Origin of the sequence: Sphingomonas molluscorum (assembly GCF_039522995.1) — a bacterium.
Lineage (GTDB): Bacteria > Pseudomonadota > Alphaproteobacteria > Sphingomonadales > Sphingomonadaceae > Sphingomonas > Sphingomonas molluscorum.
The window spans coordinates 815694-872608 of sequence record NZ_BAAAEL010000001.1 but is presented as its reverse complement, the minus strand read 5'-3'; the positions used below and the strand labels follow the sequence as shown (position 1 = coordinate 872608).

General features: G+C 68.7%; 45 protein-coding genes, 1 tRNA gene and 1 pseudogene (1 of these 47 only partly in view). 19 read left to right on the top strand and 28 right to left on the bottom strand.

From position 1 onward, the window contains the following. Positions 1 to 42 precede the first annotated feature (42 nt). From ABDZ92_RS04155 to ABDZ92_RS04140, 4 genes are read left to right on the top strand one after another with little or no spacing between them, the layout of a single operon-like run. Positions 43 to 633 (top strand): LemA family protein, encoded by a 591-nt coding sequence (locus tag ABDZ92_RS04155; RefSeq protein ID WP_125961300.1) that lies wholly within the window; start codon positions 43 to 45, stop codon positions 631 to 633. Positions 634 to 641: 8 nt separating this feature from the next. Further along, positions 642 to 1544, top strand: coding sequence for a TPM domain-containing protein (locus ABDZ92_RS04150; RefSeq protein ID WP_272695271.1), 903 nt, complete (start codon positions 642 to 644; stop codon positions 1542 to 1544). Beyond that, the gene (locus tag ABDZ92_RS04145; protein WP_272695270.1) at positions 1544 to 2215 is read left to right on the top strand and encodes a TPM domain-containing protein; all 672 of its coding nucleotides are present in this window, start codon (positions 1544 to 1546) and stop codon (positions 2213 to 2215) included. The genes ABDZ92_RS04150 and ABDZ92_RS04145 overlap by 1 nt, the downstream gene beginning before the upstream one ends. After that, positions 2212 to 2748 carry an NUDIX hydrolase gene (locus ABDZ92_RS04140; protein WP_125961298.1) on the top strand — a complete coding sequence of 179 codons (537 nt, stop codon included), beginning with the start codon at positions 2212 to 2214 and terminating at the stop codon, positions 2746 to 2748. Before ABDZ92_RS04145 ends, ABDZ92_RS04140 begins: the two co-directional genes overlap by 4 nt. 20 nt (positions 2749 to 2768) lie before the next feature. Here ABDZ92_RS04140 and ABDZ92_RS04135 read toward each other — a convergent pair whose 3' ends face one another. The 3 genes from ABDZ92_RS04135 to ABDZ92_RS04125 form a co-directional block, all read right to left on the bottom strand. Beyond that, the gene (locus ABDZ92_RS04135; RefSeq protein WP_125961297.1) at positions 2769 to 3050 is read right to left on the bottom strand and encodes an ETC complex I subunit; all 282 of its coding nucleotides are present in this window, start codon (positions 3048 to 3050) and stop codon (positions 2769 to 2771) included. Positions 3051 to 3091: 41 nt separating this feature from the next. Next, on the bottom strand, positions 3092 to 5557 hold the full coding sequence (gene hrpB / locus ABDZ92_RS04130) for an ATP-dependent helicase HrpB (protein ID WP_125961296.1): 2466 nt from the start codon (positions 5555 to 5557) through the stop codon (positions 3092 to 3094). Positions 5558 to 6259: 702 nt separating this feature from the next. After that, entirely contained in the window at positions 6260 to 7891 is a 1632-nt protein-coding gene (locus ABDZ92_RS04125; protein ID WP_125961295.1) for an FAD-dependent monooxygenase, read from the bottom strand. Between the two features lie 123 nt (positions 7892 to 8014). Between ABDZ92_RS04125 and ABDZ92_RS04120 the strand changes: the two genes are divergently transcribed. Further along, positions 8015 to 9106, top strand: a complete 1092-nt coding sequence (locus tag ABDZ92_RS04120; RefSeq protein ID WP_125961294.1) for an anhydro-N-acetylmuramic acid kinase — start codon at positions 8015 to 8017, stop codon at positions 9104 to 9106. A 315-nt stretch (positions 9107 to 9421) separates the two neighbouring features. Further along, positions 9422 to 10585, top strand: coding sequence for a hypothetical protein (locus ABDZ92_RS04115; protein ID WP_164521299.1), 1164 nt, complete (start codon positions 9422 to 9424; stop codon positions 10583 to 10585). Positions 10586 to 10687: 102 nt separating this feature from the next. Here ABDZ92_RS04115 and ABDZ92_RS04110 read toward each other — a convergent pair whose 3' ends face one another. After that, a complete protein-coding gene (locus ABDZ92_RS04110) occupies positions 10688 to 11278 on the bottom strand; it encodes a TetR/AcrR family transcriptional regulator (protein WP_125961292.1) in 591 nt (196 codons plus the stop codon). A 76-nt stretch (positions 11279 to 11354) separates the two neighbouring features. On the opposite strand from ABDZ92_RS04110, the gene bdcA reads away from it, so the two are divergent. From bdcA to ABDZ92_RS04095, 3 genes are all read left to right on the top strand, one after another. After that, positions 11355 to 12068, top strand: coding sequence for an SDR family oxidoreductase (bdcA, locus tag ABDZ92_RS04105; protein WP_125961291.1), 714 nt, complete (start codon positions 11355 to 11357; stop codon positions 12066 to 12068). Positions 12069 to 12215: 147 nt separating this feature from the next. Next, on the top strand, positions 12216 to 13208 hold the full coding sequence (locus ABDZ92_RS04100; RefSeq protein ID WP_125961290.1) for an MBL fold metallo-hydrolase: 993 nt from the start codon (positions 12216 to 12218) through the stop codon (positions 13206 to 13208). A gap of 73 nt (positions 13209 to 13281) precedes the next feature. Further along, complete coding sequence (locus ABDZ92_RS04095) at positions 13282 to 16032, top strand: TonB-dependent receptor (RefSeq protein ID WP_125961289.1); 2751 nt, start codon at positions 13282 to 13284, stop codon at positions 16030 to 16032. Positions 16033 to 16097: 65 nt separating this feature from the next. Here the strand turns inward: ABDZ92_RS04095 and ABDZ92_RS04090 are convergent, their stop codons facing one another. From ABDZ92_RS04090 to ABDZ92_RS04075, 4 genes are all read right to left on the bottom strand, one after another. Beyond that, complete coding sequence (locus tag ABDZ92_RS04090; protein ID WP_343761661.1) at positions 16098 to 18083, bottom strand: TonB-dependent receptor domain-containing protein; 1986 nt, start codon at positions 18081 to 18083, stop codon at positions 16098 to 16100. A gap of 83 nt (positions 18084 to 18166) precedes the next feature. Then, entirely contained in the window at positions 18167 to 19078 is a 912-nt protein-coding gene (locus ABDZ92_RS04085) for a LysR family transcriptional regulator (RefSeq protein WP_241211884.1), read from the bottom strand. A gap of 8 nt (positions 19079 to 19086) precedes the next feature. Then, positions 19087 to 19899, bottom strand: a complete 813-nt coding sequence (gene map, locus ABDZ92_RS04080) for a type I methionyl aminopeptidase (RefSeq protein WP_125961287.1) — start codon at positions 19897 to 19899, stop codon at positions 19087 to 19089. Between the two features lies 1 nt (position 19900). After that, complete coding sequence (locus ABDZ92_RS04075) at positions 19901 to 20110, bottom strand: ParD-like family protein (protein ID WP_125961286.1); 210 nt, start codon at positions 20108 to 20110, stop codon at positions 19901 to 19903. A 115-nt stretch (positions 20111 to 20225) separates the two neighbouring features. On the opposite strand from ABDZ92_RS04075, the gene ABDZ92_RS04070 reads away from it, so the two are divergent. Together ABDZ92_RS04070 and ABDZ92_RS04065 are read left to right on the top strand one after the other, a co-directional pair. Continuing rightward, positions 20226 to 20765 (top strand): NADPH-dependent FMN reductase, encoded by a 540-nt coding sequence (locus tag ABDZ92_RS04070; protein ID WP_125961285.1) that lies wholly within the window; start codon positions 20226 to 20228, stop codon positions 20763 to 20765. 79 nt (positions 20766 to 20844) lie between these two features. Next, positions 20845 to 22071: a Gfo/Idh/MocA family protein gene (locus ABDZ92_RS04065; RefSeq protein ID WP_125961284.1), complete on the top strand. Its 1227-nt coding sequence runs from the start codon at positions 20845 to 20847 to the stop codon at positions 22069 to 22071. Positions 22072 to 22123: 52 nt separating this feature from the next. Here ABDZ92_RS04065 and ABDZ92_RS04060 read toward each other — a convergent pair whose 3' ends face one another. Both ABDZ92_RS04060 and ABDZ92_RS04055 read right to left on the bottom strand, forming a co-directional pair. Beyond that, positions 22124 to 22564, bottom strand: coding sequence for a hypothetical protein (locus ABDZ92_RS04060; protein ID WP_125961283.1), 441 nt, complete (start codon positions 22562 to 22564; stop codon positions 22124 to 22126). Positions 22565 to 22663: 99 nt separating this feature from the next. Beyond that, on the bottom strand, positions 22664 to 22837 hold the full coding sequence (locus ABDZ92_RS04055) for a DUF465 domain-containing protein (protein ID WP_125961282.1): 174 nt from the start codon (positions 22835 to 22837) through the stop codon (positions 22664 to 22666). Positions 22838 to 23242: 405 nt separating this feature from the next. On the opposite strand from ABDZ92_RS04055, the gene ABDZ92_RS04050 reads away from it, so the two are divergent. The 3 genes from ABDZ92_RS04050 to ABDZ92_RS04040 all read left to right on the top strand — a co-directional run bounded on the left by ABDZ92_RS04050 (position 23243) and on the right by ABDZ92_RS04040 (position 24756). Next, complete coding sequence (locus ABDZ92_RS04050; protein ID WP_125961281.1) at positions 23243 to 23527, top strand: hypothetical protein; 285 nt, start codon at positions 23243 to 23245, stop codon at positions 23525 to 23527. A 65-nt stretch (positions 23528 to 23592) separates the two neighbouring features. Beyond that, the gene (locus tag ABDZ92_RS04045; RefSeq protein ID WP_125961280.1) at positions 23593 to 23940 is read left to right on the top strand and encodes a hypothetical protein; all 348 of its coding nucleotides are present in this window, start codon (positions 23593 to 23595) and stop codon (positions 23938 to 23940) included. A 153-nt stretch (positions 23941 to 24093) separates the two neighbouring features. Continuing rightward, positions 24094 to 24756, top strand: coding sequence for a hypothetical protein (locus ABDZ92_RS04040; protein WP_125961279.1), 663 nt, complete (start codon positions 24094 to 24096; stop codon positions 24754 to 24756). A 28-nt stretch (positions 24757 to 24784) separates the two neighbouring features. Here ABDZ92_RS04040 and ABDZ92_RS04035 read toward each other — a convergent pair whose 3' ends face one another. The 5 genes from ABDZ92_RS04035 to argH are packed head-to-tail and all read right to left on the bottom strand — an operon-like array spanning position 24785 to position 29403. After that, entirely contained in the window at positions 24785 to 25744 is a 960-nt protein-coding gene (locus tag ABDZ92_RS04035; RefSeq protein WP_125961278.1) for a CorA family divalent cation transporter, read from the bottom strand. Beyond that, complete coding sequence (locus tag ABDZ92_RS04030; RefSeq protein WP_125961277.1) at positions 25741 to 26505, bottom strand: precorrin-2 dehydrogenase/sirohydrochlorin ferrochelatase family protein; 765 nt, start codon at positions 26503 to 26505, stop codon at positions 25741 to 25743. The genes ABDZ92_RS04035 and ABDZ92_RS04030 overlap by 4 nt, the downstream gene beginning before the upstream one ends. 1 nt (position 26506) lies before the next feature. Further along, on the bottom strand, positions 26507 to 27769 hold the full coding sequence (gene lysA, locus ABDZ92_RS04025) for a diaminopimelate decarboxylase (protein WP_125961276.1): 1263 nt from the start codon (positions 27767 to 27769) through the stop codon (positions 26507 to 26509). Positions 27770 to 27781: 12 nt separating this feature from the next. Further along, the gene (locus ABDZ92_RS04020; RefSeq protein WP_125961275.1) at positions 27782 to 28027 is read right to left on the bottom strand and encodes a hypothetical protein; all 246 of its coding nucleotides are present in this window, start codon (positions 28025 to 28027) and stop codon (positions 27782 to 27784) included. After that, positions 28024 to 29403, bottom strand: coding sequence for an argininosuccinate lyase (gene argH / locus ABDZ92_RS04015; protein ID WP_125961274.1), 1380 nt, complete (start codon positions 29401 to 29403; stop codon positions 28024 to 28026). Before argH ends, ABDZ92_RS04020 begins: the two co-directional genes overlap by 4 nt. A gap of 16 nt (positions 29404 to 29419) precedes the next feature. Here argH and ABDZ92_RS04010 point away from each other — a divergent pair, with 16 nt between their 5' ends. Further along, positions 29420 to 30001, top strand: a complete 582-nt coding sequence (locus ABDZ92_RS04010; protein ID WP_241211883.1) for a TlpA family protein disulfide reductase — start codon at positions 29420 to 29422, stop codon at positions 29999 to 30001. 1 nt (position 30002) lies between these two features. Here ABDZ92_RS04010 and ABDZ92_RS04005 read toward each other — a convergent pair whose 3' ends face one another. Then, positions 30003 to 30599: a TetR/AcrR family transcriptional regulator gene (locus ABDZ92_RS04005; protein WP_241211882.1), complete on the bottom strand. Its 597-nt coding sequence runs from the start codon at positions 30597 to 30599 to the stop codon at positions 30003 to 30005. Positions 30600 to 30750: 151 nt separating this feature from the next. Here ABDZ92_RS04005 and ABDZ92_RS04000 point away from each other — a divergent pair, with 151 nt between their 5' ends. Continuing rightward, a complete protein-coding gene (locus tag ABDZ92_RS04000; RefSeq protein WP_125961272.1) occupies positions 30751 to 31149 on the top strand; it encodes a RidA family protein in 399 nt (132 codons plus the stop codon). 72 nt (positions 31150 to 31221) lie between these two features. Here the strand turns inward: ABDZ92_RS04000 and gltB are convergent, their stop codons facing one another. From gltB to ABDZ92_RS03975, 5 genes are all read right to left on the bottom strand, one after another. Beyond that, positions 31222 to 35766 carry a glutamate synthase large subunit gene (gene gltB / locus ABDZ92_RS03995; protein ID WP_125961271.1) on the bottom strand — a complete coding sequence of 1515 codons (4545 nt, stop codon included), beginning with the start codon at positions 35764 to 35766 and terminating at the stop codon, positions 31222 to 31224. After that, positions 35763 to 36506 carry a DUF2059 domain-containing protein gene (locus tag ABDZ92_RS03990; RefSeq protein ID WP_125961269.1) on the bottom strand — a complete coding sequence of 248 codons (744 nt, stop codon included), beginning with the start codon at positions 36504 to 36506 and terminating at the stop codon, positions 35763 to 35765. The genes gltB and ABDZ92_RS03990 overlap by 4 nt, the downstream gene beginning before the upstream one ends. After that, positions 36503 to 37984: an NAD(P)-dependent oxidoreductase gene (locus ABDZ92_RS03985; protein WP_125961267.1), complete on the bottom strand. Its 1482-nt coding sequence runs from the start codon at positions 37982 to 37984 to the stop codon at positions 36503 to 36505. Before ABDZ92_RS03985 ends, ABDZ92_RS03990 begins: the two co-directional genes overlap by 4 nt. 154 nt (positions 37985 to 38138) lie before the next feature. Then, complete coding sequence (locus ABDZ92_RS03980) at positions 38139 to 38939, bottom strand: undecaprenyl-diphosphate phosphatase (protein WP_125961265.1); 801 nt, start codon at positions 38937 to 38939, stop codon at positions 38139 to 38141. A gap of 20 nt (positions 38940 to 38959) precedes the next feature. Beyond that, positions 38960 to 39889: a complex I NDUFA9 subunit family protein gene (locus tag ABDZ92_RS03975; RefSeq protein WP_125961263.1), complete on the bottom strand. Its 930-nt coding sequence runs from the start codon at positions 39887 to 39889 to the stop codon at positions 38960 to 38962. Between the two features lie 173 nt (positions 39890 to 40062). Between ABDZ92_RS03975 and ABDZ92_RS03970 the strand changes: the two genes are divergently transcribed. Next, positions 40063 to 40149, top strand: a tRNA-Leu gene (locus ABDZ92_RS03970). Positions 40150 to 40313: 164 nt separating this feature from the next. Further along, positions 40314 to 41533 (top strand): annotated as a pseudogene (locus tag ABDZ92_RS03965) (tyrosine-type recombinase/integrase). 12 nt (positions 41534 to 41545) lie between these two features. Here the strand turns inward: ABDZ92_RS03965 and ABDZ92_RS03960 are convergent. The 6 genes from ABDZ92_RS03960 to ABDZ92_RS03935 all read right to left on the bottom strand — a co-directional run bounded on the left by ABDZ92_RS03960 (position 41546) and on the right by ABDZ92_RS03935 (position 53913). Beyond that, positions 41546 to 41767: a helix-turn-helix domain-containing protein gene (locus ABDZ92_RS03960; protein WP_125961261.1), complete on the bottom strand. Its 222-nt coding sequence runs from the start codon at positions 41765 to 41767 to the stop codon at positions 41546 to 41548. Between the two features lie 429 nt (positions 41768 to 42196). Continuing rightward, positions 42197 to 44047 carry a DUF262 domain-containing protein gene (locus ABDZ92_RS03955; protein ID WP_125961259.1) on the bottom strand — a complete coding sequence of 617 codons (1851 nt, stop codon included), beginning with the start codon at positions 44045 to 44047 and terminating at the stop codon, positions 42197 to 42199. 12 nt (positions 44048 to 44059) lie between these two features. Then, positions 44060 to 45091 carry a virulence RhuM family protein gene (locus ABDZ92_RS03950; RefSeq protein ID WP_125961257.1) on the bottom strand — a complete coding sequence of 344 codons (1032 nt, stop codon included), beginning with the start codon at positions 45089 to 45091 and terminating at the stop codon, positions 44060 to 44062. A 307-nt stretch (positions 45092 to 45398) separates the two neighbouring features. Next, the gene (locus ABDZ92_RS03945) at positions 45399 to 46868 is read right to left on the bottom strand and encodes an OLD family protein (protein WP_125961255.1); all 1470 of its coding nucleotides are present in this window, start codon (positions 46866 to 46868) and stop codon (positions 45399 to 45401) included. Further along, complete coding sequence (locus ABDZ92_RS03940; RefSeq protein WP_125961254.1) at positions 46868 to 50956, bottom strand: Eco57I restriction-modification methylase domain-containing protein; 4089 nt, start codon at positions 50954 to 50956, stop codon at positions 46868 to 46870. Before ABDZ92_RS03940 ends, ABDZ92_RS03945 begins: the two co-directional genes overlap by 1 nt. After that, positions 50953 to 53913 carry an SNF2-related protein gene (locus ABDZ92_RS03935; protein ID WP_343761729.1) on the bottom strand — a complete coding sequence of 987 codons (2961 nt, stop codon included), beginning with the start codon at positions 53911 to 53913 and terminating at the stop codon, positions 50953 to 50955. The genes ABDZ92_RS03940 and ABDZ92_RS03935 overlap by 4 nt, the downstream gene beginning before the upstream one ends. Between ABDZ92_RS03935 and ABDZ92_RS03930 the strand changes: the two genes are divergently transcribed. Then, complete coding sequence (locus tag ABDZ92_RS03930; RefSeq protein ID WP_343761735.1) at positions 53836 to 54108, top strand: hypothetical protein; 273 nt, start codon at positions 53836 to 53838, stop codon at positions 54106 to 54108. The genes ABDZ92_RS03935 and ABDZ92_RS03930 overlap by 78 nt on opposite strands. Positions 54109 to 55569: 1461 nt before the next feature. Here the strand turns inward: ABDZ92_RS03930 and ABDZ92_RS03925 are convergent. Further along, on the bottom strand, positions 55570 to 56915 hold the 3' end of the coding sequence (locus ABDZ92_RS03925) for an autotransporter outer membrane beta-barrel domain-containing protein (RefSeq protein ID WP_206432218.1). It continues 5884 nt past the right edge of the window; 1346 of the gene's 7230 nt are visible here — the last part of the coding sequence; its start codon lies beyond the right edge, outside the window; the stop codon is at positions 55570 to 55572.

Genomic DNA, 56915 nt, shown 5'->3' with positions numbered 1-56915 from the left:
GCCCCGCTACAAGTGACGATGGCAAGGCTTGAGGAGAGACAGATGCGCTTTCGGACGATGCTGACGATGCTGGGTGCGGGGCTGCTCGCGGCTTGCGGGGTGAACAGCGTCCCGACCGCCGAGGAGAACGTGAACGCGAAGTGGGGCGAGGTGCAGAACCAGTACCAGCGCCGCGCCGACCTGGTTCCCAATCTGGTCGCGACCGTGAAGGGCTATGCCGCCCATGAATCCGGTACGCTGACCAAGGTGACCGAGGCACGCGCGCGTGCCACCTCGATCAACATCACCACCGACGACCTGTCCGACCCGCAGCAGTTCGAGAAGTTCAGCCAGGCGCAGAACCAGCTGACCCAGGCGCTGGGCCAGCTGCGCACGGTGGTGGAGGCCTATCCGCAGCTGACGGCCAACCAGAATTTCATGGCGCTCCAGAGCCAGCTGGAAGGCACCGAGAACCGCATCGCGATCGCGCGGCGCGACTATAACGAGGCGGTGCAGGCCTATAACACCCGCATCCGCACCTTCCCCGACGCGGTGGGCGCGCGCATCTTCTATGGCGCCAAGCCCAAGGTGCCGTTCCAGGCGCAGGCGGGCGCGGAGACCGCACCCACGGTCAACTTCGGCAACGCCAGCTGAGCCGGGCCATGGCGCTGGTTCGGCTGCTGCTGGCGACGCTGCTCGCGCTGGGAAGCGCGGGCGCGGCGCAGGCGCAGGACTTTCCCCAGTTCACCGGCTTCGTGGTGGATGCGGCGAACGTCCTGCCGCCCGACCAGGAGGCGGCGCTCACCCAGAAGCTCGACCAGCTCCAGCAGCAGACCAACCACCAGCTGGTGGTGGCGACGGTGCCGGACCTGCAGGGCTATCCGATCGAGGATTATGGCTATCGGCTGGGCCGGGCCTGGGCGGTGGGCCTGAAGGACGCCGACAATGGCGCGATCCTGCTGGTGGCCCCCAACGAGCGCAAGGTGCGCCTCGAGGTCGGCTACGGCCTGGAGCCGGTGCTGACCGACGCCTATTCGAGCGTCGTCATCAACGGCACGATCCTGCCGCGGTTCAAGGCGGGCGACCTGGCGGGCGGGATCGTCGCGGGCGCCGATGCGCTGGCGACGCAGCTGTCGCTGCCGGACGCCGACGCGCAGGCGCGGGCCAAGGCGGCGGCCGCCGAATATGACCGCACCCACAGCACCGCGGCCAAGCGCGGCAACGGCGGCGGCTTCCCCCTGGGGCTGGTGTTCTGGGGCATGGTGCTGCTGTTCGTGCTGCTGTCGATGTTCCGCGGCCGGGGTGGCCGGAGCGGGAGCGGAGGCAAGTGGCGCGGGCGGCGCTATCGCTCGCGGGGCGGCGGCGGCAGCGACTGGCCGATCGTGCTGTGGACCATCGCCAATGCGATCGAACACGGCTCGCGCGACGACGACGACCGCGGCGGCTGGGGCGGTTGGGGCGGTGGCGGTGGCGGCGGCTCCGGCGGTGGCGGCTGGGGCGGCGGCGGCTTCGGCGGCGGCGGCGGCGGGTCGTTCGGCGGCGGCGGCGCTTCGGGGAGCTGGTGATGCATCTGAGCAAACAGGATCATGCGGCGGTCACGGCCGCCGTGGCCGCGGCGGAGCGCGGCACGGACGGCGAGATCGTGACGGTGGTCGCGGGCCGATCCGACTCGTACCACGACGTGGCGCTGCACTGGGCGGTGCTGGCGATGCTGCTGGTGCTGGCGCTGCTGTCGGTGTGGCCCGGCATGGCGGCGGCATTGTATGAGCGGGTGTTCGATCCCTGGACACAGGTGGTGCACCCGAGCGTGCTGCTGCTGATCGCGCTGCTGCTCCAGACGCTGGCGTTCCTTGTCGTTCGGCTGCTGCTCGCCATCCCGAAGCTGCGGATCGCGATGACGCCCGGTGCCACCAAGACGCGGCGGGTGCGCAGGCGGGCGGTGGGGCTGTTCCGCACCGCGGCGGAGAAGCGCACGCGTGCGCGCACCGGCGTGCTGCTCTACCTGTCGCTGGCCGAGCACCGTGCCGAGCTGATCGCCGACGAGGCCATCCACGCCAAGGTCGCGCCCGAGGTGTGGGGCGAGGCGATGGCGGCGCTGGTCGCCTCCGTGCGCGAGGGGCGCGTCGGCGAGGGCATGGCGCGCGCGGTCGAGCAGGTGGGCGTGGTGCTCGCCGAGCACTTCCCGCGCAGCGCCGACGACATCAACGAACTACCGGACCGATTGATCGAACTATGACCAAGGATGCGAATCTCCCCGTCGAGACGATGTGGGAGGGCAAGTACATCGTCGCCAAGAAGCAGGGGACGTGGGAATATGTGGGCCGGGCCCGCGGCATCGAGGCGGCGGTGATCCTGGCGGTGGACGACGAGGGCTGCGTGCTGCTGGTCGACCAGTTCCGCATGCCGCTGGGCAAGCGCTGCCTGGAGCTGCCGGCCGGACTGATCGGCGACGACGTCGCGGGCGAAGGGGCCGAGATCGCCGCCGCGCGCGAGCTGGAGGAGGAGACGGGCTATCGCCCCGGCAAGATCGAGCCGGTGGGCATGTTCCATTCCTCGCCCGGCATGGTCTCCGAAGGCTTTACGCTAATGCGGGCGACCGAGCTGGTGAAGACCGGCGAGGGCGGCGGCGTCGACGGTGAAGACATCACCGTCCACCGGGTGCCGCTCGCCGAGGTCGAGTCCTTCATCGCCGCCAAGCGCGCCGAAGGCTTCGCGATGGACGTGAAGCTGCTGCTGCTGCTGGGCGCCGGGATCCTGGCGGGGCGGTAAGCGCCGCCCCCGCCCCCGGCTTAGCGGAAGTTGTCGGCGTAGGCCTGGAGCTTGAGCTTGCGCTCGGGCGCCGGGACGACGTGATAGGTCAGGCCCTGCTTTTCGGCATAGGCCCGGGCCGCTTCCGCCGTCGGGAAGGTCAGGCGGACCTGGTCGCGGGTGTCGCCCGAGCCGGCCCAGCCGGTCAGCGGATCCGGCTGCTTGGGCTCGGTGGACTCGAACTCCAGGACCCACATGTCGGTGCGGGCGCGGCCGGACTGGGTGGAATTCTTGGGGCGCTGGTAGATACGGGCGGACGGCACAAGCTTCTCCACGCGGGAAATGGGGTTCGTTGTCAAACGCTCTAACGCCCCTCGCGCGCCCGCGCATCCGCATTTTTGGTGCGCAGCGTCGCGGAGGCCGAGGCGGGATCGTCGGGCCAGGGGTGGCGGGGGTAGCGGCCGCGCATCTCCTTGGCCACCGCCGCCCAGCTGCCGGCCCAGAAGCCGGGCAGGTCGCGGGTCGTCTGGATCGGGCGGCCGGCGGGTGAGGTGAGGCTCAAGACCAGCGGCACCGCACCGCCGGCAACGGTCGGGTGGCGGGCGAGGCCGAAGAGCGCCTGGGGGCGCAGCTCGACGCGCGGACCGCCCTCGGCACCATAGTCGATCGCGTGGGTGGAGCCGGCGGGGCTTTCGAAGCGGGCGGGAGCGAGGCGGCGGACGGCCTGCATCGCGTCCCAGCCGGCGAGCGACTCCAGGGCTTGCGTCAGAGCGGACGGTGCGATCGCGTCGAGGCGGCGCTTGCCCGAGAGGAGCGGCGGCAGCCATTCGTCGAGGCGGTCGAGCAGCACCGCGTCCGACAAGGGATCGTCGATGCCGCCCATCTCGGCCGCGAACCGCGCGCGGGCGCGCAGGGCGGCTGCGTCGTCGCCCCAGGGCAGGAGGGCGAGGCCGTGGGTGCGGACCCCCTCCAGCAGCGCGGCCTCGATCTCGGTTGCCGAAGCGGCGCTGTCGGGGCCGGAGCTCAGCCGCAGGGCGCCGAGCGCGCGGGCGCGCACGGCGCTGATCGCGCCGGTGGCGGGATCGAAGGCGACATCGCGGCGCACGGCGATGCGGTCGCCGAACAGCGACTCGATCGTGGCGAGGTCGAGCGCGGCGGCCGAGAGGATGCGCGCGCCCGAGGCGGCGCCCTGCGTCTCCGCGACCGCGAGCCATTCGGCACTGGCGAGCGGCGAGGTGGGGTCGAGGCGGAAGCCGCGGCCGCCGACGCTCGCCCAATGTTCGCCGGTCGCGTCACGGCGGCGAGCGACGCGGTCGGGGAAGGCGAGCGCGACGCAGGTGGCGAGCGCTTGCGGGTCACGTTCCGCGGGCGGGGCTGCGGGGACGAGCCTTGCCCAGCGTTGCGCCATGCGGCGGCCGGCTTCGGCACGCTGGCCGCGCTCGGTGCGCCAGCGGCGGTGGCGCAGTTCGAGGTCGGCGTCCTGGCCGCCCAACCCGCGCTCGCCGAGCAGCACCGCGACTTCGGCGGCGACCTGGGCGAGGCCGCGCTCGCCGGCGCGCACCAGCATGTGGCCGAGGCGCGGGGGGAGCGGGAGGGAGGCGATGACGGCGCCGTGCGGCGTCGGTCGGCCGTCGGCGTCGATCGCCTCCAGCGTGGCGAGGCGCGCCTTTGCCTCGGCGATGGCGGCGGCAGGCGGCGGATCGAGCCAGCGCAGCGTGGTGGGATCGGTGACGCCCCAGCGCGCGCAGTCGAGCACCAGCGCGGAGAGGTCCGCCTCCAGGATCTCGGGCGGGTCGAAGCGCGGTAGCCCGGCGGTGGCGGCGGCCTCCCACAGGCGGTAGGCGACGCCCGGCCGCTGGCGCGCGGCGCGGCCGGCGCGCTGGGTGACGGCGGCCTGGCTGGCGCGCTCCGTCACCAGCCGGGTCATGCCGGCGGCGCGATCGTAGCGCGGGCGGCGGGCGAGGCCGGAGTCGACCACGGTCGAGATGCCGTCGAGGGTCAGCGAGGTCTCGGCAATGGCGGTGGCGAGGACGAGCTTGCGGCGGCCTTCCGGATCGGGGGCGATCGCGGCGCGCTGCTGGCCGGGCTCCAGGCTGCCGTGCAGGCGGTGGAGGACGATGTCGGGGCCCAGGCCCTCCAGCCGCTCGGCCGTGCGCTCGATCTCGCCGACGCCGGGCAGGAAGGCGAGGACGCCGCCGTCGGTGTCGGCGAGCGCGGTGCGGATCGCGCGGACCATGCCGTCCTCGATCCGCTGTTCGGCGGCGCGGCCGAGGTGGCGGAGCTCCAGCGGGTGGCTGCGGCCCTCGCTCTCCACCACTGGCGCGTGGTCGAGCAGCCGGGCGAAGCGGGCGCCGTCGAGGGTCGCCGACATGGCGACGATGCGCAGGTCCGGCCGCAGCCCCGCCTGGGCGTCGAGCGCGAGGGCGAGGCCGAAGTCGCTGTCGAGGCTGCGTTCGTGAACCTCGTCGAACAGCACCGCCGAGATGCCGGCGAGTTCGGGATCGGCCTGGATGCGGGCGACGAAGATCCCCTCGGTCACCACCGTCACCCGCGTCGCGGCCGAGCGGCGGCTGTCCATGCGGGTGGCGTAGCCGAAGGTGCGGCCGACGGGTTCGCCGGCAAGTGCTGCCATGCGCTCGGCAGCGGCGCGGGCGGCGATGCGGCGGGGGGAGAGGAGCAGGACCTCGCCAGTGCACCAGGGCTGATCGAGGAGCGCGGGGGCGACCGCGGTGGTCTTGCCGGCGCCGGGCGGGGCGACCAGCACGGCGCTGCTGCGCGCGGCGAGGTGGCCGAGCAGGGCGGGCAGGACGGCGTGGATCGGCAGGGTCATCGCGCGAAAGGTTAGTCGAAAGTTAGTCCAAGATGCGGGGGCGCACCGGCTGCCCGGAGGGGTAGCGTGGCGGCTCCATGCCATGGTTTGGCGGGGTAGGACAGCGGCAGGGCCGGGAGGGTGTACCCCGGCGGAGGCCGGCGTCCAGGTGGGGGCGGTTCGCTGGAGCCGCGGGTGTTTCCCAACTGGGCCCCGGCCTCCGCCGGGGTACGCAGAAGGGGGGGCGGCTGCGCATCGTGATGTGTCCCCGCGCAGGTGGGGATGCAGGGCCGAGCAGAGCAACGTGCGTGGCGCGTGGGACCCTGGGCTCCTGCTTTCGCAGGAGCACGAGGCGGGTGCGGTTCGATGGCGCCGTACCCCGGCGGAGGCCGGCGTCCAGGTGGGGGCGGTTCGCTGGAGCCGCGGGTGTTTCCCAACTGGGCCCCGGCCTCCGCCGGGGTACGCAGAAGGGGGGTGCGGCTGCGCATCGTGACGTATCCCCGCGCAGGTGGGGATCCAGGGCCGCGCAGAGCAACGTGGGTGGCGCGTGGGACCCTGGGCTCCCGCCTTCGCGGGAGCACGAGCGGCGGTGCGGTTTGATGCCTCTGTACCCCGGCGGAGGCTGGGGTCCAGGTGGGGGTGGTTCGCTGGAGCCGCGGGCGTTTCCCGACTGGGCCGCGGCCTTCGTCGGGGTACGTAGAAAGAGCGGTGGGCGCCGGCGCCTCAGCGGGGGAGAGCGCCTAGTCTGCGGAGGACGGCGGTGCAGGCGGGGAGGTCGAGGCTTTCGGCGCGCCAGGCGAGGACGCCGTCGGGGCGGACCAGGAGCAGGGCCTGGGCGTGTTCGTCGGCGAGGCCGTAGCGGTCGAACAGGTCGGCGCGCTCCAGGCGCTCGACGGCGCCATGGGCGCCGGCCGTCATGCGGGCGAGCAGGTGGGTCGCCACGCGATCGCCGGAAAGGCGCGCGAGCGCGTCTGCGAGGGTGCCCGCCTCGACGGCCGAGAGGCGGCGGCGGGAGAGGGCGAGGACGTGGAAGCGATAGCCCGCGAGCAGATCGAAAAGGTCGCGGTGGCGGGTGAGCTGGGCATTGGGGGCGCGCTCGCCCGGGCGCGGCGCGGGGCCGCGGGGCAGCTCCGCGACGGCGGGATTGGGCGGATAGGCGATGTCGATCTGGGCGAAGCGGCGGAAGGCGCGGTCCTGGACCACGTCGAGCGCGGAGGCCGGGCCCACCAGCATCGGCGCGAGCGCGTCGCGCAGCCAGGCGCGCCAGCCGACCTGGCCGGCGGCGGCGTTGAAGATGCGGTCGGTGAAGCGCAGCACCTCCTGCGCGATGGGCAGGCGCTCGCTGCCATAGCTGTCGAGCAGCGGCTCCGACGCGCCGCCGCGCAGCACCGAGACGAGCTTCCAGGCGAGGTTGGCGGCATCCTGCAGGCCGGTGTTCATGCCCTGGCCGCCGGCGGGCGAATGGATGTGGGCGGCGTCGCCCGCGACGAAAACCGGGCCGACGCGGTAGCGATCGACCACCCGGTGGTGGCTGCGGAAGCGCGTCAGCCATTCGGGGCGGGAGAGGGTGACGGGAAGGCAGGCCGCCTCCGCAAAGGCCGACTGAAGCTCGGCGAGGGTGAGCTCCGGGGCGGCGTGCTCGTCCGGGCGGGCGTGCAGGTCGGTCGCCATCACCCGGGACAGGCCGGTGCCGTCGAGCGGGAAATAGAGGCCGATGCGATCGGCATGGACGAAGACGCGGAAGCGGTCGTGGTCGAGCGGCCAGTCGACCGCGACGTCTCCCAGCAGGAAGTTCTGCGGATAGGGCGCACCTTCGAACCGCAGGTCGAGCGCGTGGCGGACGATGCTGTGCGCGCCGTCCGCGCCGATCACGTAGCGGGCATGAAGGGTGGTGACGGTGCCGGATGCCTCCTGCGCCTCCACACGGACGCCGTCCGGGTCGACGGCGAGGCCGGTCACCTCCACCTCCCGCTCCACCGTCAGCCAGGCGTCGTCGAGCGCGTCGAGCAGCACCGCCTCGGTCTCCGCCTGGGGCAGCATCAGGATGAAGCGGTACGGCGTGTCCGGCGAACTGGCATGGTCGAAATCGAGCCCGCCCACCCACTCGCCCGAGACGTGGAAGCCGATGCCGCTGTCGATCACGCCGCGCTGGAGCAGCGTGTCGGCGAGGCCGAGGCTGGCGAACAGCTCCAGCGTGCGGGCGGAGACGGCGAAGGCGCGGGACTCGCGGGACGGCTGGGCGGCGCGATCGACGATGCGGACGTCGATCCCCTGTCGTCGGAGCAGCAGCGCCGCCATGAGGCCGGTCGGCCCTGCGCCCACCACCAGCACTTCGCACCGATCGCCGTCCGACATGGTCCTGTCTCCACGCTGGCATCGCTTTGCGCGCTGTGCTTTGGATCGGGGCAACAGCGCCGTGGCCCCAAGCTATCGCGGGTCGGGCGGCGCGGCGAGCGGCGATTTGGGTGGAGAGCGGCAATGCGCGTGCTGGGATATATGAGCGGCACTTCGCTGGACGGCGTCGATGCCGCGATCCTGGAGACGGACGGCGAGGGCGTCACCGGCTTCGGCCCCGCGCTGATGCTGCCGTTCGGCGCCGGGGAGCGCCGGGTGCTGGTGCAGGCGACCGAGGATGCGATCGCGAGCGACGGCCACGGCCCGCGCCCGGCGAGCTTTGCCGAGGCGGAGCGGGTGATCCACGACTTCCATGTCCGCGCCGCGCGCGAGCTGCTGGCGCAGCCGGACGCGGGCACGATCGAGCTGGTGGGCTTCCACGGGCAGACGGTGCTGCACCGGCCCGAGCGCAAGCTGTCGATCCAGCTGGGCGATCCCGATGCGCTGGCGGTGGCGCTGGGCGTGCCGGTGGTCGCGGACCTGCGCCAGGCGGATCTGGCGGCGGGCGGGCAGGGCGCACCGCTGGCGCCGATCTACCATGCGGCGCTGGCGGAGTGGGCCGGGTGTGCGCGGCCGGTCGCATTTCTCAACATCGGCGGGGTCGCGAACGTGACCGCGATCGCGCGCGACGGGAGTGTGGCGGCGTTCGACGTGGGGCCGGGCAACGGCCTGATCGACCAGCTGGTGCAGGCGCGCGGGCTGGGCCGCTATGACGAGGGCGGGCGGCTGGCGGCGGCCGGAACCGTCGACCGCGGCGTGGTCGAGCGGCTGATGGCGAGCCCGTACTTCACCCGCACCGGCGCCAAGTCGCTCGACCGCTACGACTTTCCGCTCGATGCGGTGGCGGAGCTGTCGGACGCGGATGCGGCGGCGACGCTGACGGCGTTCACGGTCGCGGCGGTGGTGGCGTGCCGGGCGCAGCTGGGCGAGGCGGCGGCGGACTGGCACTGGATCGTGTGCGGCGGCGGGCGGCACAATCCGGTGATGATGGCGATGCTGGCGGATGCGCTGGGCCGGGTGGATTCGTCCGATACGCTGGGCATGCGCGGCGACTTCATCGAGGCGGAGGCGTTCGCGTACCTCGCGGCGCGATCGGTGCGGGGGCTGGCGATCTCCTTCCCCGGCACGACCGGCGCGCCCGAGGCGATGACGGGCGGGGTGACGTACCGGGGCTAGGGTATGAGCCCGGACCGGAGCGCCAGCATTGCGTGACGCAGTGCTCCCCGGTTTTCTCTCGAGCCCGACGGCGCGCGATCGCAAGTCGCGACCCCCTTCACTTTCCCGCCGGGACATATCGGGGCATGTCGGGACACGACACCGCTTCGGTTTCGACAGGATCTTCCCGCGACGGGAGAGGTGTCCGAGCCGAAAGGGACTGGGGAATAGGGGGGTAGGATCATGTTTTCGCGTATCGCCGTACTGCTGCTTTTGGCCTGGACTACTGCCGGGCGAGCCGAGACGCCGCCCGCGTCGGTTCCTTTTTCCGAGCGGTTGACCCAAGCGCACACGGCGCTGCGCGTCGATGCCGAAGGATTGCATGGGCCGGGCTCCACCGTCCTGGCGGATGCCGTTGCGCGAGCGCAGTATGTGATGATCGGCGAATATCATCTTTCGCGCGAGATACCCCTGTTCGCGACGGGCGTCTGCCGGATCATGGCACCATCGGGATTGCGCGCCTTTGTCGTCGAGACCGGCCCCGAAGTCGCCGCGATGGTCGACAGCCAGCTCCGCCGCCCGGATCGGGAGGGACGCATTGCGGCGTTCGTCCGAGCACATCCGCATGCGATCGCCTTCCAGGACAGCCGCGACGAAAGCCAGATGGCGGCGCGATGCGCGCAGATGGCCGGGCCCGACTTCGCGCTCTGGGGGCTCGACCAGGAGTTTCTCGGATCCGGCGGCTTTCTTCTCGAGCGGATGCTGGACGCCAAACCCGGTCCTCTCTCCCGCGCCGCCATCGAGCGACTGGTGGCATTCGATCGCACCGCCACCGCCAAAGCGCTGCAATCGGGATCGATCGTCGACTTGTTCCTCATCCAGGTCAGCGATCAACAGCTTGGCGAAGCCCGTGCCGCGATCGAACGGGACGGCGGCGTGCGCGTGAAGCGGCTGTTTCGCGCCCTGACCGAGACGCGCGCGATCTATCTCGGCCAGGACGTGGACGGCTTCTCTTCCAACGGGCGGCGTGCGCGCCTGATGAAGCAGACGCTTGTCGATCATCTCAAGGCGACGCCCGGCACCGGCAAGCTGCTCTTCAAATTCGGCGACGTTCATGCCGCCAAGGGCTTCAACACGCTCGGCCAGCGCGACCTCGGCAACTTCGTCGCCGAACGCGCGGACGGGGAAGGCACGTCGTCGCTGCACATCGCGGTCTATGGCGCGAAGGGGATCCTGCCGTCCTATGACGAGGTCGGCCGGCCGCTCAAAACCGCACCGTTCGACCTGGCCGATGATCCCCATTATGCCTGGCTGAAGGCAGCCGTTCCGACAGGAGCCCAGGCCGCTACCAGCGGCGAATGGACGGTGATCGATCTGCGGACCCTGCGCGCCAACCCGCCCGCGGACATGCCCGATGCCTGGCGAGAAGCTGCCCGCCAGTTCGACCTGCTCGTGCTCGCACCCACATTGTCGCCGACCACGACCTTGGGGTTGCAGTAGGCGTCGTAGCCGCGGGAGCCGTACTCGGCTTTCGCTGCAGACATTTCCGCAAGGGCCGAGCTCCCGGGAGAGGCCGCGCTATCCGCGACCTGCGCCCCACCCTCAGTCGCCGAGCGCCTGCGCGATGGCGAGGCCGGCGAGGCGGGCGGTGGCGAGGAGGCGATCGAGGTCGTGGCCGTGGCGTGCGGCGGCTGACAGGCCGGCCATGGTGGTGCAGACGAAGTCGGTCAGGCGATCGGCGTCCTCGGGATGGCGATCGGCGATGTAGCGGCGGATCACCGCTTCGGCTGCGACCAGGAAGGCGGAGGCGGCCTCCCGCGCCTCCGCGTCGTTGCAGCGCGTGCCCTCCAGAACCAGGCAGCCGGTGGTGCACGGCGCGGCCGCATAGCGGCGCGCGGCCTCTTCGAGCAGTGCCGCCAGCGCCTCGGCGACGGGCCGGTCGGGAAGGAGGATCGCGTCGAGCGGGATCGCGCCGGTGCCGGCATAGCGATCCAGCACGCGCGCATAGAGCCCGAACTTGCTGCCGAACGCCGCATAGAAGCTGGGGGGCTTGATGCCGAGCGCCTCCGTCACGTCGGCGACGCTGACCGCGTCATAGCCGCGCGTGTGGAACAGCGTCTGGGCGACGGCCACCGCCTGTTCCGGATCGAAGCTGCGCGGACGGCCGCGGGTGCGCGGTTTATTTGTAGTCACGATTACAGAATGCCTTGACGGTGCGAAGTCGCTGTTTATGTAGCGATCCCTACAGTAATTTGCCAGGGAGTGCCAGATGACCGCGTTTCAAGGAAAGTCCGTTCTCGTGCTGGGCGGGAGCCGGGGCATCGGGGCGGCGATCGTGCGGCGCTTTGCCGCGGACGGCGCGACGGTGACCTTTACCTATGCCGGTTCGGCCGAGGCGGCGCAGGCGCTGGCGGCGGAGACGGGCAGCACCGCGGTGGTGACGGACAGCGCCGACCGGGATGCGGTGATCGCGCGGGTGCGCGAGAGCGGGCCGATCGACGTGCTGGTGGTGAATGCGGGGATCGCGGTGTTCGGCGACGCGCTGGAGCAGGACCCGGACGTGATCGACCGGCTGTTCCGCATCAACGTCCATGCGCCCTATCACGCCTCGGTCGAGGCGGCGCGGCAGATGCCGGAAGGCGGGCGGATCATCGTGATCGGATCGGTCAACGGCGATCGGATGCCGGTGGCGGGCATGGCATCCTATGCGCTCAGCAAATCGGCGCTTCAGGGGCTGGCGCGTGGCCTTGCCCGCGACTTCGGGCCGCGCGGGATCACCATCAACGTGGTGCAGCCCGGGCCGATCGACACCGACGCAAATCCCGAAGATGGTCCGATGCGCGACCTGATGCACAACTTCCTGGCGATCAAGCGCCACGGGCGGCCGGAGGAAGTGGCGGGCATGGTCGCGTGGCTGGCAGGGCCGGAAGCCGGGTTCGTGACGGGCGCGATGCACACGATCGACGGCGCGTTCGGCGCCTGAGCGGGACGCGCGCGGCCGCGCCGCCACCAAAAGCGCGCCCGCGCGTTCTCCCGCCGCAGATTGCGACAGGGGGACGGGCATGAGCGAGGATGGCGGCGCGGAGCACGGCGGGCAGGCGGCCGCCGCCGCAGGGCGGCAGGACTGATCGTGGCGCGCAACCGCTATTACCAGGGGCCGCCGAGCGACCATTTCGACGGCGTGCGCTTCTTCAATCCCGGGCAGCCTGCGACTGATCGCGGGCTGGCCGACATGCTGCGGTGGAAGTTCGGGCCGCGCCCGGCAACCTGGCCCAAGGCGGTGCCGGTCACACAGGCGGTGCCGGAGCCGCGGGTGGCGGGGCTGTCGATCACCGCGGTCGGCCATGCGACGCTGCTGATCCAGGCGGCGGGCGTGAACCTGCTCACCGATCCCGTCTGGTCGGAGCGGGCGAGCCCCTTCAGCTTTGCGGGGCCGAAGCGGGTGACGGCGCCGGGAATCGCGTTCGACGCGCTGCCGCGGATCGACGCGGTGCTGCTGTCCCACAACCATTATGACCATCTCGACATGGCGACGCTGAAGCGGCTGCATGCGCGCGACGCGCCGCTGATGGTGATGCCGCTGGGCAATGACGCCATCGTGAAGAAGGGTGTTCCCGGGGCGCGGACGGTGGTGGGCGACTGGGGCGACCGCATCGCGGTGCCCGGCGGTGCCGCGACGACGCTGGTGCCGGCCAACCACTGGTCGGCGCGGGGCACCGGCGACCGGCGGATGGCGCTGTGGGCGGGGCATTGGATCGAGACGCCGGTGGGCCGGGTCTATTTCGCCGGGGACAGCGGCTGGTGCGGGGGCGGCATCTTCCGCGACATTGCCGCCAGGCACGGCGCGCCCGACGTCGCGCTGCTGCCGATCGGCGCCTATGCGCCGCGCTGGTTCATGGCGCCGCAGCATGCCGATCCGGAGGAGGCGGTGACGATGTTCGAGCTGCTCGGGGCGGCCCATGCGCTGGGCATCCACTGGGGGACGTTCCAGCTGACCGACGAGGCGCGCGAGGAGCCGGTGGCGCGGCTGGCGGCGGCATTGGCGGCACGCGGGATCGCGCCGCAGCGATTCATCGCAGCGACACCTGGCGACACATATTCCTTCGCACCTGCGATGGCGTGAAACTTCTGCGACATTTGCTCGCTAGGCCATCGCCGGAGTGAACGCGCGGGCGTTGCGCGGGTGGGAGATTCGAATGCGTCCTTTGTCGACGGCAGCATGGTTGCTGCTGGGTGTGGCCAGTCCTGCGCTCGCAGCCGCGCAAACGGACCCGGTGCCGGCCCAGACGCCGCCGCAGGGGGAGCCGGGCGACTCCGGCCCGCCCGAGGCGGTGGAGGAAGAGACCGAGGGCGCGGAGATCGTGGTGACCGGGCGCACCCCGCCGGGAACGGTCCCGGGCGACATCCCGCCCGAGATCCAGCTGTCGCCCGCAGACATCCGCTCCTATGGCGTGAGCTCGGTCGCCGAGCTGCTCGAAGAGCTGGCGCCGCAGACCGGCAGCGGCCGGGGGCGCGACGGCAACGGCGCGCCGGTGGTGCTGGTGAACGGCAGGCGCACGGCCGGCTTCCAGGAAATCCGCGACCTGCCGACGGAGGCGATCCTGCGCGTCGACATCCTGCCGGAGGAAGCGGCGCTGAAGTTCGGCTTCCGCGCGGACCAGCGCGTGGTGAACTTCGTGCTCCGCCCGCGTTTTCGCAGCATCACCGGCGAGCTGACCGACCGCATCCCGACCGAAGGCGGCAGCAACCAGTTCCAGGCGGAGGCCGGGCTTACCCGGATCAACGACGCCGGCCGGCTGAACGTCAACCTGGAGGCGGAGGGCGTCTCGAACCTGCTGGAGAGCGAGCGCGACATCACGCCGAGCACCAGCGCACGGCGGCCGTTCGACCTGACCGGCAACATCACCGGCCTGCGCGGCGGCGAGATCGACCCGGCGCTGAGCGCCCTGGCCGGAACCACCGTGACGCAGGCGGGCGTGCCCGCCGGGATCGCCAACCCGGGGCTGGCCGACTATGCCGGGACGGCGGGCGTCCTCAACGTGACCGACACGACGCCCTTCCGCACGCTCCAGCCGTCGAGCAACCGGGTGGCGGCGAACGCGGTCTACAGCACCAGCATCTTCGGCAATGTGGCGGCGACCGGCACGGTGCGGTTGGAGCGCAGCGAAAGCCATGCGCTGTCCGGCCTGCCCGGCGTGGAGCTGCTGCTTCCGGCCGAGGGCCCCTTCTCGCCCTTTGCGAACGCCACCACCCTCTATCGCTATGCCGACGTCGATCCGCTGGAGCGCACCAACCGGAGCTGGACGGGCAATGCTACCGCCGCCTTCAACGGCGACATCGGCCGGTGGCGCTGGTCGCTCAACACCAGCTACCAGCGCGACGAGTCGCGGACCTTCACCGAGCGCGGGCTCGACACCGTCGGTCTCCAGGAAGCGATCACCGCAGGCGATCCGGACGCGAGCCCGTTCGGGCCGCTGGACCTCTATGCCCGCGTGGTCGACCGCGCGAAGTCGATCAACCAGGTCGCGGCGATCGACGCGCTGGCGTCCGGCACGCTGTTCGAGATGCCGGCCGGCCCGGCGTCGGCGAGCATTCGGGTGCTGGGAAACACCACCGACCTGAAGAGCGATTCGCTGCGGGCGGGCGTTGCCCAATCCGCCGACATCGGCCGCGACACGGGCACCGCGCGCGGCAACCTGGACCTGCCGATCGCAAGCCGTTCGCGCGACGTGCTGGCGTTCCTGGGCAACCTGTCCCTGAACGGCAACGCCGAGGTGGAGCAGCTGTCCGACTTCGGTACGCAGACGACGCTGGGCTATGGCCTCAACTGGCAGCCGGCCGAGCCGGTGCGGCTGCTGGTGTCGGTGACGCACGAGGAAGGCGCGCCGACGCCGCAGCAGCTGGGCAACCCGGTGCTGGTGACGCCCAATGTGCGCATCTTCGACTATGTGCGCGGCGAGACCGTGGACGTGACGCAGGTGGAGGGCGGCAACCCGAACCTGGAGGGGGACAGCCGGCGCGTGTTCAAGGCCGGGCTGAACCTGCGCCCGATCCGCGACACCGACCTGACGCTGACCGCCGACTATGTGTCGAGCCGGATCAAGAACCCGATCTCGAGCTTCCCGGCGGCGACCGCGGAGATCGAGGATGCGTTCCCCGACCGGTTCCTGCGCGCGGAGGACGGCACGCTGCTGCGCGTCGACACGCGGCCGGTGAACTTCGCCCGTTCCAAGCGCAGCCAGCTGCGCTGGGGCTTCAACTTCTCCAAGCCGATCGTCACCGAGCGGCAGCGGCAGGAAGAGGCGGCGCGCGCGGCCCGGCGGGCGGAACGCGAGGCGGCGGAAGCGGCCGGCACCGCGCCGCCACGCGAGGCGCGGGGCGAAGGCGGCCCGGGTGCGGGTCGCGGGCCGGGCGGCGGTGGCTGGGGCGGTCGCGGGGGCGGCCGTGGCGGCGGCGGGGCCGGCGGGCGGCTGCAGTTCGCGGCCTATCACACCTGGCAGTTCGAAAACTCGATCCTGATCCGCGAGGGGCTGCCGGAGCTGGACCTGCTCAACGGCTCTGCATCGGGAAGCCGCGGCGGCCAGCCGCGCCACCAGATCCAGCTGCAGGGCGGCTATGTCGTCAACGGGCTGGGCGCGCGCGTGAGCGCCAACTGGCAGAGCGCGACCGAGGTCAACGGCGGCACGACCGGCAACGACCAGCTGCGCTTCGGCTCGCTCGCCACCGCCGACCTGCGGCTGTTCGCGAACCTGGGCCAGCAGCCGGCGCTGGTGCGCGACCATCCGTGGCTGCGCGGCACGCGGGTGACGCTGTCGGTCGACAACATCTTCAACCAGCGCCAGGAAGTGACCAGCGCGCAAGGAACGGTGCCGCTGAGCTACCAGGGCGGGTTCCTCGATCCGCTCGGCCGGACGGTGCGGATCAGCGTGCGAAAGCTGTTCTTCTGACAACCGCGGGCGCGGCGGCCGGGGAGCCGGCCTGCCGCGCCCGTGGCGCTTCCCTGCCGGCGCGATCAGAAGCGCGCGGCAAGGCCCAGCCAGAGCCGGGCCGGATCGATCACATAGGCATAGTCGGCATAGTCCAGCCGCTTGTCGAACAGGTTCTGGATGCCGCCGTGGAGGGTCACGGCCTCCGTCAGCCGGTAGCTGCCGCCGATGTCAACGGTGGTGTAGGAGGCGGCGACGACGTTCTCGCCGCTGATCTGCGCCTCCGTCACGGCTTCCTCGCCGCGGTAGATGGCGCGGACGTAGCCGCTGAAGCCGCCCGCCGGCTTCCAGTTGAGCGAGGCGCTGGCCTGCTGCTTGGGCGTGTCGTTGAGCGCGGCACCGGCGTTGGCGCCGCTCAGCTGCTCGGAATCGGTGAGCGTGCCCGAGGCGTTGAGGCGCAGCGTCGGGGTGAGGCGCACGTCCACGGTCGCCTCGATGCCCTGGACCCGCGCGCGGTCCACGTTGACATAGGTGGTCGGCGGCCGGCCGATCGTGCTCAGCGGTTCGTCGATGCACCAGGCGGCCGCTTCCTCGCAGGTGACGCGGGTGATCTTGTCCTTGAAGCGGGTGTCGTAGGCGGAGAGGCTCGCCTGGAACCCGTCCCCGTCGTAGAGCAGCGATGCCTCGAAGGTGCGCGAGGTCTCCGCCTCCAGATCGGGGTTGCCGTAGATCGTGCCGCCGCGGCTCGTCTGGCCCCAGTCCTCGAGCGTCTGGCGCAGGTTGGGCGCGCGAAAGCCCTGCGAATAGCCGCCCTTGAGCGTGAAGTCGGGCGTCATGTTCCACACCGCATAGACGCGCGGCGTCCAGTGGGTGCCATATTGCTCGTCGTCGTCCATGCGCAGGCCGCCGGTGAGCTTGAACCCGTCCACCACCGCGAGCTCGTTCTCGGCAAACAGCGCCCAGTTGGTGCGGTCGGCGCCCGTGCGGGTCGACCCGTTGAGCCGGTTGCCGGTGAGGTCGGTCAGATCCTCGTTGCGGTAGAAGGCGCCGATGCTGAGCATGTTGGAGGGCAGCGGCACCGTCCAGATCGACTGGCCGACCGTGTTCTTGATCCGCTTCTCGCCCTCGACGTGCTCGGCATCCTCATACTGGAGGTAGCTTTCGGATGCGGCGAAGCCCCACTTGCCGCTGTGGCTGAGCGACGCGACCCAGCGCTTCTGGGTCATGGTGTCCTGGGTGCCCTCGGGCACGGTGTCGCTCGCCTCGACGGTCTTGCCGGCGGTGGAGATGGTCTTCTGCCGATAATAGCCGCCCTCGACCAGGAAGCGGTGGTCGGCGCCGGCATCGAAGCCGAGCTTGCCTGCGATCGAATCGTCGTGGCGCTCCGGCGTGCCACCGATCACGTCGTCCTCGCTGCGCCGGTTGCGCGAACCCTGGAGCTGGATGCCGACCGCGTCGCCGGCGAGCGGCCCGGACAGGTAGAAGTTGCCGTCATAGACGTTGCCGAAATCATCGCCGAGCTGGAGCGTGCCGTTGACGCGCGCGCTGCCGCGCCAGCGGTCCGATATGGCCCGGGTGATGACGTTGACGACGCCGCCCATCGCATCCGAGCCGTAGAGCGAGGACATCGGCCCGCGCACCACCTCGATCCGCTCGATCGCCTCGAGCGGGGGCAGCAGGCCGCCTTCGCTGATGCTGCCGCCGTTGGTGCGCGATTCGCGCGAGGACAGGCGTTTGCCGTCGACCAGGATCAGCGTGTACTGCGGTGCCATGCCGCGGATGGAGATGTCGCGGCTGTTGCCCTCGCCCGGGGTGACGGTGACGCCGGGGATTTCCAGCAGCGCGTCCGTCACCTCGCGATAGGGAAGCCGCTCCAGATCCTCGCGCGTGATGACGCTGATGGAGGCGGGCGCGTCCTTGACCTGCTGTTCCCGCGCCGTGGCGGTGACGACGATCTCGTCGGTGTTGAGGCTCTGCTGCCCGGCCGGCACCTCTTCGGCGTGGAGCGGTGCGGCGACCGCTGCGGCGAGCGTCAGGGTCGCCTTTCCGGCGAGCCACCCAAAGCGAGACATGCATTCCCCCTGCTATTGCGAATAAGTCGCAGGCTCATTGTCGGCAGCGGCGCCGTTCGCAAGGGGTCCGCAGCGTATATCGGCTATTCGCTGGACGAATGGCAGGCGGTGCCCAGCCGGTCGGCGAGCCAGGCGACCGCCGGATCCTGTGCGCTGCGCTCGTGCCAGAGGAGGGTATAGTGGAGGGTGCCGACCTCGGCCGGGGCGTGTCGCAGCGCGAGGCCGTGGACGCGGGCAAAGGTGCGGGCTGCCCGGAGCGGCAGCATCATGAGGAGGTCGCTGCCGGCGATCACCCCGGCCGCGGCGTGGAAATAAGGGATGCGGGCGCTGACCTTGCGCGCCCGCGCGACCTCCCCCAGCACATGGTCCAGCCGTTCCACCTCGGCATCGCTGACGGTGATGCCGAGGTGGGTGCAGCCGAGCAGCTGGTCCAGGGTCAGCGCGCCATCGCCGGTCGCGAGCGGATGCTCCGGCCGCATCAGGCAGGCGAAGCTGTCGGTGAACAGCGCGCGCCCGTGCAGCTGCGCGGGGTTATAGTCGAGGCCGGAGACGGCGAGGTCGATGTCGCCCGCGGCCAGCGCCGCCGCGGGCTCGAACGGCAGCGGCACGATGTCGATCGCGGCCTCGGGCGCGGCCTTCAGGATCGCCGGCAGCGCCGGAGTGATCGCCGCCATCACGCCGAAGTCGGTGGCGGCGATGCGAAAGCGCCGCCGCAGCGAGGCCGGCTGGAATTCCGGCGACTCGATCAGAATGGCGGCCGACTCCAGCCAGCTGCTGACCGGCTCCAGCAGCGCGTCGCCGCGCGCGGTGCGGCACATGCGGTTGCCGACGCGGACCAGCAGCGGATCGCCGATCGCGCTGCGCAACTGGGCAAGCGAGCGGCTGACCGTCGGCTGGCTGAGGCCGAGCTTGCGGGCGGTGGCGGTGACGCTGCACGTCCGCAGCAGCACGGCCAACATGGCCAGGAGGTTGAGGTCGAGCGAGGGGAGGTGCACAAACCCCGTTATTGCGAACGCCTGTCGATAGCAACACGGGCGTCCTTTCGGCTGCCGGTGCTGGCCGTCTCGTCGGTGCGCAGCGTCAGCACCTCGACGCCGGTGCCCGTCACCGCGACCGTGTGCTCGAACTGGGCGGAGAGGCGGCCGTCCTGGGTGACGACGGTCCAGCCGTCGTCGGCGGTGGCGACGCGGCGGCTGCCCTGGTTGAGCATCGGCTCGACGGTGAAGGTCATGCCTTCGCGCAGCCTGGGGCCGGTGCCGGGGCGGCCGTGGTTGAGGACGGAGGGTTCCTCGTGCATCTCGCGCCCGATGCCGTGGCCGCAATATTCGCGCACGACCGAATAGCCGTTCTTCTTGGCATGGCGCTCGATCGCGGCGCCGATGTCGCCCAGGTGCCCGCCGGGGCGGACCTGGCGGATGCCCTCCCACATCGCCTCCTGCGCGACGCGCACCAGCCGGCGCGCGGCCGGATTGACGGTGCCGACCATGTAGGTCTTGCTGGAATCGGCGATGAAGCCGTTCTTCTCCAGCGTGATGTCGAGGTTGATGATGTCGCCGTCGCGGATGATGTCCTGCGCGCTCGGGACGCCGTGGCAGACCACCTCGTTGATCGAGCAGTTGAGGACGTACTGGAAGCCGTACTGGCCCTTGCTGGCGGGGCGGGCGGCGAGGTCGTCGGTGATGAAGCGCTCCACCAGGTCGTTGACCTGGAGGGTGGACATGCCGGCGAGGTCCTGGCCGTCGAGCATCTCGAACACCGAGGCGAGCAGCCTGCCCGAGATGCGCATCAGCGCGAGCTCTTCCGGGGTCTTCACCATTTCAGGCGGCCGCGGCGTGGGTGGGCGGCAGGTCGACGGCGGCGGCGAGCTCCGCCTTCACGATTTCGCTGAAGGAGAGGGTTGGGTTGGCCTCGGCGAGCATGCCGATCTTCATCCAGAACTCGGCCTGGGCGTTGATCGAGCGGCACATCACGGTGCTGGCACGGCGCACCTCTGCATGGAGGTGGTCGTCGATCTTCACGATGCCCATCGGAGGTCCTTGTGCAGGCGGAATATGCGAAGCGTATATGGATCGTATATCAGCCGGTCAACCGGAGGGCACCGCCGGCTGGCATGCGGTGCGGCTTTGCGGTAGCGCCGGGACCATGAAGCAGCCGCACATCGTCGCCATCGGCGGAACGCTCCGCGCCAGCTCGGGCACCGCCCGCGCGCTGGAGATCGCGCTCGCCCAGGCCGAGAGCCAGGGCGCGCGCACCACCTTGCTGACCGGGGCCGCGATCGACTTTCCCAACTACGAGCCCGAAAGCGCGCTGGAGAACCCGGTGATCGCGGCGTTCCTGGCGACGCTGCGCGACGCGGACGGGATCGTGATCGGGTCGCCGGGATATCACGGCACGCTGTCGGGGCTGGTCAAGAACGCGCTCGACCACGTCGAGCTGATGCGCGGCGACGACCGCGTCTATTTCGACGGGCTGCCGGTGGGGATCATCGCGACGGCGGCGGGATGGCAGGCGGCGGTGGCGACGCTGGGCACGCTGCGCACGGTGGCGCACGCGCTGCGCGGCTGGCCGACGCCGATGGGGGTTGCGATCAACACGCTGGCGAGCCCTAATGCGATCCACGAGGCCGAGCCGCAGATCGCGACCATGGTGGGGCAGATCATGGGCTTCGTCGGGCGCGGCTGAGGCTGCGCCAGGCGGCATAGAAACGACAATCGCAAGGCAGGACGTACCGACACAGCAGTTCCCGACAAGGAGACAGGTGATGGTGGAAAGCGTGGTGACGCGAAGAGGGTTGCTCCAGGCCGGGGGAGGCGTGGCGGCCGCCTCGCTGGTCGCCGCCGCAGGTCCGGCGACCACGCTTGTCCAAGGGGGCGGTGGCGCACGGCTGGCGGGACAGCCGCTGCCGGGTGGGGCGAAGCTCCCCGCGACGCCGCCGGCGCGCAAGGCCGCCGACAGCGTCGGCTTCGCCATCGTGGGGCTGGGCGGCTATGCGCTCAACCAGATGATGCCGCGCTTCCCCCAGGCGAAGCGGGCGCATGTCGCGGCGATCGTTTCGGGCAATCCGGAGAAGCTGCGCCAGGTGGGCGACGCCTATGGCGTGCCCGCGGACGCGCGCTATTCCTATGACAACTTTGGCAGGATCGCCGCCGACAAGCGGATCGAGGCGGTCTATGTCGTGCTGCCCACCGGCCTGCATGCCGAATGGGTGATCCGCGCCTTTGCCGCGGGCAAGCATGTGCTGTGCGAGAAGCCGATGGCGCTTTCGAGCGCGGAGTGCGAGCGGATGATCGCGGCTGGCAAGCGCGCCAACCGCAAGCTGATGATCGCCTATCGATCGCATTTCGAGCCGTACAATGTCGAGGCGATGCGGCTGATGCGGCAGAAGGCGGTGGGCACCATCCGGCTGCTCCGCACCGAGCAATCCTATCGCATGGGGCCGACGAGCCCGAGCGATAACTGGCGGGCGAGCCGGGCGCTGGCGGGCGGCGGGCCGCTGGAGGACTACGGCATCTATGGCCTGCAGTCAGCGCTCTATCTGACCGGCGAGATGCCGGAGAGCATCAGCGCCACGGCCTTCCGCCCCTCAGGCGACCCGCGCTTTGCCGAGATCCTGGCGCATGTGTCGTCGCAATGGCGCTTCCCGTCGGGTGCGGTCGCGCAGCTGGTGACGTCCTATGACTCGGCCGGCATCAACTTCGCCGAGGTGCGCGGCACCGAGGGCGTGCTGAAGATGGACCCGGCGACCAGCTATTCGGGCCAGAAGATGTGGACCGAGGGGCGCGGGGGACGCGAGTTCTCCCCCGGCGATCCGGAGGTGCAGTTCGCAGGGCAGCTCGACCATTTCACCGACGCCATCCGCACCGGCTCGCCGATCCGGACGCCGGGGGAAATGGGGCTGCGCGACCTTCGCCTGATGGAGGCGATCTACGCCTCGGCCGAGCGCGGCCAGACGGTGAAGCTGGCGCCCGACGGACGCATGCGGGCTTGATCGGCCTCACGGGCCGCCGGACCTTGCCGGCGGCCCGGGGTTCGCGCCCGGATCAACTGGTGGACCGCGCCGGGGGCAGCCGGTCCAGCTCGGCATCGAGGACGGGCCGGTCCTCGCCTGCTGCGAGCGCGAGGTGGCGGCTGGTGTCGCCCACCCGTGCGGCGACGTCGCGCGCGATCGCGCCGCGATTGGTGCTGCACCAGCCCGGGCGGCTGCCGCTCGCCACGTCGTTGCGGACGAAGCTGCGGGAGAAGGAGGCGTCCTGCCCGCGCGTGGCGGCGCGATCGACCGAGAGGTGCGCGGTCCAGGCGCAGCGCAGCGTCGAGGGACGCCCGCCCGGCGCGACCGTGCCCAGCTGGCGGTGCTCGACCTGAACCGTGCCGCGATAGTCGGCCTGGACGGGGCCGGAGGGGTGCTGGACGGTGACCTGATGCGCGCCCGCCGGGGTGGCGGTGGCGGCGGCAAGGAGCATCGCTCCGATTGCTAGAGACATGATGAGACTTCCGGATCGTCTGAAAAAGGGGCCGGGGGGCGGGCGCTGGCTGCTGCCATCGCCCGCGGGCCGCCGGCGGGGTGGATGCGGCGGGCCCGGTCAGGCGGGCTGCGGCCGGCGACTCATGGCGTGCAGCCGATCCTTCACACGCAGGCGCAGCCGTTTCAGCCGCAGCAGGTTCAGCGTGTCGGGGGTGCGCCGCTTGGTTTCGGCGCGGATCTGCTCGTCGAGCCGCTGGTGCAGCTGGGTGAGTCTGTAGACGAAGGTGTTCAAAGCCTCTCTCCAATCCGAGATTGAAAGATCGGATGATCGGCGATGCGAGGGGGCAGGAAGCCAGGCCAACATCGAGATCACCCGATGCGGTCCGACATCACGTTCCTCCCGAAGGAGGAGCGCCAGAGGGGCCCGGCCCGCACCCTCAAGCTAGGGTGCGGTGCGCCTCCGTCAAGGCACTTGCGTGTAACAAAGTGGGTCTGGTTGACAAAGCCGGCCGGCGGGATCACCCTTCGTCCATGTCCGCACAGGCGACATATCAGCGCTTCCGCGACCACGCCGGCCAACTCGCCGCGCGCGCGTAGCCCGGGTTCGGCGGCGTGCCGCCCGGGCCCGGGACTTATTCGATCCGAACGTCGGGACGCGCCCTGCGCGCCCGGTCCTCGAGTAAGCGGAATCCCTGTCATGACCGAAGCAGTTTCGATGACCCCGGCGCGCCGTCCGGTGGCGGATGCGTCGCAGATCCACGCCGAGCCGGCGCCGCGCGAGCTGGTGATGCGGCCGGAGCATTTCTTTTCCAACACCTTCCACCTGGAGATGGAGGGCACCGACGCCGGCCGCGAGGAGGCGCTGGCATCGTTCCGCGCCGCCCCGACGCGCGACGAACCGGGCGCGCTGAGCCTTGTGCTGATGATCCTGCTGGTCGGGGTGCCGGCGCTCGTGGCGCTGGCGCTGTTCTCGGCAGCATAGCCCCGCGCCTCCCGCCGGGAGGCGGCCGGTGGCCGCCAGGTGTTGACCTCGTGCGAGGAGCATCCGTGCCGACCGGGCTGAAGGCGCTGCTGCTGGTGGTCGCAAGCGCGCTCTGCTGGCTCGGCGCGTGCCGGCTGGCAGGGGTGCGCGAGCCATGGGATGCGGAAGCCTATTGGCGGCTGTGGGTGCCCGCGTCGCTTGCGCTGTCGGCGGTCGCCGGATGGTTCTGGCGGAAGCCGGGGTGGCCGGCCGGCGTGCTGATCACCTTTGGCCAGCTGCCGGTGCTGTGGATCGCAAACGGGGAGAGCGGCGGGCTCTGGGTCGCCGGGGTGCTGACCCTGGGGGTGCTGGCGCTGCCGGCGGCGGCGGTTTCGGGGGTGGCGGCGCGGCTTCGGCGCGGAACGCGGCGCTAGAGCGATCCGGCTTGCGTCAAGCGGGGTTTGCGATCAGCTTTGCGGAGAAGGCGTTCCTGCGCCGAGGCACGGAACGTCGCGCTTTGAGGGAGGCGGCCGAATGCACGTCAGCATCGCAAAGGCAGGTGAGTCGGCAGATCGGGGAGGGGTGCTGTGATCGCGACCTCGATCGCCGCGCTGCTGCTGGGGCAGACCCAGGTTCCGCAGGAGAGTGCGCCGTCGCTCGCGTCGGCATCCCCGAACCCCGCCGGCGAGACCGCACGCCCGGCGCGCGCGCGGACGGCGGCGGACCCAGCCTCGCTGGCGGAGATGCAGGCGTTCGGGCGCTGTGCGGCGCGACGCGCGCCCGCCAAGGCGGCGGCGCTGCTGCAGATGGACTATACGACGCCGCAATATCAGCAGGCGCTCCGGAAGCTCGCCTTGTCCAACGCCAGCTGCTCGCCCGGGAAACAGGGCCGGTTCGCCGGGGTGCTGTTCGCGGGGGCGGTCGCGGAGGAGCTGCTGTCGCATGCCGGCAACCTGCCGGAGGCGCTTGCCTATGACCCGGCCAAGACGGCGGTGAAGACGCTGGGCGAGACCGACCGGACCGCCAACTGCGTCGCGCGCACGGCCTCCCGCGAGGTCGCGGCCCTGTTCGCGACGCCGGTGGCGAGCGAGGCGGAACGCGCGGCGATCCGCACCCTCACGCCGGTGGTGGAGACGTGCATGGCGAAGGGGCAGACGGCGCGCTTCAACTATCCGGGGCTGCGGGCGATCCTGGCCACCGCCTCCTATCGCATCGTCGAGGCGGGCCGGACCTCGGCAGCCGCAGGCTAGCCCAGGAGGGCAGACGGCGGCGCCGCCCCTAGCTTGCGCGGTTCAGCCAGTGGCGGTGGACGAACCAGCCGGTGATGCCGGCAGCGAGCAGGATGCAGACGCCGATCACGCCGGCAAAGGCCCAGGGTTCGTGGGCGAAGGGGATCCCCTCGACGTTCATGCCGAGCAGGCCGGTCAGGAAGGTCAGCGGCAGGAACACCATCGCGACGATCGCGATCTGGAGCGAGCGCTGGTCGATCTGTTCGGCGCGTAGATCGGTGAGCGTCTCGTGGATCAGCGCGGCGCGCTCGCGGATCGCCTCCAGCTCCTCCGCCATGCGCGCGGCCTGGTCGGCGGCGGCGGCGATGTGGAGGCGGTCGTCGGCCCCGAGCCAGTCGCCGGGCAGCGCCGAGAGCTTTTCGAGCGCGGCACGCTGGGGGCTGAGGAAGCGGCGGTAGCCGATCGCCTGGATGCGGGCGCGGCTGACGATGCGCCGCAGCTCGAACACGCGGTCGGCGCTCAATTCCCCCTCGCAATCGTCGAGCGTGTCGCCGAGGTCGGCGACGAGCGGGTCGAGCTCGCCCGTGATTTCCTCGGCAAAGGCGACGATCAGGTCGCCCGGATCGGCGACCTGGGCCTGTTCGACCTCTTCGCGGACCGCGGGCATGGCGGTGAGGCGGTGGCGGGTGACCGAAAACACGCGGCCCGCGGCGGCATAGAGGCGCACCGAGGCCAGCGGATCGGAGGTGGCGAGATCGTCGGGCGAAAGGCCGCGCAGGTTGACGAAGGCGCCGTTCTCGATGGCGGTGCAGCGCGGGCGCGTCTCGACCGCGACCAGTGGGTCGATGACAAAGGCAGGGAGGCCGGCGACGCCCTCCAGCCAGGGGCGCAGCGCCGGTTCCTCGCCATGGAGGTGGATCCACACCAGCGCGCCGTCTGCGGTGACGGCATCCTCCAGGGAGATGGTGCGGGCGGTGCCGTCCTTCACCTGCATCGCAAAGCCGTTCAATGCAGCATCTCCAGCAGGATCGTGAGGCCCGGGGCGTCGGGCGGGGGGGTGTCGCCGGCGATGCGATCGGCATCGGCGCGCGCGCGATCGAGGATGGCGGCAGGCACGTCAGGGGCGTGGACCAGCCGGTCGGCGCGGGCGAGCAGGCGGGCTTCGCGCAGGGTGAGGTCGTCGGGATCGGGCGAGCGCAGGGCGATGCGGACGTGCTCGGACGGCGGGGCCTCGGCGGTGTCGAGCCAGCGGGCGACGGCGTCGTCATCCTGTGCGGTCAGCGGGTCGAGCGCACCGCCTGCGGAGAGCGCCGTGCCGAGCGCGCGGCGGCGGGCGTCGCCGTCGGGGAAGCGCTGGCGCAGGGCGGTGCGGGCGGCGTGGAGCTGTTCGGCGAGGCGGCCGAGGCCGGCGGGGAGCAGCGTCTCGAGCCGTTGGCGGACGGCAGCGGCCAAGCCTGCCGAGATGCCGCCGGTCGCGACCGCGACCAGCAGCGGATCGCGGTCGACGATCGCCGGCAGGGTGAAGTCGCAGAGCTCGGGCCGGTCGACGGCGTTGACCAGGATGCCGCGGGCGCGGAGCGCGGCGATGGCGGCGTGGGCTTGCGTCTCGTCGGCGAGGGCGACGACGGCGAGGCGGGCGTCGGGGTGATCCTCGACCACCTGCGCGCCGGCGCGTTCGAGCAGGCGGCGCTTGGCGTCGGCGGCGGGGCCGTCGCCCTTCAGGATCACCGGCCTGCCGGCCAGCCGCAGCAGGACCGGCAGGCCGATCATGTCAGGCGAGCCAGTCCGGCAGCACGTCGGCCTCGACCATCGACCGGATCGACGGACGTTCGCGGACCACGGCGAAGCGGTCGCCCGAGACCAGCACCTCGGGCGTGAGCGCGCGCGAGTTGTAGGTGCTCGACATGGACGCGGCATAGGCACCGGCGGTGCGGAAAGCGACGAGATCGCCGGCCGCGACATGGTCCATGGTGCGGCCAGTGGCAAAGGTGTCGCCGGTCTCGCACACCGGGCCGACGACGTTGACGGTCTCGCGCTGGCCGGTGGGCACGACCGCCTCGATCGCGTGATAGGCGTCGTAGAGGCTGGGGCGCAGCAGGTCGTTCATCGCCGCGTCGACGATGACGAAAGGGGCGTTGGCGCCCTGCTTCACGCGGATCACGCGCGATACCAGCACCCCGGCGTTGGCTACGATGAGGCGGCCGGGCTCGAAGATCAGGCGTGCGTCCCAGCCGGCGGTGGCGCGGCGCACCATGTCGCCATAGGCGGCGGGCGAGGGCGGCGCGGGCTTGGCGGGGTCGTAGGGGACGCCGAGGCCGCCGCCCAGGTCTGCGGTGGCGATGCGGTGGCCGACGGCGCGCAGCTCGGCGATCAGCGCGCCGACGCGGCCGAACGCGGCCTCCAGCGGGCCGAGGTCGGTGAGCTGGCTGCCGATGTGGACGGCGACGCCGCGCACCTCCAGCCCCGGCAGCGCCGCGACATGGGCGAAGGCGTCGAGCGCGCGATCATAGGGGATACCGAACTTGTTGTCGGCGCCGCCGGTGGAGATCTTCGAGTGGGTGCCGGCGAGCACGTCCGGATTGACGCGGATCGCGACCGGTGCGGTGACGCCGCGCGCCGTCGCAACGGCGGAGAGCATGTCGAGCTCCGGCTCCGACTCGACGTTGAACTGGCCGATGCGGGCGTCGAGCGCCTGCGCCATTTCCTCGGCGGTCTTGCCGACGCCGGAAAAGACGATGTCCTGCGGGCGTACTCCCGCGTGGAGCGCGCGCGCGAGCTCCCCGCCCGAGACGACGTCGGCGCCGAGGCCGGCGCGGGCGAGGGTCGCGAGCACCGCGCCATTGGGGTTGGCCTTGACCGCGAAGGCGATCAGCGGGTTGTCGAGACCGGCCAGCGCTTCGCGGAACACGGCGACGTGACGGGCGAGCGTCGCGGTCGAATAGACGTAGACCGGGGTGCCCACCGCGTCGGCGATCGCCGCCAGCGGCACGTCCTCGGCATGAAGCGCGCCGTCGCGCAGCTGGAAATTGTCCATGGGTTCAGGCGCTCAGTTGCGGGGCGGGATGTCGAACGGATCGTCCTGGCGTTCCGTCGACTCGCGCAGCAGCTCGTCGCTGCGGGTGGGGCGCTGCTGCGTGGTGGGCGTCAGCAGGTCGCCGGGCGTGGGCGTGGCGGTGGCGCCATAGGGCGGCGGCGGCAGCGCCTCACCCTCGGCCGGCCGCAGATCGCGGCGCGCGCCGCAGCCGGCGAGCGCAAGGGCAACGACGGCGAGCAGCAGCGGGCGACGGGTCATGCGGCTTCCTTTGCACGGGCGGCGCGGGCCGCGGCGACGGCGGCGCGCACCCGATCCGGGGCGGTGCCGCCGAAGCTGGTGCGGCTGCGAACCGATGCGTCCACGGTCAGCACGGTGTAGACGCTGTCGGTGATGCGCGGGTCGATCGCCTGGAGATCGGCGAGCGGCAGCGCGTCGAGCGCGACGCCGCGCTCCTCGGCGAGCTTCACCGTGCGGCCGGTGACGTGGTGCGCCTCGCGGAACGGGAGCCCCGCCTCGCGCACCAGCCAGTCGGCGAGGTCGGTGGCGGTCGGGAAGCCCGCCTCCAGCGCCGCGCGCATGCGGGCCGGGCGGAAGGTCGCGCTCTCGACCATGCCGGTCATCGCCGCGATCGAGAGGGCAAGCAGGTCGGTCGCCTCGAACACGGGCGGCTTGTCGTCCTGCATGTCCTTTGAATAGGCGAGCGGCAGGCCCTTCATGGTGACCATCAGCGCGGTCATGCACCCAAGGATGCGTCCCGAATGGCCGCGCACCAGCTCGGCGGCATCCGGGTTGCGCTTCTGCGGCATGATCGATGAGCCGGTCGACCAGGCGTCGGAAAGGGAGACGAAGCCGAACGGCTGCGACGCCCACAGCACGAACTCCTCGGCCATGCGCGACAGGTGCAGCGACGCCTGCACGGCGGCGGTGAGATATTCGATCGCGAAGTCGCGGTCGGAAACCGAATCGAGCGAATTGTCGGTGGGGCCATCGAAGCCGAGCGCGCGGGCAGTCGCCTCGCGATCGATCGGGAAGCCGGTGCCGGCAAGTGCTGCGGCGCCGAGCGGGCAGCGGTTGAGGCGCGCGCGGGCATCGGCGAAGCGGCCGCGGTCGCGCGCCACCATCGCGTGATAGGCCATCAGGTGGTGGCCGAGCGTCACCGGCTGGGCGACCTGGAGATGGGTGAAGCCGGGCATCACCGTCTCGGCATGCTCGTCGGCGCGCGCGATCAGCGCGTCCTGCAGGCCGCCGAGCGCGGCATCGACCGAGTCGATCGCGTCGCGCACCCACAGGCGGAAATCGGTCGCGACCTGATCGTTGCGCGAGCGCGCGGTGTGGAGGCGGCCGGCCGCCGGGCCGATCGCCTCGGCCAGACGCGCCTCGGTCTGCATGTGGATGTCCTCGAGCGCGAGATCCTCGGCCACGCCCTCGCGCGCATAATGCTCGGCGACGCCGTCGAGGCCGGTGCGGATCGTGGCCGCGTCCTCGGCCGTCAGGATGCCCTGGGCGGCCAGCATCGCGGCATGCGCCTGCGATCCGGCGATGTCCTGCTGCCACATTCGCTTGTCGAACGGGATGGAGGCATTTATCTCCCGCATCACTGCCGAAGGGCCTTCGGCGAAGCGCCCGCCCCACATCGAATTGGAGCCTGCCTTGCGCTCGGTAATCGCGCTTCTCCTTGCCACAACGCTGCTGCTAACCGGGGCTTGCGATAGGCGACCCAACCCGGCCCGGCAAGACGAAGCCGGCACGGTTCCCGACGTTGCTGCGGCCGGCGGCGGCGAGGCGCCTGCAAAGGCCGGCGCGGTCGACCGCAGCCACAAGGGCGAGGCGGCGCCGGACGTGGCATTCGAGGCGCCGGACGGCACGCCGACGAGCCTGGCGGCATTCCGCGGCAAGCCGGTGCTGGTGAACCTGTGGGCGACCTGGTGCGCGCCCTGCATACAGGAGATGCCGACGCTCGATGCGCTGGCGGGCGAGGGGAAGCTGAAGGTGGTGGCGGTGAGCCAGGACTTGGAAGGCCGCAAGGCAGCGGCGCCGTTCCTGGCCAAGCATGGCTGGACGAAGCTGGCCGCCTATGCCGACCCCAAGCTGGGGCTTTCGACCGGCCTCAACGCGAACCTGCCGACGACGATCCTGTACGACGCCGCGGGCAAGGAGCTGTGGCGGGTGCAAGGCGCGATGGAGTGGACCGGCGCCGACGCGCGGACGTTGCTGGGCGAAGCGGGGGCCTGAATCAGCCTCGCTTTGCCAGCAGTCCCTCGGCCATGAGCCGGAAGGCGGCGATCGCCTTGGGCAGGGTGACCTGGGGATCCTCGCTGGCGGCAACCCATAGCGCGGCGTTGAAGGCCGCGCCGCTCAACAGGCGGGACGCGGCCTCGACATCGACCGGCTGCATGACGCCCTCGGCTAGTAGCCGCGCGACCGCCTCCATGGTGATGCTGAGGCACGCATTCTGGCTCGGCCATGTCGCGGGGTCGCCCAGGAAGGCGGGGCCATCGAGGAGGACGATCCGCCGCACCTCCGGATCGAGCGCCATTTCGATATAGGCGGCGCCTTCGGCGAGCAGCCCTTCCCACTCGTTGGCCGCGGCAGCTCCGGCGCGCTGCGCGCGCGCAGCCATCTCGCCATCGACCTGCGCGACCACGGCGGCCAGCAACCCCTTCTTGTCGCCAAAGCCATGATAGAGGGCACCGCGGGTCAGGCCGACCTCTGCGGTGAGCTCGTCCATCGACGCCCCGGCGAACCCGGATGCCGCAAACGCCCGTCGCGCCGCGCCGATCAGCTTGGCGCGATTTTCCTCCATGGTTTCGGCACGGCGCTTTGCGGCCAAGACAATATTCCTTTCACATACGTGCCGTATCTGAGTTGACATGCGCGGGGCGCGTGTTCAAATACGCTGCGTATGCAGATGATCCTGCAAGCTCCCAATGTCCAGTACGCGGATCACACGGGCGTGCCGGCACGACGAAGGAGATGATGACATGGCCAAACGTGACGCAGTCTTTCCTCCCAACCGGCACGCGCTGTACGAGGCGCACGGCTATTCGGCGGCGATTCGCTCCGACGACCTCCTGTTCGTGTCGGGTCAGGTTGGCAGCCGCGACGACGGCTCGCCCGAGTCGGATTTCGAGGCGCAGGTGCGGCGGGCGTTCGCCAATCTGGAAGCGACACTGCGCGCGGGTGGGTGCGGGTTCGACGACGTGATCGACGTCATGACCTTCCACACCGATCCAGAGCAGCAGTTCGAGACGATCATGGCCGTGAAGAGCGAGATTTTCGGGGCCGCGCCCTATCCGACCTGGACGGCGATCGGCGTCACCTGGCTCGCGGGCTTCGACTTCGAGATCAAGGTGGTCGCCCGAATCCCCAAGAACAGCTGATTAGCGAGGCGGGGCGTCACCCTTGCCGCAAAAGAACCCCCGGTCCGGCGGGAAGCCGGACCGGGGGTTTGGTTATTCCGCTGCGACCATCGCTTCTTGCGATGCCTCGGCCGGCGTATCCGACAGCGGCTGCGCCAGGCGGGTGAGCATTTCCTTGGGCACCACCTGCCAGAAGCGGGTGCGGCTGCGGTCCCAATCCTCCAGGATCTCGCCGGACCAGCGGCTGTCGGTGGCGCGGTGGTGCTGCTCGACCAGGTCGCGCAGCATGCCTTCCCAATGCGCCGACTGGAGGCGCTGCCAGACGATGCTCTCCGGATTGGCGTGGCGGGGGAAGCGGTCCTCGGCGTCGTAGACGAAGGCCATGCCGCCGGTCATGCCCGCGCCGAAGTTGGTGCCGGTGTCGCCCAGCACCACCGCGATGCCGCCGGTCATGTATTCGCAGCCGTTGGCACCGCAGCCCTCGACCACCACCGTCGCGCCTGAGTTGCGCACCGCGAAGCGCTCGCCGGCCTGACCCGCGGCGAACAGCCGGCCCGAGGTCGCACCATAGAGCACGGTGTTGCCGACGATCGTGTTGTGCTGGCTGACGAGCTTGGAACTCACCATCGGGCGCACGACGATGACGCCGCCTGATAGCCCCTTGCCGACATAGTCGTTGGCGTCGCCGAACACTTCGAGCGTGATGCCCTTGCACAGAAAGGCGCCGAGCGACTGGCCGGCGGTGCCGCGCAGGCGGATGGTGACGTGGCCGTCGGCGAGCTTGGACATGCCGAAGGTGCGGGTGATTTCGCTCGACAGACGCGTGCCGACCGCGCGGTGCGTGTTGCGCACCGAATAGGTCAGCTGCATCTTCTCGCCGCGCGAGAAGACGGCGGCCGCGTCCTTGATCATCTGCGCGTCGAGGCTGTCGGGCACCTCGTTGCGGAAGGTGTTGAGCGAGAAGCGGCGCTCCGCGTCGGTCGCGTCGACCTTGGCAAGCACCGGGTTCAGGTCGAGGTCGTCGAGATGCTCGGCACCGCGGCTGACCTGGCGGAGTAGTTCGGTGCGGCCGATCACCTCGTCGAGGCTGGAGACGCCGAGACGGGCCAGGATCTCACGCACTTCCTCCGCGATGAAGGTCATCAGGTTGATGACCTTCTCGGGCGAGCCGGTGAACTTGGCGCGCAGCTTCTCGTCCTGGACGCACACGCCCACCGGGCAGGTGTTCGAATGGCACTGGCGCACCATGATGCAGCCCATCGCCACCAAGCTGAGCGTGCCGATGCCGAACTCCTCGGCGCCCAGGATCGCGGCGATGACGATGTCGCGCCCCGTCTTGAGCCCGCCGTCGGTGCGCAGCGTGACGCGCCCGCGCAAGCCGTTGAGGGTGAGCGTCTGGTTGACCTCCGACAGGCCCATTTCCCAGGGCGTGCCGGCGTATTTGATCGACGTCTGCGGGGAGGCGCCGGTGCCGCCGACATGGCCGGAGACCAGGATCACGTCGGCGTGTGCCTTGGCGACGCCGGCCGCGACCGTGCCGATGCCGGCCGAGGACACGAGCTTCACGCAGACCCGGGCGCGCGGGTTGATTTGCTTGCAGTCGTAGATGAGCTGCGCGAGATCCTCGATCGAATAGATGTCGTGGTGCGGCGGCGGCGAGATCAGCGTCACGCCGGGCGTCGCATGGCGCAGCTTGGCGATGAACTCGGTCACCTTGAAGCCGGGCAGCTGCCCGCCCTCGCCGGGCTTGGCGCCCTGGGCCACCTTGATCTCGATCTCGTCGCAGGCGTTGAGATATTCCGCCGTGACGCCGAAGCGGCCCGACGCGATCTGCTTGATCGTCGAGTTGGCGTTGTCGCCATTCTCGTACGGCTGGTAGCGCGCCTTGTCCTCGCCGCCCTCGCCCGACACCGCCTTGGCGCCGATGCGGTTCATCGCGATCGCCAGCGTCTCGTGCGCTTCCGGCGACAGTGCGCCCAGCGACATGCCGGGGGTGACGAAGCGCTTGCGGATCTCGGTAATCGCCTCGACCTTCTCGATGGCGATCCCCTCGTCGGGATAGTTGAACTCGAGCAGGTCGCGCAGATAGACCGGCGGCAAGTCGCGCACCCCGCGCGAGAACTGCATGTAGGTCGAGAAGCTGTCGCGGGCGACGGCCGACTGCAGCAGGTGCATCAGCTGCGCCGAATAGGCGTGGGTCTCGCCACCATCGCGCTGGCGATAGAAGCCGCCGATCGGGAGCGTCGCCACGCCGCGGTCGAACGCCGCCTGGTGCTTGAGCATCGCGCTGTAGTGGAGCGAGTGATAGCCCTCGCCCGAGATCTTCGCCGGCATGCCGGGGAAGAGGTCGTTGACGAGTGCGCGCGACAGGCCGACCGCCTCGAAGTTGTAGCCGCCGCGGTAGCTGGAGATCACGGCGATCCCCATCTTCGACAGGATCTTGAGCAGGCCCTCGTTCACCGCATGGCGGTGCTGGCCGAGGCACTGGTCGAGCGTCATGTCGCCGAACAGGCCGCGGGCGTGGCGATCGGCGATCGCGGCTTCCGCCAGATAGGCGTTCACCGTCGTCGCGCCGACGCCGACCAGCACCGCATAATAGTGCGTGTCAAGGCACTCGGCGGTGCGGACGTTGACCGATGCATAGGCGCGCAGGCCGCGGCGGACGAGGTGGGTGTGGACCGCGGCGGCCGCGAGCACGCCGGGGATGGCGACGCGATCGGGGCCGACGTTCTCGTCGGTGAGGAACAGCTCGCTGCGGCCTTCGCGCACGGCCTGCTCGGCCTCCTGGCGGATGCGCTGGATGGCGGCGCGCAGCACTTCATGGTCGTCGCCGACCTCGAAGGTGCAGTCGATCTCGGCCGACTGGGCGCCGAAATAGCGCTTGAGCCGCAGCCAGTCCTCGCTGGTGAGGACCGGGCTTTCGAGCACCAGCACCGCGTTCGGGCGGCCCCGGGTGTCGAGGATGTTGGAGAAATTGCCGAAGCGGGTGCGCAGCGACATGACGTGGCGCTCGCGCAACGGGTCGATCGGCGGGTTGGTCACCTGGCTGAAGTTCTGGCGGAAGAACTGGCTGACCAGCCGCGGCTTGTCCGAGATGACGGCAAGCGGCGTGTCGTCGCCCATCGAGCCGATCGCTTCCTTGCCCCCCTCGACCATCGGCGACAGGATCAGCTCCATGTCCTCCAGCGTCTGGCCGGCGGCGACCTGGCGCCGCGCGAGCTCGGCGCGGTCGTAGCGCGGCAGCTGCTCGCCGGCGACGGGGGCGAGATCGTCGATGGTCAGGAAGTTCTGGATCATGGACGCGTAGTCGGCCTCGGCCGCGAGCTGGTCCTTGATCGTGCGATCGTCGAAGACGCGGCCCTCGTGCAGGTCGACGGCGATCATCTGGCCCGGCCCCAGCCGCCCCTTGGCGAGCACCGTCGCCTCCGGCACAACGACCATGCCGGCTTCGGAGCCGACGATCAGCAGGCCATCGTTGGTCTGGGTGTAGCGCAAGGGGCGCAGCGCGTTGCGGTCCATGCCCGCGACCGCCCAGCGGCCGTCCGTCATCGCAAGCGCGGCCGGCCCGTCCCACGGCTCCATCACCGAGGCGAGATATTCGTACATGGCGAGGTGAGGGGCGGGCAGGTCCTCATTCTCCTGCCACGCCTCGGGCACCAGCATCAGCTTGGCGGTGGGGGCATCGCGACCGGAGCGGCAGATCGCCTCGAACACGGCGTCGAGCGCAGCGGTGTCGGAGGCGCCGGCCGGGATCACCGGCTTGATGTCCTCCGAGCGTTCGCCGAACGCCAGGCTCGCCATCTTGATCTCGTGGCTGAGCATCCAGTTCTTGTTGCCGCGGATCGTGTTGACCTCGCCATTGTGGGCGAGGCAGCGGAACGGTTGGGCCAGCCACCATTGCGGGAAGGTGTTGGTGGAATAGCGCTGGTGGAAGATCGCAACGCGGCTCTCGAACCGGTCGTCCTTCAGGTCCGGGTAGAAGTCCGAGAGGGACTCCGCGAGGAACAGCCCCTTGTAGATGATCGACCGGCACGACAGCGAGCAGATGTAGAAGCCGCTGATCTGCGCTGCGATCACGCGCTTCTCGATCCGGCGGCGGACCAGATAAAGGTTCTTTTCGAACTCGGCGGCATCCACGTCGTCGGGCAGCGGCCCGGCGATCATGATCTGCTCGATCTCCGGGCGGGTGGCCTGCGCCTTCAGGCCGATGACGGACACGTCGACCGGCACCTGGCGCCAGCCATAGATGGTGTAGCCGGCGTCGATGATCTCGCTCTCGACGATGGTGCGGCAGGTCTCCTGCGCGCCGAGATCGGTGCGCGGCAGGAAGATCATGCCGACCGCCAGCCGGTTCGGACGCATGCGGTGGCCGGCGAGCGACACCGCATCCTCGAAGAAGCGCGTGGGGAGATCGACGTGCAAGCCCGCGCCGTCGCCGGTCTTGCCGTCGGCATCGACCGCGCCGCGGTGCCAGACCGCACGCAGAGCGTCGATGGCCGACTGGACGACGCGGCGCGAGCTGGTGCCGTCGGTGGCGGCGACCAGACCGACGCCGCACGCGTCGCTCTCGAACTCGGGGCGGTACATGCCTTCGCGGGCGAGGCGCTCGCGCTCCGACTGGAGGGTGGGGGTGGTCATTCGTCGTCTCCGATCCCAAACTCGTTCAGGACGGAAGCCAAAGCCTTCTCCGTCTCTGCCTCTTCCCAAGGGGCGTTCTCGTCATACCAGGCGAGGGCAATCGCCTGGGTTTTTGGCGCCACGGCCTCAATGCGAGGGATCAACCCACTTTTGCCAAACACCGTCAGGATCTCCTGATCCTCTGCCGTCATTTGTTTCGCGAGTTCGGGTTTCACAGCAGCGATGTCCTTCAACACCGATGCCGGGCTGATTTTCAGATCTGGTGAAGCAGTCATTTCGGCGAGCATGGCGTTCGGGCGTACCGCGTCGTTCATGATGGCGATCAGCTTCTGCCCGGTCGGGGAGCTGTAAAAGTCGATGAGGGTCATCAGATCGGCGTCATTGAAGGTGCTGCCGTACAAGATCGCCTGGCGGCGCTGCAGTTCGGGCAGCCGCTCCCGTTCCGAGCGATTGATGATCGGCAAGATGGCGCTTGCCATAGCCTTCATCAAACCAGGATGCTTTCGCTCCAGGCTGACAAGCTCCGGCTCTCCCTCCGCCAGCTGCCGGATCAACGAGACCACCTTGGTGTCATCATCACCGTCGCCGATGATGGATGCCTCGCTGTTGAGCAGTCTCGCCAGCGTCAGTGCGGCCTCCCGAGGAGCGGGGCTGGAGATCTCCGCAGTTGGAAGCACGACAGGCGCAGGCGGTGCCTGGCCGATCGCCACTGCCGCCGTGAGCAGCAGGGAGAGCATCATGCCGCGACCATCGTCGCCTGGCGCTCCGGCACGGGGACGGCGCCCGCCTTTGCGGCCTTGGCCTTTTCGCGCAGGTAGCGGTGCATGTGTTCGGAGACGTCGCGGCCGTCGCGGATCGCCCAGACGACCAGCGAGGCGCCGCGGACGATGTCGCCGGCGGCGAACACGCCGTCCAGGCTGGTCATCATCGACTTGCCGTCGACGCGCAGCGTGCCCCAGCGGGTGACGCCCAGATCCGGGCTGCCGAACAGGGTGGGCAGGTCCTCCGCATCGAAGCCGAGCGCCTTGATGACGAGATCGGCCTCCAGCACGAACTCGCTTCCGGGATCGACCTCGGGCGCGCGGCGACCGGTGGCGTCGGGGGCGCCCAGGCGCATGGCCGTCGCGCGGACGGCGGTCACCTTGCCCTCGCCCTCGAACGCGGCGGGGGCGGAGAGCCAGACGAACTCGGCGCCTTCCTCCTCGGCATTGGCGACCTCGCGCTGCGAGCCCGGCATGTTGGCGCGGTCGCGGCGGTAGAGGCACTTCACCGAGGTCGCGCCCTGGCGGATCGCCGTGCGCACGCAGTCCATGGCAGTATCGCCGCCGCCGATCACGACGACCTTCTTGCCCTCGGCATTGAGCGCGCCGCCGTCGAAGGCGGGCACCGCGTCGCCGAAGCTCTTGCGGTTGGAGGCGGTGAGATAGTCGAGCGCATCGACCACCCCGTCGGTGGCGACGCCGGGCGCCTTGATGGCGCGCGGCTTGTAGACGCCGGTTGCGACCAGCAGCGCGTCGTGGCGCTGGCGCAGTTGCTCCAGCGTCGCATCGCGGCCGATGTCGAAGCCTTCGTGGAAGACGATGCCGGCGTCCTTCAGCCGCTGCACGCGGCGGGTGACGACATGCTTCTCGAGCTTGAAGCCGGGGATGCCATAGGTCAGCAGGCCGCCGGCGCGATCGTGCCGGTCATAGACATGCACCTCATAGCCCGCGGTGCGCAGCCAGTCGGCAGCCGAGAGGCCTGCGGGGCCCGCGCCGATGATGCCGACCGACTGGCCGCGCTCCGGGCCGACCGCGACCGGCTCGACCCAGCCCTCGTCCCAGGCCTTGTCGGTGATGAACTTCTCCACCGAGCCGATGGTGACGGCGCCGTGGCCGGAGAATTCAATGACGCAATTGCCCTCGCACAGCCGGTCCTGCGGGCAGATGCGGCCGCAGATCTCGGGCATGGTCGAGGTGGCGTTGGAGAGCTCGTACGCCTCGCGCAGCCGGCCTTCCGCCGTCAGGCGCAGCCAGTCGGGGATGTGGTTGTGAAGCGGGCAGTGGACCGAGCAATAGGGCACGCCGCATTGCGAGCAGCGGCCGGCCTGCGCCTCTGCGGTAGGCGTCGCATAGCGGTCCGCGATCTCGCGAAAGTCCTCCGCGCGCAACTCCGGCTCCCGCTTGGCCGGATAGGCCTGGGGGCGCGCAACGAACTTGAGCATCTGGTCAGCAGCCATGACTTCCTCCGGCGTGTGCGAAAAGCACAGCCGGAGGGCCAAGTCACGCAATATTCTATCGTTAGGTCAGGAGTGCTGACCTTGTTCTTCGCAGAAGCTGCTGGAGTTGCGAAACGCTCGCATCTTCAGCGAAGAAGATGTGGCCGTTCCGGACCTACAGCTGCGACAGCCAGACGATGGCGATGCCGCCGGCGACGATTCGATACCAGGCAAAGGGGGTGAAGCCGTGGCGGGTGACGATGCCCAGGAACCAGCGGATCACCAGCAGCGCGACGACGAACGAGACGACGAAGCCGATCGCGATCGCGAGCCAGCCGTCGCTGCCGATCGACTCCGCATTCTTGTAGAGATCATAGGCGGAAGCGGCGAGCATGGTGGGGACGGCGAGGAAGAAGCTGAACTCCGCCGCGGTCTTGCGATCGACGCCCAAGCCCAGCGCGCCCATGATGGTGGCGCCCGAGCGGCTGACGCCCGGGATCATCGCCAGGCACTGGATGAGGCCGATGCCGAGCGCCACCTTCCAGCTGATCTGCTCGACGTCCGTGGTCCGGGGCGTCTTCACCAGCCGTTCGATCACCAGAATGGCGATGCCGCCGACGACCAGCGCTACCGCGACCGTCATCGGGCTCTCCAGCATCGCCTTGACCATCTTGTAGACGATCAGGCCGATCACGGCAGAGGGCAGGAAGGCGAGCGCCACGTTGCGGGTGAAGGCGATCGCGCGCGGATCGCGCCGGCCCAGCCCCACGAACACGTCCCAGAAGCGCCGCCAGTAGAGCACGATCACCGACAGGATCGCGCCCAGCTGGATCACGATCTCGAACGTGCCCGATGCCTCGCCCTTGAAGCCCAGCAGGGCCCCGGCGAGGATCAGGTGGCCGGTCGAGGAGACGGGCAGGAACTCGGTGACCCCCTCGACGATGCCGAGGAGGATGATGGTCAGGAGATCGGTCATGAGCGTCCCGTCAAAGGCCCTCAGGCCGTGTGCGCGTGGCGCGAGAAACGGCCGTAGCGGCGGAACTGGACCAGCCACTGCGGCGCGACCGATTCGAACGGGGTCGGGGTGACGCCGAGCTCGACGAGCCCTTCCGCGCCCGGCGACACCAGATTGTCGTGGCCGAGCATGCGCAGCTGGTCACGCGTGATCGGCGTGCCCGGAAGCGCCGCGACCAGCCCGGCGGTGCCGGTGCCGAGCTCGACGGTGCGGATCTTGCGATCGAGCAGCGATGCGATCTGCCGGATCAGCTCCGCCATCGACAGCACGTCCGGGCCGCCGAGTTCGAAGGTGCGGCCGCCGAAGCGCTCCGGATCCTCGAGCGCCGCGACCGCGGCGGCGGCGACGTCCACGACATAGACCGGCTGGAAGCGCGTCTTGGGCGCGATCACCGGCACCACCGGCAGCTTCTCGACCATGCGGGCGAAGCGGTTGGCGAACTGGTCCTCGCGGCCGAAGATCAGCGACGGGCGCAGGATGGTGGCGTTGGGGAAGTGCTGACGCACCGCCGCCTCGCCCTCGCCCTTGGAGCGGGCATAGGGGGTCTCGCCCTGGGCATCGGCACCGATCGCCGAGAAATGGACCAGCGCCTCGACCCCGGCGGCGCGGGCCGCCTCTGCGACGGCGGCGGCGCCCTTGGCCTGGACGGCGTCGGCGTCGCTGCCGAGCGTGCCGGCGAGGTTCACCACCGCATCGGCACCCATCATCGCGCGGGCGATGGTATCGGGGCGGCGGACGTCGGCCGCGATGAACTGGGTCTGGCCCAGCGCGCTCTGGGTGCGCAGGAAATAGGCCTGGCGCGGATCGCGTTGCGCGATGCGCACCCGCGCGCCGCGGCGCAGCAGGGCCTGTGCGACATAGCGGCCGACGAACCCGCCGCCGCCGATCAGCGTGATCACCTTGTTCTTCATCGTGCTTGCCTTGGTCCGCCCAGGTTTTTTCGCAAGTCCAGCCCATGCCGCGCCCAGCCCCGAAGGGCAAGGGAGCGCGGGCCGGTGCGAAAAAACGCAGCGCTCGGGAAAAAGTCGTAACGGGGCTGTTGACACCCCCGGCAGGGACCCGTAGAGGCGCCGGCCTACCCCGTGCCCAGATGGCGGAATTGGTAGACGCACCAGCTTCAGGTGCTGGCGATCGCAAGGTCGTGGAGGTTCGAGTCCTCTTCTGGGCACCATTTGTTCTTCCGCCGGCGTCCGCCGGCTTCCAAAAAGCCTCAGAAAGCCGACGGTTTAGCGGACTGCCGGTCCGTAGGCGTCCGCCCGCGGGTCTGGGTTTCCGAGAACAAATCGGGTATGCTCAGGGTATCAAAAATCGTATGCTCTGTAGTGAGATACCCTCATGCCTCTTTCAGCATTGGCCGTGTCCAAAGCGCAGGTCCGGGACAAAGCCTACAAGCTCAACGATGCCGACGGCCTCTATCTGTTGGTGACGCCGCAGGGCGGCCGCTACTGGCGGCTGAACTACCGCCTGAGCGGCCGCTACAAGACGCTTGCTCTCGGCGTATACCCGAAGGTCAGCCTCGCCGACGCGCGGGAAGCACGTGACAGGGCGCGAAGCGCACTGGCCGCGGGCGAAGACCCGTTCGCGCGCAAGAAGCGGGACAAGCTGATCGCTTCGCTCTCGTCCGCTACCACGTTCAAGGACATCGCGGAGGAATGGCTGGCGAAGGTCGAGAAGGAGGGTCGAGCCGATGTCACGCTCGGCAAAATCCGGTGGCTACTCGACTTCGCCTATCCGCTGATCGGTGACCGTCCGATCGCCGACATTCTGCCGCTGGAGCTGCTGGCCGTCCTCCGCAGCGTCGAGGGGCGCGGTCGTTATGAGAGCGCCCGCCGACTGCGGAGCGTCAGCGGCCGGGTGTTCCGCTACGCCATCGCTACCGGACGGGCGCAGCACGATATCTCGTCCGCGCTGGGCGACGCTCTGATCACCCCAAAGGTGACCCACCGCGCGGCAATCACGGACCCGGTTGAGGTCGGCGTGCTGCTCCGCGCGATCGACGATTTCACCGGCCATGCGACGACACGGGCGGGACTTCAACTGGCCGCGCACCTGTTCGTGCGACCCGGCGAGCTGCGCCATGCCGAGTGGTCGGAGATCGATCTAGACGCCGCCATCGGGACGATCCCGGCCAACAAGATGAAGATGCGCCGGCCGCATCGCGTGCCGCTTTCGATCCAGCGCTGGAGATCCTAACCAACCTTCGTGGCATCACCGGCGCGGGTCAGTACGTGTTCCCGAGCTTCTACACCTCGCGTCGTCCGATGTCGGAGAACACGCTCAATCAGGCGCTCCGTCGGCTCGGCTATACGGGCGAGGAGATGACCTCCCACGGCTTCCGCGCGATGGCGAGCACGCTGCTCAATGAGACGGGCAAGTGGCACCCGGATGCGATCGAAAGGCAGCTCGCGCACGTCGAGGGCAATGGTGTTCGCCGCGCCTATGCGCGCGGCGAACACTGGGAGGAGCGCGTCAGGATGATGCAGTCCTGGTCCGACCAGCTCGACGAAATCCGGTCGAGCGGGAAGGTCCTGAAGGGAGCGTTCGGCAGGCGTTGAGCTTGCCGTCCGTCACCTTCGTGCCTTCTCGATCAGCTGTCTCAAGCTGGCGAAGGTGATCAGCGTGCAGGTGCCGATCTTCGCCGTCTCGACATCACCCGAAGCGATCAGCTCGTAGAGCTTGGATCGCCCGATCCCGGTGAGCCGCATGGCTTCTGGGATGCGAACAGCGATCGGCTCCAGAGGCGGCGCCGGAGCCTCGGTGGGCGCCTGCAGCGGGAGCTTATTCCGCATCGGAAGCGACATCCTCAGCCATGACTTTGAGCTCGAAGGGCGCACCGCCGCTCATCCGGGAGATAGTTGTTTCACGGTGTGGCATTCACGTCTCCATCAATCGGATGGAGAATTGTCGCGCATCGCAAGGCAGGCCCGACGTAGCACCCTAAAAGGCTGTAGGAAAACGCTTTGGCTCACCTGAGCGGGCCCGCCAAACGCGGCCGATTGCAACGCTTTGCGCAAGTATAACGCCGTCTAACGAAATGAATGGTTGTGTATAACGGCTAATGGCTTGCATATGCAGCTACTTAACCTGCGGCGTCGCCGCGTAAGGTGTGCATGAGAACGAACGCGAAGATGTTCGCCTAAGCTGATTGTGGTGCAGCGCCTGAAGTGCCGCGCCGACGTTCCGGTCGGACGCTTTTGAAGCACGATTTTCTATACCAATCAGGCGGCCTGAGCTGCCACGGAACCGGACGGTGCGCGCCAGATCTTCCGAGCCACCTCGAACAAGGCGGCGCCCCGGTGCGTGATAGTTGTCTCGTCCCAATGATCGTAGGCGTTCAGCTCGCGATTGAGCGCGAGGCTTGTCTGTGCCCTCAGCTTGGGCATCTTGATTTCGAAGGGAGCGTTGGAGGCGGAGCTATTTAGCGCGGACGTCAGCAGAGTCAGGTTGCCGATGTTGTTGACGAACTGCTCGCGCTGCGTCTCGCGCATCATCTGGTCGACATCGACGTCCCCAGGCGCGAGGTGGTCGAAACCGGGAACCGGCCAGTGCTGCCTCCACTTACGGGGCATGATGTGCTCGACCGTCAGCGCCGACTTAATTTCGATATCCTCGTTCAGCACGCTCCGCTTGGCGCGCTCAAGAGCCTCGAAGAGGTAGCGCAGGCGACCCTGGCGGCTCGGCTTGTACTGATCGTGACCGAGCCAAGCTCGCTTCCACTCGTCATCCGCTGGCCACCGCGCCGTGTCGATTTGGCCGCTCGACAGGTACTGCTGCAGCTCTTCAAGGGTGGAGCCAACCGACGTCCGCAAACGCTCGATTGCAGCCACGAACAGGCGGTTATAATTACCCGTGGGCAGGCCGCAGATGTCGCGGCGCAAGATGAACGACTCGATCATGCCAAGCGCGGCTTCTAGGCCTGCGCCATCGAGCTTCGCTCCCGTGACGAGGTACAGTACAAGCGGCATCGCCGTCGAAACGTCGAACGCCTGGGCGAACCGCCCGAAACGTCCGAGCAGGCCGGAGCCCTGCTCCGCAACCCAGCGGTGGACGGCGGCGCTTTCGGAAATCGCCTTCAGTTCCGCGGTCACGTCCGCGAACGGCTGTTTAGTCAGAACCCAGCGGCGATAGCTCTCGAAGAGCTGGTCGACGGAGACGAGATCCGCCTTTTCCATCGCGAGGTGGTCAACCAGCAGCCAATCGAGCCGTGGACGGGTGAGGCGGCCGCGCGTGTCGCCTTCGCGCCAGAACCAGCCGTCCAGCGGCAACCAGTAGGTTGCATATAGATCGTCGATGCTGAGCGAGCCGTCCTTCTGTCCCATACCTTTGGCGCGCTGGAAGATGAAGTTGCGCATCAGGTCGCCGGCGGTGAGATCGACGCCGCGGCTGTTCAGCGTTTCGAAGATGGTCTGCGGATCGTCGCCGGTCTCCAGCTCGATCGACACCGCCGCTAGGCCGCTCTTCAGCGCCTCGAACAGCTTCTCCAGTCGGAACTCGTCGAAGCTCTCGTCCTTGCCGACATGCTCCTCAATGCGCGCGCGGAACCAGGCGTGCGCAGCCGCGGCCGGGCGGACTCCGTCGCCGTCCTCGATCGACGGTGCGGCGATCTTGGCGAGGTCCGCGGCGGAGTCGATCAGATGGACGAATGCGCGGCGGTCCGTCGCGGTCGGCCAGAGCTTGTACCGCTCCACGTGCGGCGTCTCCATGACGCCGTCGTTAAGCAGGTGCTTGTCGATTTCGGCCGCATAGCCGGAACCGTGCGCGGCCGCGACATCGCGGATCGCGGCCAGCAGGAGCTGGAAGGTGGTGAGCCGCTGTTGCCCGTCGATCACCTCATAGGCGCGGACCTGCTTGTCGAACGTCTTGATCTCCGCGATCACGATTGCGCCCATGAAATGCGGCGCCGCGCCGACCCGATCGGACGCGAGCCGCATGACGGCGCGTTCGATATCCTCCCACAGCAGCTCGAGCTGCGGCTGCACCTTCCAGGCGTATTGGCGCTGGTAGAGCGGAATCAGATAGCGCTTCTTGCCGTCGAACAGCTCTATGATGGATTTCGCGTAGGGACGCATTCATCCTCCCCCTCAGTCTAAGGTCCCGTCCGATCGGCGGCTCCGCTTCGCCAATCGCGCCGCTTGCGCTTCGATCGCTTTCAGATCGCGCTCGGCGGCCGCGTCCGCCGCTAGCCGCTCCGCATCGCGCCGGGCGACGTCGAACCGCTCGTACCGCTGGTGCGCGATCGTATCAGCCTGGGCGCGGCTCACTTTGCCGCCGCCCTGGAGCACCGGGAGGCCGAGAAAACGCAGATACTCGTCCACCCGGCTCTCCCAATCGGCCATAGTCATGGCTTGTCGCCTGCTCGCCATTTCCTCGCCGATATCCAGGTAGGCCGATACGATGCGGTTCAGCCGCGTCATTTCCTCTTCTAGAAGGTAGTTCTTGGCGGTGGTCACATCGCCCTTGCGGACGCGGCTGCCCTTCCACGCGGTCAGCCCCATGTTCGGCTTGGCTGCGTCCGCGCGGGCCACGATCAGCTCGGGCGCGGTCGCTCCAGTAACGGCATATTCCAGCTTGTTCTGGACAGCGGCGAAGAACGCCTTTGCCCGCTCGCTGTCGCCGTTATAGTCGGAGGCGGTCGAATACAGGTCGCAGACCTTTTGGTAGAAGCGCTTCTCCGACGCCCGAATTTCACGAATGCGTTCGAGCAGCTCGTCGAAATAATCGAACGGCTCCGGATCGGAGAGCCGCCGCGTGTCGATCACGAAGCCCTTAACCAGATACTCGCGCAGCTGGGTAGTCGCCCAGCGGCGGAACTGGACTCCGCGCTCGGAGCGGACGCGATAGCCGACCGCCAGGATGGCATCGAGGTTATGGATCGCCGTCCGATAGGCCTTTCCGTCGGCGGCAGTAATCAAGGATTCCTTGACAACTGCGTCCTGCACCAGTTCGCCCTCATCGAACAGGTTGCGCAGATGCAGGCTGACGTTCTGCTTGCTAGTGTCGAACAGCTCAGCGATCTCGGCTTGGGTAAGCCACACCGTTCCGTCCGCAGCGCGAAGCTGCACGCGGGCGAGCCCGTCCTCGGTCTGGTACAGGATCAGTTCGCCGTCAGGCATCTAAGATTAGCTCCGGTCGTGATGTTCCCTCTATGATCTTCGAAGCCGAGCGCGCGCAAGCCTCACGTTCGGCGGTGCTACCAACAAACCGGGACCAGTCGTGCGAAACATGGGCGAAGATCGTGCGCGGTCGGGTAGGGCGTCCAGTTCGTCTCCGAAAACCTCCCCGTTGATGGCGCGCAAGACTTCTCCGGGAAGAGCGTCGACTGCTCCGATCGATGCACCTGGCGCGAAGGCGGCCGAGCGTTTGCCGTCGAACACCTCGATGGTGGATTGCGCGTTGCGACGCGTCGATCCTCCGAGTCTCTCACGACCTCTTACAGATTTTCACCAAACCTTTGACGGCGAGAATGGCCGCCTGGACATCGGCTTTCGACACAGGCTGTGTCGGATCGTGCGAAAGAGGATTGAGTATCAGCTTCTTGTAGCGTTTTACCTCTGTGAAAGCTGCGACATGGGTTGGATCACCGGCTCCATGCGCCTCTGCACGGCGAAGCAGTTCGTCTAGCTTGATCTTTTTGGGCTCGTCTGTGTACGCGAACTGGATGCCATGGTTTTTGCAGTAGCGTCGCAGGGTCAGCTCGCATGCAGTCCGGGCATAATTTGCCGCGGCGGCAGGTTGATTGGTTTGAAGGAAGTGGCTCGCCTGTTTGAGCGTTTCGTCGACCAGATTGTCCGCGCTTTCCCACACAAGTGGGCGAAGCAGGCCATCTCCATCGGTGTTCTCGTAGATTTCGACTGATCTCCACGGTTCGTTGAGCAGCTGTTCTCTCGCCATCTCGAACCAGAAGCGATCGTGAGTCAGCAATATGATCTGCCAGCCTTTGAACGAGTCCGCGACGACGTCGAGGACGGGGCGGCGATGCGAATGATCGAGGCTGATTAGCAGATCGTCGAGGACCAACAGTCGCAGGTCATCGTTGACCGGAACCGAGGCGAGCCGGCCCGCGAGGTAGATCGAGATTGCGAGCGCGGATTGTCGGCCTTCATTGAGGAAGCGCTGAGGCGCACCCGGATCGTGGGTGCGGAAGCGGACCTGCGCCGTTAGCGTCTCGTTGCCGAGCTTGTCCGCCTTTCGGTCGTAAGTGACGCCGAAGTAGGTCAGCCCGATCAGCTCCAGAGAATCGCGACCGAACACGTCGAGTAGCCGCCGGAGCAGGGCTTTGGCGTGCCCCTCGAGTGCGCCGACCGCTTGATTCATGCCGTCATTGAAGCGGGCCAATGCGCGCTCGACGACGTCCGCGTGGTCTCGGTAGCGCCGCAGACCTGATTTGCCGGCGTACTGCTCCCGGCGGGCGAGCGCTTCGTTTAGCGCCGTCCATAATTGGCCAACCGTTTGACCGGTCCCACCAATGGTGGCCTCGTAATCGGCGAGCAGCCGTTCCACGGCCACCTTGAACAGGTTAGGCCGATCGTCAGGTGTGGCGCCGGTGTTCATCTCGGCAAGCCGCGTATGGCTGAGGAAAGCGGATCGGCGCGCGATATCGTGCACGTCCTGACCCGGGTGACCAGCCGCGGACCAACTCAGCTCCCTCCCATCCGTTAGGGTGACGCGGACGTTAGGCTGCGGCGGGTCTGTGAACACGTTCCGCGACGAAAGGATGTCCTGCTCCTCGGTCGAGAACAGGCCACGCAACGCGCGGTAAATGGAGGATTTCCCTGACCCATTCTCACCGTAGACCAGGAGGTTGCATCCGCCGATCCGGATGTCGGCCGGCGCAAGCGCCGGAAAGGCACGGAAATCAGATACGACGATACGATCGACCCGAACCGGCATCACACCCCCTCAATGATGCGAACCGCTTCCAGCGATCGCAGGCCGAATAGCGTTGCGTAGAGCGGGGTTGCGGGGTCGGCGAGTTGGCGGGACCAGCTCTCGGCTGCCTGCGCAAGCGTGAGCCCTGTCAGCGAGGTCAGCGCCTCCAAGTTCGCGTTGCGGGCGGCGCGGAAGGGGGAGAGGTTGGCGGCGGCGAGGTCTTCGGGGAAGAAGAGTTCGTAGACGAAGGCGTTGATGAGCGCCTCCAGCCGGGCGCGCTCGCCCGCGCCGGCCAGGATCGCATCCACCGCGGCCGTGACCAGCGCCTCCTGCTCGGGAGTGGCGGGCGGGATGGGGAGCTTGCCGACGTACATCGGCTTGAACTCGTAGAAGCCGCCCTGCTTTGACGCGAACTCCTGTCGAGTGATCCACCACGAGACGGACGAGTTGAGAACGGCGAGCGTATAAGACGGGCGGTCTGTCACCGCGATGCTGGTCTTGTCGTTGCTGAAATAGGTGCCGTCGTCGCTGGCGTAGGCGACACGTTTTTCGATTGCAGGAATGATGATTTTTGGCTGCTCGAACTCCTGCCAGTATGCCACATTGTCCTGGATTTCATACCAGCGGTAGCTGCCCGCCTTTCGGCCTGCCCAAGGCTTGGAAGAAGGCCAGCTTGCTGGTTTGGGTTCCAGCTGCTCGTGGAACTGCTCTAGATGTCTCTTCACCGCCGGATAGCGATCGATATTGATCCGGTGGCGGCTGAAGATTAGCCATAGGTCCTTTGACTCCACCCGCCACCGCTTCACGTCGCGGCCGCGCAGGAACGGTTTGACGATCTCGGCGCTCGCCGGGTCGGCGGCGATCAGCTCGGCGCGCTTGTTGCCGTCGATCACGAAGGCGTCGTTCAACCCGGTTTTGATGCCGTAGTAGAACCGCCCGCCGCACCACTCGGCGAGCGGCATACCGCGCTCGCGGAGGCGGCGGAGCAAGTCGCGCTCGGCCTGCGGCTCGAACTGCCAACTCGTGGACGCCAGCGCCGCCTGGGGCAGGTCGAATGCCTCGCGCGCGAAGCGCTCCGGAAAGCGTTCGACCGGCTCGCCCGCCGTCCAGTTCATCACCCGGATTGTCTCGGACGGGGCCGGCCTCGCGGGCGCGACCTTGCGCGTCGCGATCAGGATCGTGGGGTACGCGATCGCTTCGAATACAGGGGCGTCGCCGAAGTCGACGAGCTTGAGGACGCGCGCCTGCTCGACCAGCCAACCGCGCAAGGACTTGCCATAGCCAGCTCGGTACCACTTGTTGGACGTGATGAAGGCGAGCGCACCGCCCGGCTTCAGCAGCCGCAGCGCGCGCTCGTAGAAGTAGACGAACAGGTCCGCGGTGCCGGCATAGGTGGCGTAGTCGCGCTTGAGCTGCGGCTTGGCGACGACCGGCTGGCCGTTGATCAGGAAGCCTTCGATTTTCTCCTGGCGCACATAAGGTGGGTTGGCGAGCACCAGGTCGAAGCCGCCCTCGCTCGCCTGCGGCTCCAAGCCGAACATCCATTCGCCGTCGAAGAAGGGCGCGAACGCGTTTGGATCGAACGGATCCCATTTTGCCAGCGCCGCGATCTCCTCATTCGGGTAAGCGTCCGCGCCCGCCAGCTCGTCGGCGATCTCCCGGCGTAGAACCCTGATCCGCTCCTGCGCGCGCCGCTTGGCCGCGCCGTTGGCGGCGGCGAAGAAGGCGCGGCTCGCTTCACGCAGCGCTCGCTGCTTGGCGAACGCTTCACGGCTCGCCAGCGTGCCCTGGCGCTTGTGGAGCGGGGTCAGCGTGTTCGCGGCGACGAACTTGGTCTCCAGATTGGGAAGCGGCGTCACCCCACGATTGGGCCGGCCGTCGTCGATCACCTGGCTGACCGCTAGGCTGATGAAGCAGCGCAGCTTGGTGATCTGCACCGCCACTGGCTGCACGTCGACGCCGTGGAGCACGCGCTCGATCAGGTAGAGCTTGCGCGTGTAATCGGCGGTGTGGCCGCTGGCGTAGGCGCGTTCGAACGCCGCGAGCGCCTCCGTCGCGCTCGCCAGCTCGGCTTCGCGGTCGGACGGCGAGGGCATCGCCTCCGCCGCCGCCAGTCGCGCTTCAAACGAAGCTCGGTTGCGCGCCTTCCATTTCTCTCCACCAGGGTCGAGAAGCCCCAGGACGTGGACCAGCTTCTGGAGCAGCCCCAGCGGGAACGCGCCCGAACCAACGGCAGGATCGATGGCGCGGCAGGCCTCGATGGCGGCGATGAGCTGGTCGGCTTGCGCAGGCGAGAAGTCGTGATCGTGGCTGGCGTAGGAGAGAAGGTGGCGAAGCTTGGCCTCGATGGCCGATAAGCGGGACCCCGGATCGGAGGCCGGGGTGACGGTGGGGGTGGAGGCGCTTCTCGCTTCATCACCCCGGGCTTGACCCGAGGTCCCGCTCGTCTCAAGCGCCAGCTCACTGCGCGACGGGCCGAGATCGAAGGTCGGCGCGGCGGGCGACATGCCCCGCTCCGCGTCCCCTGCTCCGCCATCCAGCTTCGGCATGAGCCACGCCACCAGCGCTTCGTCGACCATGAAGTCGACCACCTCGCGCGGCGTGTAGAAGCTGCCCGACTTGTTGCGCGCGGTGGTGCGCGTGTCCTCGTTGTAGGAGGCGAGCAGGTTCTCAAAGACCTTGCCAAGCAGCTCCGGGTCGAGCGCCGCCTCCTCTTCAAGCGGCGTGTTTTCTTCGACGGTGAATTTGTAGCGCTCGAAGAGCTCAATTAGGCCGGGGACGTCCTTCGGCTTGCCCCTGCCGTACCAGCCCGACAGGTCGACACCCTTTTCGCCGCCGAAGAACAGCCGGTTGGGCAGGCGCGGCTGCTTGGCTTCCTTCTCGGAAAATCCGTCGACCCGGAGGATCAGCGCCTGCCCCTCGCGCTCCGCGAGCTTCTCGCGCGGATCGCCCGGCTCGACCAGCACGTCCAAGCATTGGAAGAGCCCGCCGTTTAGAAAGGGGACGTGATCGAACAGCTGAAGCGCCTGTTCTGGATCGCGGAACATGGCCTGGTGCCGAAACACATTGTGGCCGAAGAAATCGGCCGATCGCCGCTCGCTCGATCGCGACAACCACGCCCGCTCTCCCCACTCGGTGTTAAGCGTCGCGAAGAACAGGTTCTGAAGGACCGCGAGATAATAGTTGTGGCGTTCCCCATGCTCGTGGGGCGGCTCGGTGAGCAGCGCTTCCAGGCCCTCCCGACTGAACAAGGCGGGCGAAACCAACCCCTTCTCCTTGATAAACCAAACGAACATCAACCGCGTCAGCAGCCGAATAAGTGCCGTCTCCTTGGCGCCCTCGCCGTTCCCCTGACCTTTCGGAAACCTCACGCTGTCGAGCGTGCTCGCCCAGGCGAACCAGTTGGCGAGCTCGCCGTAAAAGCGCCTATTGAGCTCGGCCGCGGACAAGGTGTCGAGCCACGCGTCGTATAGCGTACGGAAATCCGCAATCGTCCGCTTGGAGCCGAGCGCGCCTAACGACAGATCGGTCAGGATCTCCAGATGCGCGCGATGGGGTTGGCGAAGGTCGATGTCCTTGATCAGGCTGATGCGCCCGTCGACAACCTGCGCGCCTTGAAGGCGTCGATGGTCGCGCCGGTCGATCACCGCGATAGTGGCGCGGGGCGACCCGTCCTCTCCCTCGTGACGGAACAGGAGGATGGCGGGCATCGACGTGGCGCGATTGAATACGCGTACGGCGTCCGTCAGCTCCTTGCGCCGCCACGCACCCGCCAGATCGGCGCTCACGAACAGGAACGAGTCGATCGCGCCGCGTTGCACCCGATCGCCGGTGCCGGGTTCCGCGCCGCGGCTGAGCGCCGGCAGCTCATCCCCGGTGAGCTGGAAGACGAGGTCGAGCGACCGCCACTCGTCGAACCGTGGCAGCCGGGCAGCATCGATCTCTAGCGCCTGCGCGAAGCTGGCGGGCTTTCCGCCGGTATCCAGCGTCTTGGGGCTGTCGTAACCCAGCGCCCGCAATATGCTGGCCGCGCGCTCGCGCCATGGTCCGGCGTCAGCGGCCAGCAGGGCGGATCGAATGGCGACTCGGCGCTCGACCTGCGCGCTCATCGGGTCTCCTCCGCCCTGACCACCAGCCAGGTGACGAGTTCAAAGTCCTCTGTCCCTTTCGGCTGGGCTTCCTGGTTCGCAAGCTTGCCGCCGCGTAGGGCCGCCAGTGCGCCCAGCGCCCGTGCGCCATACTCCCCGGTGATCGACCGCACGGCCGCTTCGACCAGCCCCGTATATCGCTCCATGCGCGCACCCTGCTCGGTCTCGCGATCGAACGCGGCGCACAGCTCTTCGATCGGCGCATTCCGTCCGACGCAAAGCGCCTGGAAAGCATTCAGTACGGTCTTCGGCTGCGCGAAGCCGTGCCGGATAGAGCCGTCGTCACGAACGTATAGCAGGTAGAATGGATCGAGCGGAGCGACCTTGGTCGAACCTCCATCCGGCTCACCACGGCGCTGCAAGCAGAAGATCGCGCCTGGTTCCAGCCTTCCGCCTTCCACGTGCGAAGGCACGATCGCATGAAGGCCGAACGGCGCATCCGCCAGGGCGTCGCGGTGCTGCTTAACATGGTGGAGCAGGTCGGCGCGGAACTCGTCGAGCGTGAACTCCGTCAGCCCGACGCCGTGGCCGGCATCCTCCAGGTCGAATACCTCGTCCTGGAGGCGGCGGAGCTGGCCGTCGCGCCAATGCAGGTCGGCCTCCGCCGCGGTCCGCGCCTCCGCCAGTAGATTATCTTCCCCCGTCGCCGAAAGATCGACCAGCGCCATGCGCGCTTCCACGCGGTCCTTGAGGCTGAGATAGCGATCCAGGTCGGCGGTGGGCCAGAAATTGACCATACGGATGCTGTCTGCCACCGCGCCGATGCGATCGATCCGACCGAAGCGCTGGATGAGGCGCACCGGGTTCCAGTGAATGTCGACGTTCACCAACCGGTCGCAATCCTGGAGGTTCTGACCCTCGCTAATGCAGTCGGTGGCGATGAGCAGGTCGATCTCGCCGTCCTGCCGCAATGCCTTCAGCGCCCCACGCCGCTTCGACCGCGGGGAAAAGTTCGTCAGCACCTCCTGGAATCGCGCCCGGCCGAACGTGGCCTCACAGCGACTACCCGCGACCAAGCCGACCTCTACTCCCAACCCCTGGGCGAAGGGGCGGAGCTGCTCGTACAGATAGGCGGCGGTGTCGGTATAGGCGGTGAAAAGGATCAGCTTCCGGTTGGGCGATCCGTCTCGGTTGCGCGTCGGGTTCGCCACCTTGTCAGCGACCAGCGCCTTCAGCTCCGCCAGCTTTGCGTCGCGCTCCGGGGAAATCTCGCGCGCTTGTGCCGCAAGCTGGGCGATCAGCTCCCGGTCATGGGCGAGATCCGTCGCCCAGCGCTCGACATCGATGTGACGCAAGTCGTACCGCAAGCCGCGTCCGACCTCGAACGCGCCGGCGAGTTCATCGTCGCCGTCCAGCTCCTCGGCATCCGACGGCTCGTTCCCGCCCGTGTTCTCCTCCGCGATCTCAGCGCGGAGCCGAGCAATGTCAGTAAGCCGCGTGTCGATGCGCGCCTCCATTCGGTCCATGGTCCGGCCGAACGATGCGATCGAGCTCTCCAGCCGCTTCAGGAAGCCGACCTTCATCATCGCGATCAGGTAACGTTCGCGGTTGGCCTGGTCGAAGCCGGATGGCCTGCGCCCTGCCTCGTCGTACCGCGCCTTGTGCTCGTCGAGCACGTAGCTGAACGGATTGTAGAGCGCGAGCTTCAGGCCGCTGATGCCCGCATCCACCTCGGCGAACGAGGGAAAGGCGCGCGCGCGGTCGATCTCGACAAAAATGGATTGAGGCCGCTCGCGGGTCGGAAATCGTCCGATGCGGTCGAGCGACGCGGCGTAGTGACGCTCGATATGGCGGCGCGACCGCGCGATCGACACGCCGTCCAACAGGGTGGTCAGACCCGTCGGTAGCGTGTTCATCAGCGCCATCGGATCGCGGCCGCCCCTGGCGGACCACGCGGCAAACTTTCGGCGGGCATCGCCGATCAGGCCGGGAAGGTTGGGCACGCCAAGTGGCTGGAAGGCGTCGGTCCGGTCCTGCGCGACCAGGTCGAGTTGCGCCTTCAGGTCGAGGAGGTCGTTGTTGACCGGGGTGGCGGACAACAGCAGTACTTTGGTCCGTACGCCGGGCTGCAAGGCTTTCTCGATCAGTCGCCGATAGCGCGAGCCGCCAGCGTTGCGAAAATTATGCGACTCATCAATGACGACCAGGTCGTAATCTGACCAGTCGTGCGTCGACAGATCGACGTTTCCGACGTGCCCGGTCTCCCGCGACAGGTCAGTGTGCGACAGGACGTCGTAGCGGAAACCGTCGGGCTTGAGCGGGTTCAGCTCCGCGTTGTTCGACAGGTACGCCGTCCAGTTCTCCCGCAGCTTCTTGGGCGCGAGCACCAGCACCCGCTTTCGGGCGGACTCGAAGTATTTCACCACGGCCAACGCCGTCAGCGTTTTCCCGAGACCCACGCTGTCCGCAAGGATGCAGCCGTCATGCCGGTCGAGCTTGCCGAGTACCGCGCGCACCCCGTCGCGCTGAAAATCGAACAGCATGTTCCAGACCGCGCTGTCGGTCAGCGCTTCCGTCCCACGCCCCTCCAAGTCCTGATCGAGTAGGTAACTCTCGAACAGGTGGAACAGCGTTTTGTAGTAGATGAACTCAGGCGCGTTGTAGGTGTACAGCCGCTCCAAGCGCGCAAGCACCTCCGCCTTGACGTCGGTCGTCAGCGTGTCGTCGTTCCACGCTTCGTCGAACCAGGCGAGAAGGTCCGCCCGGTCTCGGTCGCCGTCCACGACCAGGTTGAGCTCCAGGTTCGGCTTGTCGGTGAAGCCCAAGCCGCGAAGCGTGAAATTGGAGCTGCCGATCAGCGCGTGCTCGCGTGCGCCATCGTGCACGTGAATCATCTTACCATGAAGCAGGCCGGCGCGGCGGACCGACCTCACCTCTACCTTGGCCCGAATCCAGTTCGCGCATCGGTATGCTTCCATCCGGGCGCGAAGCTGCTCAGTGAGCGACAATCCCTGCTCGGTGATCGCGAAGGCTGGCGGGCTAAGCGCATCCGCGTCGGCAATGGACAGAAAACGCGGTTCGCCGAACAGGAAGCGCACGGCCCCCGTAGCATCAAGAGCCTCCCGGTGAGCACCGTGAGCCGCAGCGGTGAAGTAGGCCGAAACGATGGATAGCTTGCTCCCCGGCCGAACCGTCGAGGTCACAAACTCATGAACCGAGCCGCGCGAGCGATTATCGCGAATGCCCGAAAAGCTGTTCTTCAAATCCGATCCCGCCCCAAACACGCAAAGCGCACTAGCTTTGTCGTTTCAACATGTTCCCGATGCCGGCGCCGGCCGCAAGAGGGCGCGCGCATGGTGACGGCGCAATGCCGTCCATGACCTTATGGCTGTCCATTCCTATGATGTTCAATGGGGCTGTCGTAGCCACTGAACGAAGGCGAGCGACCCGGGGCGGATTACCCTTAGGCTCGATACGATCGATCGTGGGCTGGCTTTCAGGCGGCTTATAACCGTGAGGTGCTCGAAGTAGCAAAAAATTGCAGCACCCTTCCGCAGCCCACAACACCAACTCCGTTCCGGAGAGGCCCTTTCCCAGCCTTCCGCTGGCTTAGACGTTCAAGCAATTAGAGATAGGCAGCGACTCCGGACTTCGCCTTTCACCCAAACTCGCGATAGGTTGGAGCAAGTGAAGTCGGCACGACGTCCAGCAGCGTCGCTCTGAGCGGCGCGCGCTAAGCTGGATGGCGAGCGTCCAAACCGTGGAGGATAGTTGACAACTCGACGCAGCATTTACACGGTTCGGTGCAGGCGAAGGCGGCGGCTCAGGACAGGGTGCTTTTGGCATCGACCCGTCCAAAGAAAGCGGCTTGAGGGTAGAAGCGGGGTAGAAAACCGTACCCTAATTTCCGGATAGGCGCCTTTAATCAAAACGATAGTCGGCGCATGTGAGTCCTCTTCTGGCACCACTCTTCCCGCGCTACGCGCGTTCGGGAAGGCCGGTTTTTTTCACCTGTTTTGACAGCGAAGGCGAGGCGAGGGCGCCCGGCTCTTCGATGCGATCCGACTGCGCATCGTTTTTGACGGCCCGCGGCCGCCCGGCTTGCTGGAAGCGCCCCAAGCTGACCTACATCCACATTGATCCGGGACTTTCGGACGAGCTTGCCGCCCGGTGCGATCTGGCACTTGTTCGAGCGCATTTCGGTATCGCCAAAGGTCACATTTGCGAGGCTAGCCGTGGCGCTTCTGGCGCGCGCGATACAGGAAGAACTGCTTCGATCCAGGCCGCGACAGGCGGTCAGCGAGGCTTCGGCGCGCTCCGGGCGGAGGCTGGTGAGGGGCTTGAAGAGCTCGGCGCCTTTTGAAATTGCTGCCCGGGAGTCCCCCCGGGTATCGAGGACAACACTGTATTCCGGAAGCCTGCAGACAGCGGCGATGCGCGGGGTGCGCATCATTGGATTCTACTGTGATCCACACGTTGGGCGAGTTCGCGCCGCAGCTTGAGCCGCGGCCGCTGCCTGGCTGCTGTTTCTAGATCCCGGCGGGCATCGCTCCGGCGAGCGAAAACGAGCGCGCCTGCACCGCGGCCCGATCAGGCCGCGTGCGGGGCGCCTGTGCTTCGTCGGAGCGTGCGGCTCAAAAATTGAGCCGCACGCCGGCCGAGACCGACTCCTGGTGATCGTCGCTGCCGGTCCGCGACGCGGCGGTCGCAAACAGGTCGACACCGCTTTTCAGGCGATAGGCCGCGCCTGCCGAGGCGGTGCCCACCATCCGCGACCGGGCGGCGCCCAGCGCCTCGAGGCCCATGCCACCGCCCGCATAGCCGCCCAGTGCCTCGGTCCGCAGCCCTTCGATCTGATAGCGAAGGCCGAGTGAAACGAATGGCCGGAACCGCGCCCCCGAATCCTCGCTGCGGCCGAACGCGATCGCGCCGTCGGCAAAGCCGGCGACATGACGATTGCGCGCCACCGCCAGTGCAAAGGGGCTCCCGCCCGCCTCCGCCACGCCGTCCCGCGTCACGCGCAGATAGGTGAGACCGATCTGCGGCGTCACGGCCCAATCGCCGGGTAGCGCGACTTCGTAGCTGGCCCTGAGATCGCCCGTCCAGGCGTGCAGATCGTAGCGCCCGGTGGCAGAGCCGACGGGCAGGGTGCGCGTGGTGGTCGCCTGACCGCCATCGTAGAGAACGGAAGTGCTGAGCCCCAGACCCCCTGCGGTGCGCAGGCGGCCCTGGACGCCCGCGACCACGCCGTCCGCCTTGGTGCGGGCGCCGAGCGCATCGATGGTCTGGCGGTTGTCCCGATACCCGCCGAACGCGCCGACGCTCCAGTGCGCGTCGCCATAGCCGATTCCGCCGAGGAAGCCGTAGCCATGGGTCCGGGCAGCCGAGGTGCCGGCGGTCGGATCCGCGCTCAGCCGATGCCACTGGCCCAGTGCCGAGGCGAAGGTGAAGGCGCGCGGGCCTTCGCCGGTGGCGGCAAAGGAGGGGCCGCGCACCGCATCGACCAGCCCCAGAGCGTTGTCGACGCTCATCTGGGTCGCCGATGCATAGGGTTCCGGCGTCAGGCGGGCGAAGGCCGCGGGATTGGAACCGTCGGTGCTGGTGAGCAGCGCCGGCAGCGCATCGAACAGCGCGCTGTCCGCTCCCTGCACCTCGAGCGTGCGGTTCGCATAGGCGATGCTGCGGCTGACCTGCGGGCTGAAGTCGCCGGTATCGACGAACTGACCCAGGAGGTCGATGCTGTCGGCGCGGTGCACGACGAAGCCGAACAGGTCGCTGGGCTTCAGGATCGTCGCATAGCGGCCGCTGATGCCGTCGGTCGCGGTGACCAGCGTGTAGAACTTGCCGGGACGCAGGGTTCCGATCTTCGTCAGCTGGAGCGTCGCGCCTGGCGCGATCGAGAGGCTGCCGTTGACGACCAGCGTGTCGGAGACGGCCGAGGACAGCTCGAACAGCGAGGTCGACCCGCTGGCGAGCGTGA

What these genes read in the sequence shown, in the direction of transcription:
- gltB (WP_125961271.1), bottom strand. Translation starts at nt 35,766, where the DNA reads ATGACCACCCCCACCCTCCAGTCGGAGCGCGAGCGCCTCGCCCGCGAA.
- ABDZ92_RS03950 (WP_125961257.1), bottom strand. Translation starts at nt 45,091, where the DNA reads ATGCCTGACGGCGAACTGATCCTGTACCAGACCGAGGACGGGCTCGCC.
- ABDZ92_RS04155 (WP_125961300.1), top strand. Translation starts at nt 43, where the DNA reads ATGCGCTTTCGGACGATGCTGACGATGCTGGGTGCGGGGCTGCTCGCG.
- ABDZ92_RS03975 (WP_125961263.1), bottom strand. Translation starts at nt 39,889, where the DNA reads ATGAAGAACAAGGTGATCACGCTGATCGGCGGCGGCGGGTTCGTCGGC.
- map (WP_125961287.1), bottom strand. Translation starts at nt 19,899, where the DNA reads ATGGTGAAGACCCCGGAAGAGCTCGCGCTGATGCGCATCTCGGGCAGG.
- bdcA (WP_125961291.1), top strand. Translation starts at nt 11,355, where the DNA reads ATGACCGCGTTTCAAGGAAAGTCCGTTCTCGTGCTGGGCGGGAGCCGG.
- hrpB (WP_125961296.1), bottom strand. Translation starts at nt 5,557, where the DNA reads ATGACCCTGCCGATCCACGCCGTCCTGCCCGCCCTGCTCGGCCACCTC.
- ABDZ92_RS04050 (WP_125961281.1), top strand. Translation starts at nt 23,243, where the DNA reads ATGACCGAAGCAGTTTCGATGACCCCGGCGCGCCGTCCGGTGGCGGAT.
- ABDZ92_RS03935 (WP_343761729.1), bottom strand. Translation starts at nt 53,913, where the DNA reads ATGGAAGCATACCGATGCGCGAACTGGATTCGGGCCAAGGTAGAGGTG.
- ABDZ92_RS04140 (WP_125961298.1), top strand. Translation starts at nt 2,212, where the DNA reads ATGACCAAGGATGCGAATCTCCCCGTCGAGACGATGTGGGAGGGCAAG.
- ABDZ92_RS04145 (WP_272695270.1), top strand. Translation starts at nt 1,544, where the DNA reads ATGCATCTGAGCAAACAGGATCATGCGGCGGTCACGGCCGCCGTGGCC.
- ABDZ92_RS03930 (WP_343761735.1), top strand. Translation starts at nt 53,836, where the DNA reads ATGAAGCAGGCCGGCGCGGCGGACCGACCTCACCTCTACCTTGGCCCG.
- ABDZ92_RS04090 (WP_343761661.1), bottom strand. Translation starts at nt 18,083, where the DNA reads ATGTCTCGCTTTGGGTGGCTCGCCGGAAAGGCGACCCTGACGCTCGCC.
- ABDZ92_RS04075 (WP_125961286.1), bottom strand. Translation starts at nt 20,110, where the DNA reads ATGGGCATCGTGAAGATCGACGACCACCTCCATGCAGAGGTGCGCCGT.
- argH (WP_125961274.1), bottom strand. Translation starts at nt 29,403, where the DNA reads ATGTGGGGCGGGCGCTTCGCCGAAGGCCCTTCGGCAGTGATGCGGGAG.
- ABDZ92_RS04120 (WP_125961294.1), top strand. Translation starts at nt 8,015, where the DNA reads ATGCGCGTGCTGGGATATATGAGCGGCACTTCGCTGGACGGCGTCGAT.
- ABDZ92_RS03945 (WP_125961255.1), bottom strand. Translation starts at nt 46,868, where the DNA reads ATGCCGGTTCGGGTCGATCGTATCGTCGTATCTGATTTCCGTGCCTTT.
- ABDZ92_RS04070 (WP_125961285.1), top strand. Translation starts at nt 20,226, where the DNA reads ATGAAGCAGCCGCACATCGTCGCCATCGGCGGAACGCTCCGCGCCAGC.
- ABDZ92_RS03960 (WP_125961261.1), bottom strand. Translation starts at nt 41,767, where the DNA reads ATGCGGAATAAGCTCCCGCTGCAGGCGCCCACCGAGGCTCCGGCGCCG.
- lysA (WP_125961276.1), bottom strand. Translation starts at nt 27,769, where the DNA reads ATGGACAATTTCCAGCTGCGCGACGGCGCGCTTCATGCCGAGGACGTG.
- ABDZ92_RS04125 (WP_125961295.1), bottom strand. Translation starts at nt 7,891, where the DNA reads ATGTCGGACGGCGATCGGTGCGAAGTGCTGGTGGTGGGCGCAGGGCCG.
- ABDZ92_RS04065 (WP_125961284.1), top strand. Translation starts at nt 20,845, where the DNA reads ATGGTGGAAAGCGTGGTGACGCGAAGAGGGTTGCTCCAGGCCGGGGGA.
- ABDZ92_RS03940 (WP_125961254.1), bottom strand. Translation starts at nt 50,956, where the DNA reads ATGAGCGCGCAGGTCGAGCGCCGAGTCGCCATTCGATCCGCCCTGCTG.
- ABDZ92_RS03990 (WP_125961269.1), bottom strand. Translation starts at nt 36,506, where the DNA reads ATGATGCTCTCCCTGCTGCTCACGGCGGCAGTGGCGATCGGCCAGGCA.
- ABDZ92_RS04020 (WP_125961275.1), bottom strand. Translation starts at nt 28,027, where the DNA reads ATGACCCGTCGCCCGCTGCTGCTCGCCGTCGTTGCCCTTGCGCTCGCC.
- ABDZ92_RS03955 (WP_125961259.1), bottom strand. Translation starts at nt 44,047, where the DNA reads ATGCGTCCCTACGCGAAATCCATCATAGAGCTGTTCGACGGCAAGAAG.
- ABDZ92_RS04150 (WP_272695271.1), top strand. Translation starts at nt 642, where the DNA reads ATGGCGCTGGTTCGGCTGCTGCTGGCGACGCTGCTCGCGCTGGGAAGC.
- ABDZ92_RS04095 (WP_125961289.1), top strand. Translation starts at nt 13,282, where the DNA reads ATGCGTCCTTTGTCGACGGCAGCATGGTTGCTGCTGGGTGTGGCCAGT.
- ABDZ92_RS04030 (WP_125961277.1), bottom strand. Translation starts at nt 26,505, where the DNA reads ATGATCGGCCTGCCGGTCCTGCTGCGGCTGGCCGGCAGGCCGGTGATC.
- ABDZ92_RS04000 (WP_125961272.1), top strand. Translation starts at nt 30,751, where the DNA reads ATGGCCAAACGTGACGCAGTCTTTCCTCCCAACCGGCACGCGCTGTAC.
- ABDZ92_RS03980 (WP_125961265.1), bottom strand. Translation starts at nt 38,939, where the DNA reads ATGACCGATCTCCTGACCATCATCCTCCTCGGCATCGTCGAGGGGGTC.
- ABDZ92_RS04060 (WP_125961283.1), bottom strand. Translation starts at nt 22,564, where the DNA reads ATGTCTCTAGCAATCGGAGCGATGCTCCTTGCCGCCGCCACCGCCACC.
- ABDZ92_RS03985 (WP_125961267.1), bottom strand. Translation starts at nt 37,984, where the DNA reads ATGGCTGCTGACCAGATGCTCAAGTTCGTTGCGCGCCCCCAGGCCTAT.